The sequence below is a fragment of the Pseudooceanicola sp. genome, from assembly GCF_041987405.1.
Taxonomy (GTDB): Bacteria; Pseudomonadota; Alphaproteobacteria; order Rhodobacterales; family Rhodobacteraceae; genus Pseudooceanicola.
The window spans coordinates 165417-216970 of the sequence record NZ_JBHIWR010000006.1; the positions used below are offsets into that span (position 1 = coordinate 165417).

Annotated in this window: 69 protein-coding genes and 2 tRNA genes (2 of these 71 cut by a window edge); 39 read left to right on the plus strand and 32 right to left on the minus strand. The window is 61.8% G+C overall.

Translation table 11 applies throughout. The features are described 5' to 3' along the window. Positions 1–472 carry the beginning of a selenide, water dikinase SelD gene (gene selD / locus ACFC2Y_RS15490; RefSeq protein WP_375175476.1) on the minus strand. It extends 1676 nt beyond the left edge of the window, so the window shows 472 of its 2148 coding nt (coding positions 1–472); its start codon is at positions 470–472; its stop codon lies off the left edge, out of view. Between the two features lie 465 nt (positions 473–937). Between selD and ACFC2Y_RS15495 the strand changes: the two genes are divergently transcribed. From ACFC2Y_RS15495 to ACFC2Y_RS15510, 4 genes are read left to right on the plus strand one after another with little or no spacing between them, the layout of a single operon-like run. Next, complete coding sequence (locus tag ACFC2Y_RS15495; RefSeq protein WP_375175477.1) at positions 938–2362, plus strand: circularly permuted type 2 ATP-grasp protein; 1425 nt, start codon at positions 938–940, stop codon at positions 2360–2362. Continuing rightward, positions 2362–3303 carry an alpha-E domain-containing protein gene (locus ACFC2Y_RS15500; protein WP_375175478.1) on the plus strand — a complete coding sequence of 314 codons (942 nt, stop codon included), beginning with the start codon at positions 2362–2364 and terminating at the stop codon, positions 3301–3303. The genes ACFC2Y_RS15495 and ACFC2Y_RS15500 overlap by 1 nt, the downstream gene beginning before the upstream one ends. Positions 3304–3305: 2 nt before the next feature. Beyond that, positions 3306–4106, plus strand: a complete 801-nt coding sequence (locus ACFC2Y_RS15505) for a transglutaminase domain-containing protein (protein WP_375175479.1) — start codon at positions 3306–3308, stop codon at positions 4104–4106. A gap of 15 nt (positions 4107–4121) precedes the next feature. After that, the gene (locus ACFC2Y_RS15510; protein ID WP_375186455.1) at positions 4122–4874 is read left to right on the plus strand and encodes a peptidase; all 753 of its coding nucleotides are present in this window, start codon (positions 4122–4124) and stop codon (positions 4872–4874) included. On the opposite strand, the gene ACFC2Y_RS15515 is transcribed toward ACFC2Y_RS15510, so the two are convergent. Further along, positions 4871–6196 carry an aspartate aminotransferase family protein gene (locus ACFC2Y_RS15515; protein ID WP_375175481.1) on the minus strand — a complete coding sequence of 442 codons (1326 nt, stop codon included), beginning with the start codon at positions 6194–6196 and terminating at the stop codon, positions 4871–4873. The genes ACFC2Y_RS15510 and ACFC2Y_RS15515 overlap by 4 nt on opposite strands. A gap of 123 nt (positions 6197–6319) precedes the next feature. Between ACFC2Y_RS15515 and ACFC2Y_RS15520 the strand changes: the two genes are divergently transcribed. The 5 genes from ACFC2Y_RS15520 (at position 6320) to ACFC2Y_RS15540 (ending at position 12642) form a co-directional block, all read left to right on the plus strand. Next, positions 6320–7165, plus strand: a complete 846-nt coding sequence (locus ACFC2Y_RS15520) for a MurR/RpiR family transcriptional regulator (protein ID WP_375175482.1) — start codon at positions 6320–6322, stop codon at positions 7163–7165. Between the two features lie 32 nt (positions 7166–7197). After that, positions 7198–8166, plus strand: coding sequence for a TAXI family TRAP transporter solute-binding subunit (locus tag ACFC2Y_RS15525; protein WP_375175483.1), 969 nt, complete (start codon positions 7198–7200; stop codon positions 8164–8166). A gap of 132 nt (positions 8167–8298) precedes the next feature. Further along, positions 8299–10908, plus strand: a complete 2610-nt coding sequence (locus ACFC2Y_RS15530; RefSeq protein ID WP_375175484.1) for a TRAP transporter permease — start codon at positions 8299–8301, stop codon at positions 10906–10908. Then, a complete protein-coding gene (locus tag ACFC2Y_RS15535; RefSeq protein ID WP_375175485.1) occupies positions 10905–11336 on the plus strand; it encodes a universal stress protein in 432 nt (143 codons plus the stop codon). The genes ACFC2Y_RS15530 and ACFC2Y_RS15535 overlap by 4 nt, the downstream gene beginning before the upstream one ends. 37 nt (positions 11337–11373) lie before the next feature. Further along, complete coding sequence (locus ACFC2Y_RS15540) at positions 11374–12642, plus strand: helix-turn-helix transcriptional regulator (protein WP_375175486.1); 1269 nt, start codon at positions 11374–11376, stop codon at positions 12640–12642. Between the two features lie 71 nt (positions 12643–12713). On the opposite strand, the gene ACFC2Y_RS15545 is transcribed toward ACFC2Y_RS15540, so the two are convergent. From ACFC2Y_RS15545 to ACFC2Y_RS15555, 3 genes are all read right to left on the minus strand, one after another. Next, positions 12714–13262 (minus strand): VPLPA-CTERM sorting domain-containing protein, encoded by a 549-nt coding sequence (locus ACFC2Y_RS15545; protein WP_375186456.1) that lies wholly within the window; start codon positions 13260–13262, stop codon positions 12714–12716. Between the two features lie 249 nt (positions 13263–13511). After that, positions 13512–13598, minus strand: a tRNA-Leu gene (locus tag ACFC2Y_RS15550). Positions 13599–13690: 92 nt separating this feature from the next. Next, positions 13691–14185 (minus strand): DUF2306 domain-containing protein, encoded by a 495-nt coding sequence (locus tag ACFC2Y_RS15555; RefSeq protein WP_375175488.1) that lies wholly within the window; start codon positions 14183–14185, stop codon positions 13691–13693. Positions 14186–14282: 97 nt separating this feature from the next. Here ACFC2Y_RS15555 and ACFC2Y_RS15560 point away from each other — a divergent pair, with 97 nt between their 5' ends. Beyond that, positions 14283–15059, plus strand: a complete 777-nt coding sequence (locus tag ACFC2Y_RS15560; protein ID WP_375175489.1) for a LytTR family DNA-binding domain-containing protein — start codon at positions 14283–14285, stop codon at positions 15057–15059. A gap of 79 nt (positions 15060–15138) precedes the next feature. Here ACFC2Y_RS15560 and ACFC2Y_RS15565 read toward each other — a convergent pair whose 3' ends face one another. Beyond that, positions 15139–16737 (minus strand): peptidoglycan-binding domain-containing protein, encoded by a 1599-nt coding sequence (locus ACFC2Y_RS15565; protein ID WP_375175490.1) that lies wholly within the window; start codon positions 16735–16737, stop codon positions 15139–15141. Between the two features lie 162 nt (positions 16738–16899). Between ACFC2Y_RS15565 and lipB the strand changes: the two genes are divergently transcribed. The 3 genes from lipB to ACFC2Y_RS15580 all read left to right on the plus strand — a co-directional run bounded on the left by lipB (position 16900) and on the right by ACFC2Y_RS15580 (position 18603). Continuing rightward, a complete protein-coding gene (lipB, locus tag ACFC2Y_RS15570) occupies positions 16900–17580 on the plus strand; it encodes a lipoyl(octanoyl) transferase LipB (protein WP_375175491.1) in 681 nt (226 codons plus the stop codon). A gap of 73 nt (positions 17581–17653) precedes the next feature. After that, positions 17654–18064, plus strand: coding sequence for a c-type cytochrome (locus ACFC2Y_RS15575; RefSeq protein ID WP_375175492.1), 411 nt, complete (start codon positions 17654–17656; stop codon positions 18062–18064). A gap of 71 nt (positions 18065–18135) precedes the next feature. Next, positions 18136–18603 carry a DUF411 domain-containing protein gene (locus tag ACFC2Y_RS15580; RefSeq protein ID WP_375175493.1) on the plus strand — a complete coding sequence of 156 codons (468 nt, stop codon included), beginning with the start codon at positions 18136–18138 and terminating at the stop codon, positions 18601–18603. Between the two features lie 47 nt (positions 18604–18650). Here ACFC2Y_RS15580 and glnT read toward each other — a convergent pair whose 3' ends face one another. The 5 genes from glnT to ACFC2Y_RS15605 form a co-directional block, all read right to left on the minus strand. Then, positions 18651–19955, minus strand: coding sequence for a type III glutamate--ammonia ligase (glnT, locus tag ACFC2Y_RS15585; RefSeq protein ID WP_375175494.1), 1305 nt, complete (start codon positions 19953–19955; stop codon positions 18651–18653). Positions 19956–20048: 93 nt separating this feature from the next. Next, a complete protein-coding gene (locus ACFC2Y_RS15590; RefSeq protein ID WP_375175495.1) occupies positions 20049–21374 on the minus strand; it encodes an FMN-binding glutamate synthase family protein in 1326 nt (441 codons plus the stop codon). Further along, entirely contained in the window at positions 21374–22057 is a 684-nt protein-coding gene (locus tag ACFC2Y_RS15595; RefSeq protein ID WP_375175496.1) for a protein GlxC, read from the minus strand. The genes ACFC2Y_RS15590 and ACFC2Y_RS15595 overlap by 1 nt, the downstream gene beginning before the upstream one ends. Positions 22058–22059: 2 nt before the next feature. After that, a complete protein-coding gene (locus ACFC2Y_RS15600; protein ID WP_375175497.1) occupies positions 22060–22947 on the minus strand; it encodes a glutamine amidotransferase family protein in 888 nt (295 codons plus the stop codon). A 141-nt stretch (positions 22948–23088) separates the two neighbouring features. After that, positions 23089–23733: a helix-turn-helix domain-containing protein gene (locus ACFC2Y_RS15605; RefSeq protein WP_375175498.1), complete on the minus strand. Its 645-nt coding sequence runs from the start codon at positions 23731–23733 to the stop codon at positions 23089–23091. A gap of 258 nt (positions 23734–23991) precedes the next feature. Here ACFC2Y_RS15605 and ACFC2Y_RS15610 point away from each other — a divergent pair, with 258 nt between their 5' ends. Then, a complete protein-coding gene (locus ACFC2Y_RS15610; RefSeq protein WP_375175499.1) occupies positions 23992–25164 on the plus strand; it encodes a hypothetical protein in 1173 nt (390 codons plus the stop codon). Positions 25165–25832: 668 nt separating this feature from the next. Here the strand turns inward: ACFC2Y_RS15610 and ACFC2Y_RS15615 are convergent. Further along, positions 25833–27332 carry a tyrosine-type recombinase/integrase gene (locus ACFC2Y_RS15615; protein WP_375175500.1) on the minus strand — a complete coding sequence of 500 codons (1500 nt, stop codon included), beginning with the start codon at positions 27330–27332 and terminating at the stop codon, positions 25833–25835. A gap of 273 nt (positions 27333–27605) precedes the next feature. On the opposite strand from ACFC2Y_RS15615, the gene ACFC2Y_RS15620 reads away from it, so the two are divergent. After that, entirely contained in the window at positions 27606–28004 is a 399-nt protein-coding gene (locus tag ACFC2Y_RS15620; protein WP_375175501.1) for a hypothetical protein, read from the plus strand. Between the two features lie 168 nt (positions 28005–28172). Here the strand turns inward: ACFC2Y_RS15620 and ACFC2Y_RS15625 are convergent, their stop codons facing one another. The 4 genes from ACFC2Y_RS15625 to ACFC2Y_RS15640 all read right to left on the minus strand — a co-directional run bounded on the left by ACFC2Y_RS15625 (position 28173) and on the right by ACFC2Y_RS15640 (position 29994). Continuing rightward, the gene (locus tag ACFC2Y_RS15625) at positions 28173–28328 is read right to left on the minus strand and encodes a hypothetical protein (RefSeq protein WP_375175502.1); all 156 of its coding nucleotides are present in this window, start codon (positions 28326–28328) and stop codon (positions 28173–28175) included. Next, positions 28325–28450: a hypothetical protein gene (locus tag ACFC2Y_RS15630; protein ID WP_375175503.1), complete on the minus strand. Its 126-nt coding sequence runs from the start codon at positions 28448–28450 to the stop codon at positions 28325–28327. The genes ACFC2Y_RS15625 and ACFC2Y_RS15630 overlap by 4 nt, the downstream gene beginning before the upstream one ends. Before the next feature lie 20 nt (positions 28451–28470). Next, positions 28471–29160: a hypothetical protein gene (locus tag ACFC2Y_RS15635; RefSeq protein WP_375175504.1), complete on the minus strand. Its 690-nt coding sequence runs from the start codon at positions 29158–29160 to the stop codon at positions 28471–28473. Positions 29161–29400: 240 nt separating this feature from the next. Next, positions 29401–29994, minus strand: a complete 594-nt coding sequence (locus tag ACFC2Y_RS15640; RefSeq protein ID WP_375175505.1) for a hypothetical protein — start codon at positions 29992–29994, stop codon at positions 29401–29403. A gap of 434 nt (positions 29995–30428) precedes the next feature. On the opposite strand from ACFC2Y_RS15640, the gene ACFC2Y_RS15645 reads away from it, so the two are divergent. Then, positions 30429–30950 carry a VPLPA-CTERM sorting domain-containing protein gene (locus ACFC2Y_RS15645; RefSeq protein ID WP_375175506.1) on the plus strand — a complete coding sequence of 174 codons (522 nt, stop codon included), beginning with the start codon at positions 30429–30431 and terminating at the stop codon, positions 30948–30950. Here the strand turns inward: ACFC2Y_RS15645 and ACFC2Y_RS15650 are convergent. The 3 genes from ACFC2Y_RS15650 to ACFC2Y_RS15660 are packed head-to-tail and all read right to left on the minus strand — an operon-like array spanning position 30947 to position 33905. Continuing rightward, positions 30947–32869, minus strand: a complete 1923-nt coding sequence (locus ACFC2Y_RS15650) for a hypothetical protein (RefSeq protein WP_375175507.1) — start codon at positions 32867–32869, stop codon at positions 30947–30949. The genes ACFC2Y_RS15645 and ACFC2Y_RS15650 overlap by 4 nt on opposite strands. Then, positions 32869–33660, minus strand: a complete 792-nt coding sequence (locus ACFC2Y_RS15655; RefSeq protein WP_375175508.1) for a hypothetical protein — start codon at positions 33658–33660, stop codon at positions 32869–32871. The genes ACFC2Y_RS15650 and ACFC2Y_RS15655 overlap by 1 nt, the downstream gene beginning before the upstream one ends. Next, a complete protein-coding gene (locus tag ACFC2Y_RS15660; protein ID WP_375175509.1) occupies positions 33657–33905 on the minus strand; it encodes a hypothetical protein in 249 nt (82 codons plus the stop codon). The genes ACFC2Y_RS15655 and ACFC2Y_RS15660 overlap by 4 nt, the downstream gene beginning before the upstream one ends. Before the next feature lie 69 nt (positions 33906–33974). On the opposite strand from ACFC2Y_RS15660, the gene ACFC2Y_RS15665 reads away from it, so the two are divergent. Continuing rightward, positions 33975–34130 (plus strand): hypothetical protein, encoded by a 156-nt coding sequence (locus ACFC2Y_RS15665; protein WP_375175510.1) that lies wholly within the window; start codon positions 33975–33977, stop codon positions 34128–34130. Here ACFC2Y_RS15665 and ACFC2Y_RS15670 read toward each other — a convergent pair. The 3 genes from ACFC2Y_RS15670 to ACFC2Y_RS15680 are packed head-to-tail and all read right to left on the minus strand — an operon-like array spanning position 34105 to position 35287. Continuing rightward, positions 34105–34314: a hypothetical protein gene (locus ACFC2Y_RS15670; protein ID WP_375175511.1), complete on the minus strand. Its 210-nt coding sequence runs from the start codon at positions 34312–34314 to the stop codon at positions 34105–34107. The two genes, ACFC2Y_RS15665 and ACFC2Y_RS15670, sit on opposite strands and share 26 nt — an antisense overlap. Continuing rightward, a complete protein-coding gene (locus ACFC2Y_RS15675; protein WP_375175512.1) occupies positions 34311–34652 on the minus strand; it encodes a DUF6527 family protein in 342 nt (113 codons plus the stop codon). Before ACFC2Y_RS15675 ends, ACFC2Y_RS15670 begins: the two co-directional genes overlap by 4 nt. Then, complete coding sequence (locus ACFC2Y_RS15680; RefSeq protein ID WP_375175513.1) at positions 34652–35287, minus strand: TIGR02594 family protein; 636 nt, start codon at positions 35285–35287, stop codon at positions 34652–34654. The genes ACFC2Y_RS15675 and ACFC2Y_RS15680 overlap by 1 nt, the downstream gene beginning before the upstream one ends. Before the next feature lie 101 nt (positions 35288–35388). Between ACFC2Y_RS15680 and ACFC2Y_RS15685 the strand changes: the two genes are divergently transcribed. Then, entirely contained in the window at positions 35389–35676 is a 288-nt protein-coding gene (locus ACFC2Y_RS15685; RefSeq protein WP_375175514.1) for a hypothetical protein, read from the plus strand. A 151-nt stretch (positions 35677–35827) separates the two neighbouring features. On the opposite strand, the gene ACFC2Y_RS15690 is transcribed toward ACFC2Y_RS15685, so the two are convergent. Genes ACFC2Y_RS15690 through ACFC2Y_RS15720 form a run of 7 tightly spaced genes read right to left on the minus strand, consistent with a single transcriptional unit; the run spans position 35828 to position 40871 of the window. Continuing rightward, on the minus strand, positions 35828–36310 hold the full coding sequence (locus ACFC2Y_RS15690) for a hypothetical protein (protein ID WP_375175515.1): 483 nt from the start codon (positions 36308–36310) through the stop codon (positions 35828–35830). Next, on the minus strand, positions 36297–36638 hold the full coding sequence (locus ACFC2Y_RS15695) for a hypothetical protein (protein ID WP_375175516.1): 342 nt from the start codon (positions 36636–36638) through the stop codon (positions 36297–36299). Before ACFC2Y_RS15695 ends, ACFC2Y_RS15690 begins: the two co-directional genes overlap by 14 nt. Positions 36639–36648: 10 nt before the next feature. Then, positions 36649–37047: a DUF4376 domain-containing protein gene (locus ACFC2Y_RS15700; protein WP_375175517.1), complete on the minus strand. Its 399-nt coding sequence runs from the start codon at positions 37045–37047 to the stop codon at positions 36649–36651. Continuing rightward, positions 37044–37415: a hypothetical protein gene (locus tag ACFC2Y_RS15705; protein ID WP_375175518.1), complete on the minus strand. Its 372-nt coding sequence runs from the start codon at positions 37413–37415 to the stop codon at positions 37044–37046. Before ACFC2Y_RS15705 ends, ACFC2Y_RS15700 begins: the two co-directional genes overlap by 4 nt. Positions 37416–37417: 2 nt before the next feature. After that, a complete protein-coding gene (locus ACFC2Y_RS15710; protein WP_375175519.1) occupies positions 37418–40294 on the minus strand; it encodes a hypothetical protein in 2877 nt (958 codons plus the stop codon). Beyond that, positions 40294–40662 carry a hypothetical protein gene (locus ACFC2Y_RS15715; protein ID WP_375175577.1) on the minus strand — a complete coding sequence of 123 codons (369 nt, stop codon included), beginning with the start codon at positions 40660–40662 and terminating at the stop codon, positions 40294–40296. Before ACFC2Y_RS15715 ends, ACFC2Y_RS15710 begins: the two co-directional genes overlap by 1 nt. Next, positions 40569–40871 (minus strand): hypothetical protein, encoded by a 303-nt coding sequence (locus tag ACFC2Y_RS15720; protein ID WP_375175580.1) that lies wholly within the window; start codon positions 40869–40871, stop codon positions 40569–40571. Before ACFC2Y_RS15720 ends, ACFC2Y_RS15715 begins: the two co-directional genes overlap by 94 nt. Positions 40872–40944: 73 nt before the next feature. Here ACFC2Y_RS15720 and ACFC2Y_RS15725 point away from each other — a divergent pair, with 73 nt between their 5' ends. Genes ACFC2Y_RS15725 through ACFC2Y_RS15735 form a run of 3 tightly spaced genes read left to right on the plus strand, consistent with a single transcriptional unit; the run spans position 40945 to position 42177 of the window. Beyond that, entirely contained in the window at positions 40945–41616 is a 672-nt protein-coding gene (locus tag ACFC2Y_RS15725; protein WP_375175578.1) for a helix-turn-helix transcriptional regulator, read from the plus strand. Continuing rightward, a complete protein-coding gene (locus ACFC2Y_RS15730; protein ID WP_375175520.1) occupies positions 41613–41867 on the plus strand; it encodes a hypothetical protein in 255 nt (84 codons plus the stop codon). Before ACFC2Y_RS15725 ends, ACFC2Y_RS15730 begins: the two co-directional genes overlap by 4 nt. Beyond that, positions 41860–42177 carry a hypothetical protein gene (locus ACFC2Y_RS15735; RefSeq protein ID WP_375175521.1) on the plus strand — a complete coding sequence of 106 codons (318 nt, stop codon included), beginning with the start codon at positions 41860–41862 and terminating at the stop codon, positions 42175–42177. The genes ACFC2Y_RS15730 and ACFC2Y_RS15735 overlap by 8 nt, the downstream gene beginning before the upstream one ends. Before the next feature lie 50 nt (positions 42178–42227). Here ACFC2Y_RS15735 and ACFC2Y_RS15740 read toward each other — a convergent pair whose 3' ends face one another. After that, complete coding sequence (locus tag ACFC2Y_RS15740; protein ID WP_375175522.1) at positions 42228–42680, minus strand: DUF2513 domain-containing protein; 453 nt, start codon at positions 42678–42680, stop codon at positions 42228–42230. Positions 42681–42870: 190 nt separating this feature from the next. Here ACFC2Y_RS15740 and ACFC2Y_RS15745 point away from each other — a divergent pair, with 190 nt between their 5' ends. The 16 genes from ACFC2Y_RS15745 to ACFC2Y_RS15820 all read left to right on the plus strand — a co-directional run bounded on the left by ACFC2Y_RS15745 (position 42871) and on the right by ACFC2Y_RS15820 (position 48731). Next, positions 42871–43110: a hypothetical protein gene (locus ACFC2Y_RS15745; RefSeq protein ID WP_375175523.1), complete on the plus strand. Its 240-nt coding sequence runs from the start codon at positions 42871–42873 to the stop codon at positions 43108–43110. Further along, entirely contained in the window at positions 43107–43349 is a 243-nt protein-coding gene (locus tag ACFC2Y_RS15750) for a hypothetical protein (RefSeq protein WP_375175524.1), read from the plus strand. Before ACFC2Y_RS15745 ends, ACFC2Y_RS15750 begins: the two co-directional genes overlap by 4 nt. Further along, positions 43346–43534 carry a hypothetical protein gene (locus ACFC2Y_RS15755; protein WP_375175525.1) on the plus strand — a complete coding sequence of 63 codons (189 nt, stop codon included), beginning with the start codon at positions 43346–43348 and terminating at the stop codon, positions 43532–43534. The genes ACFC2Y_RS15750 and ACFC2Y_RS15755 overlap by 4 nt, the downstream gene beginning before the upstream one ends. Next, a complete protein-coding gene (locus ACFC2Y_RS15760) occupies positions 43534–43806 on the plus strand; it encodes a hypothetical protein (protein ID WP_375175526.1) in 273 nt (90 codons plus the stop codon). The genes ACFC2Y_RS15755 and ACFC2Y_RS15760 overlap by 1 nt, the downstream gene beginning before the upstream one ends. Continuing rightward, positions 43803–44165: a hypothetical protein gene (locus ACFC2Y_RS15765; RefSeq protein ID WP_375175527.1), complete on the plus strand. Its 363-nt coding sequence runs from the start codon at positions 43803–43805 to the stop codon at positions 44163–44165. Before ACFC2Y_RS15760 ends, ACFC2Y_RS15765 begins: the two co-directional genes overlap by 4 nt. Continuing rightward, positions 44155–44370 carry a hypothetical protein gene (locus tag ACFC2Y_RS15770; RefSeq protein WP_375175528.1) on the plus strand — a complete coding sequence of 72 codons (216 nt, stop codon included), beginning with the start codon at positions 44155–44157 and terminating at the stop codon, positions 44368–44370. The genes ACFC2Y_RS15765 and ACFC2Y_RS15770 overlap by 11 nt, the downstream gene beginning before the upstream one ends. Positions 44371–44534: 164 nt before the next feature. Continuing rightward, positions 44535–44810, plus strand: coding sequence for a DUF2312 domain-containing protein (locus ACFC2Y_RS15775; RefSeq protein WP_375175579.1), 276 nt, complete (start codon positions 44535–44537; stop codon positions 44808–44810). A gap of 110 nt (positions 44811–44920) precedes the next feature. Further along, positions 44921–45127 (plus strand): hypothetical protein, encoded by a 207-nt coding sequence (locus ACFC2Y_RS15780; RefSeq protein ID WP_375175529.1) that lies wholly within the window; start codon positions 44921–44923, stop codon positions 45125–45127. A 10-nt stretch (positions 45128–45137) separates the two neighbouring features. Then, the gene (locus ACFC2Y_RS15785; protein ID WP_375175530.1) at positions 45138–45398 is read left to right on the plus strand and encodes a helix-turn-helix domain-containing protein; all 261 of its coding nucleotides are present in this window, start codon (positions 45138–45140) and stop codon (positions 45396–45398) included. Continuing rightward, positions 45395–45655: a hypothetical protein gene (locus ACFC2Y_RS15790; RefSeq protein WP_375175531.1), complete on the plus strand. Its 261-nt coding sequence runs from the start codon at positions 45395–45397 to the stop codon at positions 45653–45655. The genes ACFC2Y_RS15785 and ACFC2Y_RS15790 overlap by 4 nt, the downstream gene beginning before the upstream one ends. Next, complete coding sequence (locus ACFC2Y_RS15795) at positions 45652–45810, plus strand: hypothetical protein (protein ID WP_375175532.1); 159 nt, start codon at positions 45652–45654, stop codon at positions 45808–45810. The genes ACFC2Y_RS15790 and ACFC2Y_RS15795 overlap by 4 nt, the downstream gene beginning before the upstream one ends. Then, complete coding sequence (locus tag ACFC2Y_RS15800; protein ID WP_375175533.1) at positions 45807–46025, plus strand: hypothetical protein; 219 nt, start codon at positions 45807–45809, stop codon at positions 46023–46025. Before ACFC2Y_RS15795 ends, ACFC2Y_RS15800 begins: the two co-directional genes overlap by 4 nt. Positions 46026–46137: 112 nt before the next feature. Then, positions 46138–46377 carry a hypothetical protein gene (locus ACFC2Y_RS15805; protein ID WP_375175534.1) on the plus strand — a complete coding sequence of 80 codons (240 nt, stop codon included), beginning with the start codon at positions 46138–46140 and terminating at the stop codon, positions 46375–46377. Further along, positions 46374–47006, plus strand: coding sequence for an HNH endonuclease (locus ACFC2Y_RS15810; protein ID WP_375175535.1), 633 nt, complete (start codon positions 46374–46376; stop codon positions 47004–47006). The genes ACFC2Y_RS15805 and ACFC2Y_RS15810 overlap by 4 nt, the downstream gene beginning before the upstream one ends. Further along, the gene (locus tag ACFC2Y_RS15815; RefSeq protein WP_375175536.1) at positions 47003–47251 is read left to right on the plus strand and encodes a hypothetical protein; all 249 of its coding nucleotides are present in this window, start codon (positions 47003–47005) and stop codon (positions 47249–47251) included. The genes ACFC2Y_RS15810 and ACFC2Y_RS15815 overlap by 4 nt, the downstream gene beginning before the upstream one ends. 382 nt (positions 47252–47633) lie before the next feature. After that, positions 47634–48731, plus strand: a complete 1098-nt coding sequence (locus ACFC2Y_RS15820) for a tyrosine-type recombinase/integrase (protein ID WP_375175537.1) — start codon at positions 47634–47636, stop codon at positions 48729–48731. 23 nt (positions 48732–48754) lie between these two features. Here the strand turns inward: ACFC2Y_RS15820 and ACFC2Y_RS15825 are convergent. After that, positions 48755–48831, minus strand: a tRNA-Arg gene (locus tag ACFC2Y_RS15825). Positions 48832–48916: 85 nt separating this feature from the next. Further along, on the minus strand, positions 48917–49930 hold the full coding sequence (locus ACFC2Y_RS15830; RefSeq protein WP_375175538.1) for a methyltransferase: 1014 nt from the start codon (positions 49928–49930) through the stop codon (positions 48917–48919). A gap of 192 nt (positions 49931–50122) precedes the next feature. Between ACFC2Y_RS15830 and ACFC2Y_RS15835 the strand changes: the two genes are divergently transcribed. Beyond that, on the plus strand, positions 50123–51004 hold the full coding sequence (locus ACFC2Y_RS15835) for a LysR family transcriptional regulator (RefSeq protein WP_375175539.1): 882 nt from the start codon (positions 50123–50125) through the stop codon (positions 51002–51004). 103 nt (positions 51005–51107) lie between these two features. After that, positions 51108–51554 carry the 5' portion of a formate dehydrogenase subunit gamma gene (locus ACFC2Y_RS15840; RefSeq protein ID WP_375175540.1) on the plus strand. It continues 24 nt past the right edge of the window, so the window shows 447 of its 471 coding nt (coding positions 1–447); the start codon lies at positions 51108–51110; its stop codon lies off the right edge, out of view.

A 51554-nucleotide genomic window follows, 5' to 3' on the forward strand; every position in this document is an offset into this window, starting at 1 on the left:
GACCGCCGCCGATCACGGTAACCGGACCGCGCGGACCGGCGAGAAAGGCTTCCCACGCGCGGGAAAATTCGGTGAAGGGCTTCACCGGCACGCCGTGTTGGGCAAAACCCGCCACCTCCGGCAGATGCCCGGTGATGCCGATGTCCAGTGAGGCCAGGTCATAGGCAATCACGCGCCCGCCCGCGGTGATCGTCTTGGCCTGCGGATCAAGCGCCTCCGCCCGTTCCAGGATCAGCCGCGCCCCGGCAAAGCGGGCGAGCCGGACCAGATCTATCCCGATCTCATCAGCGGAATAGAGGCCCGAGACATGGCCCGGCAGCATCCCGGTATAGGGCGCGACAGGCCCCGGATCGATCAAAGTCAGCCGCACGCCGGGCACCGGGTTCATCGCCCACATCCGCAGAACCAGTGCATGGGCATGGCCTCCGCCGATCAACACAAGGTCTGTCGTCAGGGGAATCTGGCTCTGCATCGGGGACCGCGTGACATTGGATGGGCTTCCCGGTGCTACTCCGAGACGCGCCGCCAGTCCATGCGGCGCAACGGAGCGATCGGGTGGGAGGTCGAGACCATGTCTTATTTGTGAATTCCGCACTGAAGAACGAGCCAATAAATAGCGTCAAAAGTTGTAAAAGTGATATTTTTTGCCAGCTTGCATGGGATCAAATGTCGTACTTCCACAGTTTGATGGCATCACCACCTCACGACAAAAATACATCAACTTATGCTCAGAAATATCTGTAAAAACTGGATTATAATAAATACCAGGGCACAGGACGCCCAGCCCAAGCCGCCTCACACACCGACCCCAAAAACGCCCATTCCTTAGGCGATCCCAGCCATAACGATGGATTTCCACACACCGCCTGCCAAAATAATTCGCACGGCGCGACGCATCGGATTTTGCTAATCGCGAACAGCACACTAGGCTGAGGGCATGGATCAGAATCAAGTCTTCGATGAAATGTGGGGCCGCGAAGAAGAGCTTCGCCTGCCGTATAACCTCTTCAAGTCATGGTTCGACGGGGAAGAACCGAAACGGCTTCGGGCCAAACAGCGCGAGGCGGAGGAGCTGTTCCGCCTGACCGGCATTACCTTCAATGTCTACGGTCAGGCCGCCGCAGAAGAGCGGCTGATCCCCTTCGACATCGTCCCGCGGATCATATCCGGGCTGGAATGGCAGCGCCTCAGTCGCGGCATCGAACAGCGGGTCCGCGCCATCAACGCCTTCCTTTACGACATCTACCACAAGCAGGAGATCATCAAGGCCGGGCGCCTGCCCGAACGGATGATTGCCAACAACGACGCCTTCCTGCCGGAGATGATCGGCGTGGCGCCCCCGGGCGGCGTCTATACTCATATCGTCGGTATCGACCTGGTCCGCACCGACGACAACCAGTTCTATGTCCTGGAAGACAATGCCAGAACCCCCTCCGGCGTCAGCTACATGCTGGAGAACCGCGAAACCATGCTCCAGATGTTCCCGGAGCTCTTCGCCCGCAACCGCGTCCAGCGGGTGGAGAATTATCCGGCCGATCTGCGCTCCTCCCTCGCCGCCTGCGCGCCCGACCGGACCACCGGCAAGCCGACCGTCGCGGTACTTACCCCGGGCATCTACAACTCCGCCTATTTCGAACATGCCTTCCTCGCCGATCAGATGGGCGTCGAACTGGTCGAGGGGCATGACCTGCGGGTCATCGACGGCCGCGTCGCCATGCGCACGACACAAGGGTACAAGCCGATTGATGTGCTCTATCGCCGGGTGGATGACGAATTCCTCGACCCCCTGAACTTCAACCCCGACAGCGCCCTGGGCGTGCCCGGGATCATGGATGTCTACCGCGACGGCGGCATCACCATCGCCAATGCGCCAGGCACCGGCATCGCGGATGACAAGGCGATCTACAGCTACATGCCCGAGATCGTGGAATTCTACACCGGCGAACGTCCGCTCTTGGAAAACGTGCCGACCTGGCGTTGTTCGGAACCTGACAGCCTGGCCTATGTGCTCGACAACCTCTCTGACCTGGTGGTCAAGGAGGTCCACGGGTCCGGCGGTTACGGCATGCTCATCGGGCCAACGGCGACCAAGAAGGACATCGCCGAATTCCGCAAGAAGCTGGAAGCCAGGCCCAACAACTACATTGCCCAGCCCACGCTGGCCCTGTCGACGGTGCCGGTCTTTACCCGCGCCGGGCTGTCGCCGCGCCACGTCGACCTGCGGCCCTTTATTCTGGTGAGCCCGGACAAGATCAATATCACCCCGGGCGGGCTGACCCGTGTGGCCCTGAAGAAGGGCTCACTGGTCGTGAACTCCTCGCAGGGCGGGGGCACCAAAGACACCTGGGTGCTGGAGGACTGATGCTAGGCAAGACAGCAAATGGCCTTTTCTGGATGTACCGCTACCTGGAGCGGGCCGAGAACACCTCCCGTCTGATCGAAACCGGGCAGCGCATGGCGCTGACCCGGCTTGGCTCGTCCGAGGCCGAGTGGAAATCCATTCTCCAGACCGCCGGCGTCCTGCCCGGGTTCGAGGCCAGCGAAGAGGACCTGACCAAGGAGGCCGCCATCGACTGGCTGTTGCGGTCCAAGGCGAACCCCTCCTCAGTCTTGATGTCGATCGAAGGCGCGCGCCAGAACGCCCGCATGGTCCGCACCGCCCTGACCCACGAGGTCTGGGAAGCGACCAACGCCTGTTACATGCGCGCCAAGGAGCTGCTGGCCCGCAAGGTCGGCGAACGCGACCTGCCCCAGACCCTGGGTGAGTTACGCCAGCGTACGGCCCTGGTCCGCGGGGCGACCCATGGCACGATGATGCGGAACGACATCTACAACTTTGCCCGCATCGGCACCTTTCTGGAGCGCGCCGACAACACCGCGCGAATCCTCGACGTCAAGTATTACGTCCTGCTGCCTTCGGTCATGTCCGTGGGGTCTTCCATCGACAACGTGCAATGGGAAACCATCCTGCGCTCCGTCTCTGCCCGGGGCGGGTTCCGGTTGACCTACGGCAACCAGTACGACCCGGTGGATATCGCGCATTTCCTCATTCTGGACGGGCGGATGCCGCGCTCCCTCGCCTTCTGCATCCGCAAGATGCGGGACAATCTGAGCTTCCTGAACGCCACCTACGGCGAGCTCCCCGAAAGCTCGGCCAAGATCGCGGATCTGGAAGAAAAGTATCTGTCACGTGACATCGACTCCGTCTTCGATCAGGGTCTTCATGAGTATATCCAGAGCGTCCTCATGCGGATGAGCGACCTTGGCGCCCAAATCGAGAAAGACTACCGGTTCTACGAATAGCCATGCGTTTGAAGATCAGCCACACCACCCAGTACCGGTTCTCGGAACCGGTCCACAGCGGCCTGCAACAGCTGCGGATGACCCCGCTCGACCAGGCGAACCAGAAGATCATCGACTGGAACATATCGGTGGAAGGCGGCGTCAAGCAGCTGGATTTCATGGATCATTTCACCAACCACGTCGATCTGATCGCGCTGGATTCCATGACGACGCAGGTCACAATCTCCTGCAATGGCACGGTGGAGGTCGAGGACACCCATGGCGTGCTGGGCCGTCATACGGGCTGCACCCCGCTCTGGCTTTACCGCCGCGCCGCGGATCGTACGGCCATCGGCCCCGGCATTCGCCGTCTGGCGCGCCAGGTCGAGGGCGACAGAGAACTGGACCAGATGCATCACCTTATGGCGCTGGTCGGCGAAGCGGTGACCTATGCCACCGGCAGCTCCGAACCGCATTGGACCGCAGAGGAGGCTCTGGCCGAGGGCAAGGGTGTCTGCCAGGACCACGCCCATATCTTTCTGGCCTGCGCGAGAGAGCTGAAACTGCCTGCGCGCTATGTCTCCGGCTATCTGATGATGGACGACCGGACGGAGCAGGAGGCGATGCATGCCTGGGCGGAGGTGCATGTTTCCGATCTGGGATGGGTCGGCTTTGACGTCTCCAACGGTATTTCGCCGGATGCACGTTACGTCCGGGTCGCGACAGGACTGGACTATTCTGATGCCGCGCCTGTAATTGGCACGAGGCTCGGCGGCACGGATGAGGATCTGAACGTCGAGATCGAGGTAGCGCAACAACAGTAAAGGCAGGCGCCTGAAATGACATATTGCGTGGGCATGGTCCTGGACCGCGGCCTTGTCTTCATGTCCGACACCCGCACGAACGCGGGGCTCGACAATATTTCCACCTTTCGCAAGATGACCCATTGGGAGGTCGAGGGCGAACGCGTCCTGACCCTGATGACCGCCGGCAACCTGGCCACGACCCAGGCCGTCGTGTCGCTGCTGGATGAACGCACCAAGGCGCCGGATGACCGCGAACCCTCGCTGCTCAAGGCGCCGTCGATGTTCCAATGCGCCCGCATCGTCGCCGACACGCTCAAGGACGTGATTGCCAAGCATAATCAATCCGGCATGCAGGCCTCTGCCTTCAATGCGACGATCATCCTGGGCGGTCAGATCAAGGGCGGCCCGACCCGTCTGTTCCTGATCTACCCCGAAGGCAACTTTATCGAGGCCGGGGCGGACACCCCCTTCTTCCAGGTCGGGGAGATGAAATACGGCCGCCCGATCCTGGTGCGCGCCTATGAACCGGGCATGAGTTTCGAGGAGGCGATGCGACTGCTGCTCGTCAGCTTCGACTCGACGCTCAAGGCCAACCTGACAGTCGGCCTGCCCTTCGACTATCACCTCTATGCCATCGACAGCCTGAAGATCGGCCCGCATGGCCGGATCGAAAAGGAAGACGCCTATTTCGAAACGGTCTCGCAGGGGTGGGGCGACGCGCTGAAATCCGCGCTGCACAGCCTGCCGCTGTTTTCGCTGGAGGGCTCAGACGGCCTGGCGGGTTAACCCGCCAGCACCGCAGCCAGACTGGCCGACAGCTTGCCAACCAGTTCGTCGATCTGGTCCCGCGTGGAAACGAACGGCGGGGCCAGCAACACATGATCGCCCTGCTGGCCGTCAATCGTCCCGTTCATCGGATAGCAGATCAGCCCGTTCTCCATCGCCGCCGCCTTCAGCCGTGCCGCGACCCTGCGGCCGGGATCGAAGGGCGCCTTGCTCTCCCGCTCCGCAACGAACTCCAGCCCGCGGAACATGCCCTTACCCCGGATGTCGCCGACATTCGGATGCTGGCCGAACTCCGCCTCCAGCGCCTCAGCCAGATACTGCCCCATCTCGGCAGAGCGGCCGGTCAACCCGCCTTCGGTCAGCTTGGTCACCACCGCCAGGGCCGCAGCACAGGCGACGGGATGGCCCAGGTAGGTATGCCCATGCTGGAAGAAGCCCGACCCCGCCTCGATCGCCGCATATATCTCAGCGGAACAGAGCATGGCGCCGATTGGCTGATACCCCGCGCCCAAGCCCTTGGCGATGGTCACTATATCCGGGCGGACGCCATCCTGTTCGCAGGCAAAGAAGGTCCCCGTCCGTCCCATGCCGCACATGACCTCGTCCAGGATCAGCAGCACACCGTATTTGTCACAGATCTCGCGGACGCGCCGGAAATACCCCGGAACAGCCGGAACCGCCCCCGCCGTGGCGCCCACGACCGGCTCCGCCAGAAAGGCGATCACCGTCTCCGGCCCCACACGCAGCAACTCCGCCTCCAGCTCATCTGCGACGCGCTGGCCATAGGCCTCCCGGCTCTCGCCCTCCGTCCGGCCGCGGTATTCGTAGCAGGGCGCGATATGGCTGGCCGAGACCATGACCGGATCGAAGGGCTCCCGCCGCCACATATTGCCGCCTGTGCCAAGCGCGCCAAGCGTGTTGCCGTGATAGCTTTGCCGTCGGGCGATAAAGCGGGTGCGCTGCGGCTGGCCGATCTCCAGCATGTACTGCCGGGCGAGTTTCAGCGCCGCCTCCACCGCCTCGGATCCGCCGGAGACCAGATAGACCCGGTCTATCTCCTCCGGCGCATGGGCAATCAGTGCATCCGCCAGTGATTCCGCAGGCTGCGAGGTCAGGAAACCGGTATGGGCAAATTCCAGCTCCCTGAGCTGCGCATGGATCGCCGCGATGACATCGGAATCATTGTGCCCAAGGCAGGACACCGCCGCGCCGCCCGATCCATCCAGATAGGCTTTCCCATTGGAATCATAGATATAGACACCATCCCCCCGCACAGCCACGGGCAGTTGCCCCTTGGTATGGCGTCCAAACACATGCGACATGGCCTATCCGCTCCTCGTCGACCCTGACGCCACTGAAACAGCTGAAACAAACGTTGACAATAGATGAAACAATGGTGACGGTCAGGGTGATTGATGTGAGGTATTGTGTTGCGGTCGTTCGAGATGCGTCTGTCTGAAAAGTATAGCGACCTGAGCGGAACCCTCCGGCAGGCTGCCGAATACCTGGCGGAAAATCCTGTCGACACGGCCACCCGGACCCTGCGCAATGTCTCCCGCGATAGCGGCGTTTCGCCCGCGGCTTTCTCGAGACTGGCCCGGGCGCTGGATTACGACAGTTTCGAAGACCTGCGCGAGGAGATGCGCCGCAAGATCGGCCAGCGGGTCAATGGCTTTGCCTCCCGTGCCGAGCAGCTGCAGCGCGCCCATAGCGAGGACCGCGCCAGTTTTCTCGATGCCCACCTCGCGGCGTGCCAGTCGAACCTCAAGGAATTCGTCGAAACCGTGGACCGCGACGCGCTGGACAAGGCTGTGGATCAGATCGCGGCCGCGCGCAAGGTGCTGCTGGTTGGCGCCCTCGGCTCCACCGGGGTGGTCGAATACCTGTCCTATATGGCGAACTTCTGCGCCGACAACTGGACGATGGTCGGCCGCATGGGCGCCTCCATCGGCGGGGGGCTCTCCGGCCTCGACAACCGTGACGTGCTGATCGTGGTCACCAAGCCCCCCTTTGCCGACCGGGCCATCCGCGCAGCCGGGCTGGCCCGCAAGCAGAAGGTCCATGTGATCGTGATCACCGACACGCACAGCTGCCCTGCCCTGCAACATGCCGATACGCGATTCATCGTCGCGACCAACAGTCCGCATTTCTATTCCTCCTACGTCGTCACGATGTTCCTTGTGGAATCCCTCATCGGGATGCTGGTCAGCCGGTCCGGACCGGCCGCCCGCGCGAGGATTGCCGAAGTGGAGGATGCGAACCGGGTCCTGGCCGAAGTCTGGGATCTCTGACACCCAAGAACATTCAACCAAGGGAGATAAAGATGTTCGACAAACTGAAACTTGCGGCGGTGGCTGTGGCCGCTTCTGCCATGATGGCTCCGGCCGCCCATGCCGAAGAGTTCATCACCATCGGCACCGGCGGCGTGACCGGCGTCTATTATCCCACAGGTGGCGCGATCTGCCGTCTGGTGAACAAGGGCCGCCGCGACCATGGCGTCCGCTGCTCCGTCGAATCCACCGGCGGCTCGGTCTACAACATCAACACCATCCGCGAAGGCGAGCTGGAGTTCGGTGTGGCCCAATCCGACTGGCAGTACCACGCCTACAACGGCTCCTCCCGTTTTGAGGATGCAGGACCCTTCGAAGAGCTGCGGGCCGTCTTCTCGGTCCACCCCGAACCCTTCACCGTGGTCGCCCGTGCCGATAGCGGCATCAAGTCCTTCGACGACCTCAAGGGCAAGCGCGTCAATATCGGCAACCCCGGCTCCGGCCAGCGTGGCACGATGGAAGTGCTGATGGAGGCCATGGGCTGGACCAACGATGACTTCGCCCTGGCGACCGAGCTGAAGGCGGCGGAACAGTCCGCGGCGCTCTGCGACAACCAGATCGACGCCATGGTCTACACCGTCGGCCACCCCTCGGGCTCCATCCAGGAGGCCACGACCGCCTGTGATTCCGTGCTGGTCGAGGTCTCCGGCGATGTGGTTGACAGTCTGGTCGCCGACAACCCCTTCTACCGGACCGCAACCATCCCCGGTGGCATGTATCGCGGCAATGACGAAGACACGATGACCTTTGGTGTCGGCGCGACCTTCGTGACCTCCGCCGACGTCTCCGAAGACGTGGTCTACACCCTCGTCAGCTCGGTCTTCGAGAACTTCGAGGACTTCAAGGGTCTGCACCCGGCCTTCGCCAACCTCGTGCCCGAGGAAATGGCATCCGCCGGTCTGTCGGCCCCGCTGCATGACGGCGCCGCGAAGTACTACAAAGAAAAAGGCTGGATCGAATAAGCAATCCGGTGTGATCTGAAAGCGTAAAGATCGCTCGGGGGCGGCCTCCGCCCCCGATACCCGCCCAGGCCGCACAGCGCCGGGCGTCCTGGTTACGAAAACAAGGTCGGACAACCGACGGCAGGGGGACAGATGACAAGCAAGGAAAACCGCGCGCTCAGCGAACAAGAGCTGCAGGAACTGGTTGCGGCCAGCGACAGTGGCGCTCGCAGCCCGACCGGCCCGATTGGAACATTCATCGCCGCCGTCGCTCTGATCTGGTCGGTGTTTCAGGTTCTCCTGGCCTCTCCGGTCGCGCCCTATGTGCTGCCCGGAGACCTCATCAACAACTCCCGCCAGATCCACCTGGCCTTTGCGATTTTCCTCGCGGCGATGGCCTATCCGCTGTTCAAGTCCAGCCCCCGCGACCGCATTCCCCTCTACGACTGGGCCCTCGGCATCGCCGGTGCGCTGCTGGCCCTTTACGGCTATTTCTTTTACGAGAAGATCGTCGGAAATGGCGGCCTGGCCGATGACATGGATGCCTATTTTGCCCTGGCCGGTCTGATCCTGCTGTTTATCGCCTCCTACCGGGTCCTCGGACCGGTGATGGTGATCCTCGCCGTGGTCTTCCTGTGCTACGTCTTCTTCGGCTCGTCCGAGGTCGTGCCGGACCAGATCAGATGGGCCGGCGCCTCGCTGCGCAAGGCGATGAGCCATATGTGGATCACCTCCGAAGGGGTCTTCGGCATCGCGCTCGGCGTCTCGACCAAGTTCGTCTTCCTCTTCGTGCTCTTCGGGGCCCTGCTGGATAAGGCAGGCGCCGGCAACTACTTCATCAAGATGGCCTTCGGCGCCCTCGGCCACCTGCGCGGCGGCCCGGCCAAGGCGGCCGTTGTCGGCTCTGCCGCGACCGGCCTCATCTCCGGCTCCTCCATCGCCAATGTGGTCACCACCGGCACCTTCACCATCCCGCTGATGAAGCGCGTCGGCTTCTCCGCCGAAAAGGCCGGCTCGGTTGAGGTGGCGTCGTCGGTGAACGGCCAGATCATGCCGCCGGTCATGGGCGCCGCGGCCTTCCTGATGGTCGAATACGTGGGCATCTCCTACGTCGAGGTCATCACCCACGCTTTCCTGCCCGCGATCATCAGCTATATCGCGCTGGTCTACATCGTCCATCTTGAGGCGGTGAAGAACAACATGCCGACCATTGGCAACAAGGTGGTCAAGCTGCTGAACACCATCCTGGGCATGTTCGGCTTCTTCGCCGGTTTCGCGCTGCTGTGCTATGCCACGCAATACCCGGTGGCGGCGATCGTGTCGCTCTTTCCCGAAGGCTCTGGCTGGATCCTGTCGATCCTGCTGGCGCTGATCTACATCGGGCTGGTGTACCTTGCCGCGCAGACACCGGACCTGGAGCCGGACGATCCTGCGGCCGAGGTGGTCGAACTGCCGGATGTGGCCAAGATCTACAAATCCGGCCTCTACTACCTGCTGCCGATCATCGTGCTGGTCTACTTCCTGATGATCGAACGCAAATCCCCCGGCCTCTCGGCCTTCTGGGCAACCTTCCTGCTGTTTGGCATCCTGCTGACGCAGAAGACGCTCAAGGCCATGTTCCGCGGCGAGGACAACGCCATCAGCCGCCTGAAGGATGGTCTGGTCGACCTCGTCGAAGGCATGATCGACGGCGCGCGCAACATGATCGGCATCGGTCTGGCAACCGCCACGGCAGGGATCATCGTCGGCACCGTCTCGCTGACCGGGATCGGCCAGGTCATGGCAGATTTTGTCGAGTTCCTGTCGGGCGGCAACCTGATCCTGATGCTGATCTTCGTGGCGATCCTGTCGCTGATCCTCGGCATGGGCCTGCCGACCACGGCAAACTATATCGTCGTCTCCTCGCTCATGGTGGCCGTGGTGGTCGAACTGGGCGCGCAATCGGGGCTGATCGTACCCCTGATCGCGGTGCACCTCTTCGTCTTCTACTTCGGGATCATGGCAGATGTGACGCCACCTGTGGGCCTGGCCAGTTTCGCCGCGGCCGCCGTATCGGGCGGGGATGCAATCCGCACCGGCTTCACCGCCTTCTTCTACAGCCTGCGGACGGTGGCCCTGCCCTTCGTCTTCATTTTCAACACCGACCTGTTGCTGATCGACGTGACCTGGACTCAGGGCATCATCGTCTTCATCGTGGCGACCATCGGCATCCTGATCTTCACCGCCGCGACCATGGGCTGGTTCCTGACCAGGAACCGCATCTGGGAAACCGTGGCGATGCTGCTGATCGCCTTCGCCCTCTTCCGGCCCGGCTTCTTCATGAACCAGATCCAGCCCCCGTATGAGACCATCGCCCCGGCGCAATTCGCCGAAGCCGTCGGCGCGGCCAAGCCCGGCAGCCAGCTGCGCACCGTGATCTCCGGTCCGGATTTCGACACGCTCGAGGTCAAGGAGGTGACCGTTCCGGTGACCGTTCCGGATGTCGAGGGGGCCGAGGCCCGCCTCGATGCGCTTGGCTTCATGCTGGTCCCCGAGGGTGACGAGATGCGGCTGGACGAACCGATGTTCGGCTCCGATCTGGGCACGGCGCTGGAGTCCTTCGACTTCTATGGCGACGAGCCGGTTCAGATCGCCTCCGTCCAGGCGGCGGCGGATCAGATGCCGAAAGAGCTGATCTTCATCCCGGCGCTGCTATTGCTGGGCCTCATCGCCCTGCTGCAATCGCGACGGTCCAAACGTATCCCGCAAGGAGAACCGGCATGACCGACACTGTACTCTGCGCCATCGACATCAACCGCCCCGACGAGGAAGCCCAGGTCCTGACGACCGCCAAGCAGATGGCGGAGATGAAGGGCGCGACCCTGGATGTCATCACCGTGGTGCCGGATTTCGGGACCTCCATGGTCGGGGTCTATTTTCAGGACCACCAGGTCAAGACCGCCAAGGACGGCGCCGCAAAGGCCCTCAACGATTTCGTCGGCGAGGTGATCGGGGAGGAGGCGAACAGATCCGTGCGCCATCTAGTCGCCGTCGGCACCGTCTATGAAGAGGTGCTGAAGGCCGCCAAAATCTCCGGCGCAGGCCTGATCGTGATCGGCGCACATCGTCAGGACTTCAAGGACTACCTCCTCGGCCCCAATGCCGCCCGCGTGGTCCGGCATTCCAAGTGTTCGGTCTACGTGGTGCGGTAGTCAGCTGCTACCAAGCCATTTCGCATGGCGGTGTCAATTGGATGGAAATGAAAACGCGGCCGCCACGGCGCTGCTATTGAACGCCAATCCTCCGCTCTTCCTCTGGCGAAGATGGTTAATTTCTGTGCGCCCTTCTGGTATAAGCGCTGCCATGTCGGACGGAACATATTCTCAGGATGCGGCAGCACAACTCGCACTTGCCGCGGTGGATGCAGCAGCCCGACCTGAAGCGTGGCAGAACCTGTGCGATCTGGTGGCGGATCACTTGAATGCTGCCGCTTTCATGGTGTTTGCGTATGATACAGCCTCTCCCGCAGCACCGATCTTTCACGCGTCGAAGGTCGCGCAGCGCCCGGCGGTCGCATCGCTTCAGTCGGAAATGCAGAATGGGGGCGATGCGGAGGATCACGCGGCCTACTCCGCACTTGCCCGAATGCCACCCCGTGTAGCATTGCAAGAAGGTGAGCTATTCGGTTTGAAGCGCGGTGCGGACCTTCCGCCAAATTCATGGCGCGACCGGGTTCTGCAAGCGACGGATGGCCAGGCACGAAGCATCATGCGCATCAATGACCATGGCCCGTTCCTCGATGTTGCGGTCGCCCATGAGCGATCTCCATTTGATGACGCCCCTCCGGAAATGGCTCGATTGACGCCATTGTTGGGGTCGCTGTTGGCGCGTACTCTGGAATCATCCCGCGTGGTCGCCGCTCTTGCTGCAAGTCACGCGCGCCTCATGGCGCTTTTTGATCGGCTCGATTTCGGCGCGGCGTTTTGTACGCCGGACGGGAAAGTGATTACCGCGAACGCGGCGTTCCGTGAAATGGCTGATGACAACAACGGCTTGTGGCAATCTTCGGGCCGGATAGGTGCCACCGATCCTGCTGCTTCAGCGGCGCTACGCCGTGCGCTCGACGCCGCTGCGCGGCCGGAGGCGACGTCCGATCGGCTGACTTTGACGGTTCCGCGCCGCTCCGGCCAACTGCCGTTGGTCTTGCGCGCCGCCCCGGTGCGCGACAACGATCTTTCAAAAACTGTCGCGGTCCTGCTTCTCGTCATAGACCCCGAAGATGAGGCCCGTCTCTCCGTAGATGGCCTGGCCGCCTTTGGTGTGCTCAGCCCTGCGGAACTCGACGTCTGCAAATATCTCGTCCAGGGTTTTGAAACGAACGGCATAGCTGAACGGCGCGGCACCGAGATCGAAACCGCCCGCAATCAGATCAAATCTGCCACGGCAAAACTCGCCTGCCACTCGCGCCTCGACGTCGTGCGTTTGGCGATGTCAGCGAAAGCACCAATCATAAAGTGAACGGAACGCTCCATGGGTCGCGGCCCGGCGTGAAGCGTTCCGATGACGGCGACGCCGCCCCAAATGTGGTGTTAGCTACGTCCTCGCCGCATCATGCCAAGACCGCCGATCCCCGCGATGAGGAGCCAACCAGCGGCAGGCAACGGGACCGACGTCGTGTCCGCGAACGCACTGGTCAGGAACCCGGAGCCGGTTCCTTCGCGGAAGGTTGTACAAGTGGTGGTCGTCGCGCACTCGTAAAAACCACCGTTGGACGATGAGAAGAAGAGAGAGGTACCGATCGAGGACGCGCCGAGAGAGGAGGTATCAACCAACACTCTGACGCGGCCCCCGCCCGAGCTACTACTGCTATTAAAATCGATGAAATTGGCATCGAACGCGCTGAACGCGCCGATGTCAGCGGAGTCGTATGTCGAACCTGCCAAAACTGATCCGAGCGTCGTTTCAATATCAAAGGCCGTGATGGCGTTTGTGTCGGTATCCCAAGTGAAAGTACCGCTCAGGACTGCTCCGTCTTCGAAATCTGCATCGTTGAAAGAATATTCAACGAGAGCGGCCTGTGCAGAGGTCCCGAAGACAGAAGCCATGAGTAGACCGGAAAAGAGTAAGCGCTTTGGCATGATTCACCTCAAAATGTGGACGTTTAAAAGTAGACGACCGAAGCCAACCACGTCACACACGGCTCTTCATGACCCATGCGGGCTATGTCGGCATGATATTTCCTGAGATTGGTCCAGGCGAAGGCGCCACACTTGGCGGTGTCGTGACTGAGGGGCGCGATGTCATCCGAATCCCGGAGACCAGATGGAGAACCGGTCGAGCGCAGTGATCTCGAAGGGGGATGAAGCCAAGAGCTTGCCGTATTCAAATGGTGCGGTCGAGAAGACTCGAACTTCCACGGGAGTTACCCCACAGCGACCTCAACGCTGCGCGTCTACCAATTCCGCCACGACCGCACTGTCTTGACTTGGTGGCGCGCTGGATAGCCCGACTTGGGGGGGATGTGAAGGGGGAAATTGTGAAATTCGCCATTTCCCGCCACCCCCTGTCACGTCTCACGCCGCCCGCGCAGATCGCGCTGGACGCGCGCCCGGAACGCCACCAGACCGACGAGCGTCAGAACGGAGAGAAAGCCCGTCACCTGCGCCTCGCCAAACAGCGCCTCGGCCATCATCCGCCCCGGGATCAGCGTGAAGAGCCCTGCCAGACCAAGCGACCAGTAGGCCGTGGCCCGCAGGATGCCCTCGTGGGCCCGTCGATTGCCCCGGCGCAACTCCACCACGGCCCAGATCACATTGTAGAGCGTCAAGACCGACAGCAGGTGGATGGGCGAGAACGGCCCGATCAGGCGGATGCCGTTGATCCAGAAGGAACTGATGGCCGTGGTCAGCATGGCGGTAACCCAGACATAGCCCGCCACCTTGTGCACCCGGTCACGCCGTCGCCGGAACAGGGTCAGCGGCAGCAGCAAGATGGCCAGCAGCGCGGCGAGGACGTGGATCTGGATGGCAACAGATGCGGAAAGAAGCGGTGTCAGGCTCATGTCGGGTTCCTTGTCATGTCAGGGTGAAGCTGCCACTTCTCTGACAAGGCTTGTCCGGCGGGACGAGCGTGGATGCGGAAACGGAGGCGGGGACTTCGTGAACGAACAGCCCTTGCAGATCACGAAGCGCGAAATGCAACGCCTCGCCTCTTCCCGCGCGGTGTGGATCGGCCTTGTGGCGGCCGGTGTGATTCTGGGGCTCGCCGGTCCCTTCGGCACGGCGGGCGCCCTGCCCGTCCCGGCACTGATGGTCTACTGGATCACCGTGGCCGCCATCGGTTTCTTCCTCGGCACCGGGGTCGCCACCCTGACGGCGGAAAGCCTGCGCGCCTGGAATGCACCGCGCTGGCCCTCGGTGCTGCTGGCCGGGGCGGCAACCGGCCTGGTCAATCTGCTGGCACTGCTGCTGATCAATTGGCTGGTCTTCCGCCTGTCGCCCACCAATGCGGCCTATTTCTGGGCGATTGCCCCGAATGTGGTGATTATCTCCATGATCATCTCCGCCGCCTTTGTCGCGATCGAGGATCACCTCAACGCACGGGACACCCCCGGCGCCCCGCCGCGCATCCTCGACCGGCTGCCGCTGGAGAAACGTGGCGCGCTGATCTCCCTCTCGGTTCAGGACCACTATGTCGAGGTCGCCACCAACAAGGGATCTGAGTTGATCCTGCTGCGCCTCTCCGACGCCATGGCAGAGGTCGGCGACACCCCGGGCCTGCAGGTTCACCGCTCCCACTGGGTCGCACTCAAGGCCGTGCGCGCCGCCCGTCGCGACGGCGCCCGCGCCATCCTCACCCTCAGCAACGGGACGGAAATCCCGGTCAGCCGCACCTACCTGCCCGCGATCCGCGAGGCCGGGCTCCTCAAAAGCTGACCGCCGGTCCCTTGCGGGGCCCGGCGGTCATGTCTGTCCGGTGATGCTCAGGGCAGCCCCGGGGCCGCCCCACGCAGGATCACTTGCTGAGGTTGAAGGTCGGCAGGGCCGCGGGCTGCGGCGTGGCGACCGAATTGCCCCCGGCCAGCGCAGCCTTGAGCACATCCGCCCGATCCGACTGACCCGGGGCGAAGACCGGCGCCGCGCCGTTGTCCAGCGCGGTCAGCGCCATATCGTACCAACCCTTGGCCTTGGAAGGATCCGCCGCCGTGCCGAAGCCCTGGGTCATGTGATGCCCCACGGTTTCCGCATAGGGCGTCTGACCCGCACCGACCAGCAGCAGCGCCGCGCCGAGCGCCACGTCCTGCTTGTCCCGACGGTAGCCGGAATAGAGGCAGATCGCCCCGGTCGACTGCAGCTGCTCGATCGACATATTGGCCGACAGGGCGAACTTCTGAACCTGCGGCGCGACCTCGGCCGGGCTGCCGGTTTCCAGGGATGCGACGTAGGGCGCAAGCGCCGTGCCGAAGGCATCACACTGCTGATCCACCTGGGCCTCGGACATGCCGGAGACCTGCTTCATCATCTCCTCGCCGCGGGCGATCGCATAGGTCCGCGTCAGGCAGAACTGTTCGCTCAGCGCGATGGCCGGGTCCGACATGCTGGCCACGGTGACATAGCCGCCGTTGGAATTGGTCATCACGTTGACCTTGTTGCAATAGCTCGCCAGCGAGGTCTGACCGGAAGTCGACCCGCCAACCAGCGGGATCGCCGCCAGCGCGGTGACACCGCCCGAAGGCGCGGGCGCGGGCGTCGGCGTGGCCGCCGGAACCTGCGCCGCGGCCAGCATCGGGTCGTTCATCTTGCAGCCGGTGTGGTCGCACTGGAACGCCGCGGTGGTGATGTTGTTCGACCGCTGGTCGTTCAGCTTGTACATGAACTGCTTGCGCTGATACCCGTCCGCGGTCGAGGCGAAAAGAAGCGTCGTGCACTGCGTCTGGCCACACCAGAAGGACGACCCGGTGACCGAGGTGTCGATCACATAGTCGTTCTTGCCGTCCTGGTTCAGATCCGCCGTCTGGATGAACCCGGCGCGCTGCAGCAGCTGCTCGGGCGAGGGTTCGGAGCTGTCGGCGATCTCGTCCACCGCATCGGAGACCTCGATCGGCAGGCCGGCGTAGCCCATGCCGCCATGCCCGCCGGCGTACTGCGATCCCGCCTGGCCGGAATGCCAGGCCGCCAGCAGACCCTTGGTGCCGTGTTTGCTGCGCTGCAGGGCCTTGGCCACATCCGGCCCGCCAACCTGCGCGCGGTTGTAGGAGGTGACAAGGTAGTTGCGCTCGTAGGGCGTCAACTGCCCGGTCACCGGGAAGCCAAGATAGGCCTGATACTGCGAAATCGCGCTGCGCGAGCGGCTGCCAAGCACCCCGTCGGCGACCCCGGCGTTGAACCCGAAATAGTTCAGCGAGGTCTGCGTTTCGCGGTTCTGCGCCCGTGTCGCGCTGTTGTGGGAATAGGTCTTCACATAGACCTTTTTCTTGGGCTGCTGCGAATGGACGATGGCGCCACCGATGATGGCCCCGGCGATCGCCGCCCCAAGGTTGTCTGCCATGGCCGCGACTGGCGTCGTCACGAGGATGGTCGCGGCCATCAGGCCGGATAGGCGTTTCGAGGTCATCAAAAGTCTCCCAGATCAAATACACTGCGGCCAGCGTACCCCCGACCGGCCAATCGACAAAGCCAAAACTGACGCCAGAAGGGGTCAGGTTTTCCAGACCTGTTGCGCCCCCCGTCGCCCCGCCATAGACCAAGGACAGGATTACGAAGCGGGATCAACCCCATGCCCGAATGGATCATCACCCCCGGCCTGACCGACTATGAAGACGCGGTGGCGAAAATGGAGGCGCGCGCCAATGCCATCGCCGCCGGAGAGGCCGATGAACTGGTCTGGCTGGTGGAGCATCCGCCGCTCTATACCGCCGGAACCTCCGCCAAACCGCAGGATTTGACCGATCCGGATCGATTCCCGGTTCATGACACTCGGCGCGGCGGGCAATATACCTATCACGGGCCGGGTCAGCGGGTGGTCTATGTCATGCTCGACCTGAACCGGCGCGGCCGCGATGTCCGCCGGTTCGTACAGCAGCTGGAGGCCTGGGTCATCGCCACGCTGGACGAGTTCAATATCCGCGGCGAGATCCGCGAGGGTCGCGTCGGCGTCTGGGTCGCCCGCCCCGACAAGCCCCCCCTGCCCGACGGTTCCCCGCGCGAGGACAAGATCGCCGCCATCGGCATCCGCCTGCGAAAATGGGTCAGCTTTCACGGCATCTCGATCAACGTCGAACCGGAGCTGGAGCATTTCTCCGGCATCGTACCTTGCGGTATCACCGGCCATGGCGTGACCAGCCTTGTCGACCTCGGCCTGCCGGTCAGCATGGCGGATCTGGACGTTGCCCTGGCGCGACAGTTCGACCTGATTTTCGGGGCGGAGGCGACGGCGGACCTGCGACAAAACACCTGATCCGATCCCCTGTTGATGCTTCCCGGGCCGACCTATTTAATGGTCAATGAAGACTCAATCCCGAGGAAGCCAGATGACCCGTACCCTTACGATCCTAGCCACGCTCGCCGCCATGTCCGCCCCTGCCTTTGCACAGGGCGATGCGGCCCAGGGTGAGAGCGATTTCAAACGCTGCAAATCCTGCCACGCCATCGCCTCTGCCGATGAAACCATCGTCAAGGGCGGCAAGACAGGCCCGAATCTTTATGGCGTGATCGGCCGTACCGCAGGCACCGCCGAGGATTACAAATACGGCGCCGACATCGTCAAAGCCGGTGAAGCCGGTCTGGTCTGGGACGAAACCTCCCTTGCCGCCTATATCGAAGACCCCAGGGCCTTCCTGCAGGACTACCTGGACGACGGCAGCGCCAAGTCCAAGATGACTTTCAAGCTGAAGAACAACACCGCCGACATGGCCGCCTATCTGGCGACCTTCAGCGAGTGATATCGCTGCGGGGCGGTCCATGGCGGACGCTCGCCTGCCGCCCCGGCGTGTCCTGACACAGGAGGGATGGCATGACCTCTTCCCGACGCAGTTTCCTGGCGACCGCCGCCGCCGCAGTGGTGACCGCCCCGCAGGCGGGTTGGGCCAGATCCGCCGACAGGATCCATGTGCTCAAGGACGCCAATTGCGGCTGTTGCACCGCGTGGATCGACATCCTCCGCCAGGGCGGTTTTGATGTCACGGCCGAAAACAGCCTCGGCACGCGCCTCTTCCGGTTCAAGCAGGACAACGGCATTCCCCGCGACATGACCTCCTGCCACACAGCCAGGATCGACGGCTACATGATCGAGGGGCACGTCCCCGTCGCGGATATCCGCAGGCTGCTGGCCGAACGCCCGGATGCCGTGGGCCTCACCGTGCCCGGCATGCCCTATGGCTCGCCCGGCATGGGGCCGGAGGACGACCGCGACGCCTACGACGTCTACCTGATCCGCCGCGACGGCAGCACCGAGGTCTTCTCCAGCTACGACGACGCCTGACCGATCACAGCGAACTGGCCGACTTGCGTGACAGGTTGCTTGCCCCGTCACACGTCCAGCGTATGCGCCCTTTCCCATGACGAGAAATGGGCCAGGAAGCTCTGCCATTCCTGCATCTTGAGTTTGCAGAACGCGGCCGAGACCTCCTCGCCCAGCATCGCCTTCAGCACGTCATCCGCCTCGAAGGCGCGGACCGCATCCAGCAGGTTGAGCGGCAATTGCACCGCGTCCCTGGCCAGATGCCCCTCGGTATACATGTTGATGTCGAGCCGCGGGCCCGGGTCCGCTTTAGCCGCGATACCCGAGAGCCCCGCCGCGATGATCGCCGCCTGCAGCAGGTAGGGGTTGGTCGCCCCGTCGGCCAGCCGCAGTTCGAACCGCCCCGGCCCTGGCACGCGCACCATGTGGGTGCGGTTGTTGCCCGACCAGGTGACCGTGTTGGGTGCCCAGGTCGCGCCGGAGGCCGTGACCGGCGCATTGATCCGCTTGTAGCTGTTCACCGTCGGATTGGTGATCACCGTCATCGCCCGCGCATGGGCCATGATCCCGCCGAGGAACTGCATCCCCTTCTCCGACAGCCCGTTTTCGTCGCTCTCATCGGCAAAGACATTGGTCTTGCCCGCCAGATCCCAGACCGAAATATGGGCGTGGCAGCCATTGCCCGTCAGACCCTCGATCGGCTTGGGCATGAAGGTCGCACGCAGCCCATGTTTTTCGGCCACGGATTTCACCATGAACTTGAAGAAGCTATGCCGGTCGGCGGTGACCAGTGCATCATCGAACTCCCAGTTCATTTCGAACTGGCCATTCGCATCCTCGTGGTCGTTCTGATACGGGCCCCAGCCCAGTTCCAGCATGTAATCGCAGATCTCCGCGATCACGTCATAGCGGCGCATGACGGCCTGCTGGTCGTAGCAGGGTTTCTCCGCCGTGTCGGCCGGGTCGGAAATCGCGTCACCCTCCGGCGTCAGCAGAAAGAACTCCGCCTCCACCCCGGTCTTGACGCGGAGCCCCATTTCCTTGGCCTTGGCGATCATGGATGTCAGAACCGCGCGGGGCATCTGCTCGACAGGCTTGTCGTCCATGACGCCGAGGGTCGGCACCCAGGCCACGTCCGTCTTCCACGGAAGCTGGATCACAGCATCTGGGTCCGGGACCGCCAGCAGGTCGGCGTTGGCGGGCGTCATGTCGAGCCACGAGGCGAACCCGGCAAAGCCCGCGCCGCCCTCTTCCATATCCGCGATGGCCTGAGCGGGGACCAGTTTCGCCCTCTGCGCCCCGAAGAGATCGGTGTAGGAGACCATGAAGTATTTCACGCCGTTCTTTTCGGCGAATGTGGCGAGCTTGCTCATCTGTTCCGTCCTTCGCTGTCTTGGCGAGGCCGGGGGCGCTGCCCCCGGACCCCCGGAGTATTTCGGGAAAGGTGAAGCGGGGGCGCCTTCCCGTCAGAACTGTCCTTTGCCCGGCCACCAGTCTGTCCCGGCGAGGGGGACCTTGGCCATGGCTGCGGCCTCCATCGTCAGGGCGCAGAGGTCTTCTGGTTCCAAATTGTGCACATGGCTCTTGCCGCAGGCCCGCGCGATGGTCTGACACTCCAGCGTCATCACGTTGAGGTAATTGCGCAGCCGTCGGCCCGCAGCCTCGGGTTCGAGCCGTTTGGCCAGTTCCGGGTCCTGCGTGGTGATGCCCGCCGGATCGCGCCCCTCGTGCCAGTCATCATAGGCCCCGGCGGTAGTGCCAAGCGCGTTGTAGTCGGCTTCGTATTTGGGGTCGTTATCGCCAAGCGCGATGAGGGCCGCCGTCCCGATCGACACCGCGTCGGCGCCAAGCGCCAGCGCCTTGGCCACATCCGCGCCGGTACGGATACCGCCCGAGACGACCAGTTGCACCTCGCGGTGCATGCCGAGGTCCTGCAGCGCCTGAACGGCCGGGCGGATGCAGGCGAGCGTCGGCTGGCCCACGTGTTCGATAAAGACATCCTGCGTCGCCGCCGTGCCGCCCTGCATCCCGTCCAGAACCACGACATCCGCCCCGGCCTTCACCGCCAGCGCCGTATCGTAATAGGGCCGCGATCCGCCGACCTTGACGTAGATCGGCACCTGCCAGCCGGTGATCTCCCGCAGTTCGAGGATCTTGATCTCCATATCGTCCGGCCCGGTCCAGTCCGGGTGACGGCAGGCGGACCGCTGGTCGATCCCCACGGGCAGGTCGCGCATCCCCGCGACACGCTCGGTGATCTTCTGGCCCAGCAACATGCCGCCACCGCCGGGCTTGGCGCCCTGCCCCACAACAATCTCGATCGCATCGGCCCGGCGCAGGTCGCGCGGGTTCATGCCGTAGCGACTGGGCAGGTACTGGTAGACCAGCTTTTCGGAATGCCCCCGCTCCTCCTCGGTCATGCCGCCGTCGCCGGTGGTGGTCGAAGTGCCCGCCATGGTCGCCCCACGGCCCAGGGCCTCCTTCGCCTGGGCGGAGAGCGAGCCGAAGGACATGCCCGCGATGGTGATCGGGATCTTCAGCTCCACCGGCTTTTTCGCGAAACGCGTGCCGAGGGTGACGCCGGTCCCGCAGGCCTCCCGATACCCCTCCAGCGGGTAGCGCGAAATGGACGCGCCTAGAAACAGCAGATCGTCGAAATGCGGGACGCGGCGTTTCGCGCCCCCGCCGCGGATGTCGTAGATGCCGGTGGCGGCGGCGCGGCGGATTTCCGAATTCACCTCGCGGGTGAAGGTCGCGGAGTGGCGCGGGTCGGTTCGGGGGGTCTTGTCCATCAGTACTGATCCGCGTGGTCGATGTTGAAATGGTAGAGCTTGCGAGCCGAGCCGTAGCGCCGGAACTCTCCGGGCTTCGCATCCGCCCCGGCGCGGGCCAGCAGATCGGCCAGCAACTCCAGATGCTCCGGCCGCATCTCCTTTTCCTCGCAGTCCGCGCCGAGCGATTTCACCGTCCCCCGCACGAAAAGCCGCGCCTCGTAGAGTGAGTCGCCAAGCGCATCGCCCGCATCGCCCAGCACCACCAGATTGCCCTTCTGCGCCATGAAGGCGGACATATGGCCGATGTTGCCATGCACAACGATGTCGATCCCCTTCATCGAGATGCCGCAGCGCGAGGAGGCATTGCCCTTGATCACCAGCAGCCCGCCATGGCCCGTCGCACCGGCATATTGCGAGGCATCGCCGTCGATCACCACCTCCCCGGACATCATGTTCTCGGCCACGCCGGGGCCGACCGATCCGGTCACATGCACCGTCGCCTGGGCGTTCATCCCGGCGCAGTAGTAGCCCGTGGATCCCTTCACCGTGACCTCGATCGGCGCGTCGAGGCCCACGGCCACCGCATGCGCCCCGCGCGGGTTCTCGATCACCCACTGGGTCTGGTTCGTCTGCCCGGCCTCCGCCTGAAGGGTCGCGTTGACCTCGCGCAGCTCTACCCGGCTCATGTCGAGGGTCTGCATGTTCAGCGCTCCCAAAAATAGACGGTGGCGGGCTCGGGTTCCCACACCCGGGCGGCGTCGATCCCAGGCAGATCGGCGAAGGCGCGGTATTCCGATCCGAAGGCCACATAGTCGTCGGTTTCCGCCATGACGGCCGGCTTGCAGGCCACCGGATCACGCACCACGCCGAACCCGTCGCGCGTGCCGGTGACGAAGGTGAAGAAGCCGTCGAGGTCCTTCAGCGTGCCCTCCAGCGCCTCACCCAAGGACGCCCCGTCGGCAATGCGGGAGGAGATATAGGCGGCCCCGACCTCCGTGTCGTTCTCCGTCCGCGTGAAGATGCCCTTTTTCGCCAGCCGCCGCCGCATGTCGTTGTGGTTCGACAGCGAGCCATTGTGCACGAGGCACTGGTCGTCGGCAGTGGAGAAGGGATGCGCGCCAAGCGTCGTTACGGCCGACTCCGTCGCCATCCGTGTATGGCCGATCCCGTGGGTGCCGCCCATCTTCGCCAGATCGAAGCGCGCGGCCACATCGCGGGGCAGGCCGACTTCCTTGTAGATCTCCATCGCCTCGCCCACGCCCATGATCCGCAGGCCCCGCGCTTCCAGTGCCACAACCACCGCGTCACGCGCACTGGCGGGCAGGTGCAGGACGGCATGGGTGTCGACAGCCTCCATCGTCACCTGGATCCCCGCTGCGTCGGAGAGGCTGCCCTCCAGCCCGTCGAAATCCACATCCGGCGTGTCGGACTGGATCGTGATCTTCAACCCCCGCCCCGGCGCGCCATAGATGGCGATCCCGGCGCTGTCCGGGCCCCGGTCGGTCATCGTGACCAACATGCCGGTCAGCAGCGCCCCCAATCGGGGCTGCAGGTCGTCATTCTTGAGGAACAATCCAACGATGCCGCACATCGGCGCCTCCGCTTGGGTGAGATGTCTTGCCGCACACACTAAGGGGAATATTTATTTCCCCTCAAGAAACTTCGGAGTGCGTCACGCAGCGGATTGTCTGATAGGCAGGCAACTGCCCAAAAACCGGGCAATGCCCCAGGGTCAGGCGCTGGATTGCGGGTAGGTGATGACCGAGAGATAGCGGATCGGAAAGCTCAGCAGCGTCTCCGGCCCATGCGGTGCATCGGAATCAAACAGCAGCGAGTCGCCCGGCTCCAGCCGGTAATGCTGGTCGCCATGGCGGTAATCCATGACCCCTTCCAGGATGTAGAGCATCTCGATCCCTTCATGCTGAAAGGTCGGAAACCGGTCGCTTTCGCTGGTCAGGGTGATCAGATAGGGCTCCACCACCACACCGGAATTGTTCGATCCGATATGGCCCAGCAGGTGATACTGATGCCCGGCGCGCGTGCCCGCCCGGGCGATCTCGACCCCCTCGCCCGCCTTGACATGCATGCAGCCCCGCGCCTCCTCATACCCCGAGAAAAGCTGCACCAGCGGCACTTTCAACGCATGCGCCAAGGCCGAGATGGTCGAGAGGGAGGGCGAGATCACCCCGTTCTCGATCTTGGACAGCATGCCGACCGACAGGCCGGTCTGCGCCGCCAGATCCGCCCCGGTCATCCGCTGCCGATGACGCAACGCCCGCACCTCGCGCCCGATGGCGACCTCCAGGTTCTTCTCCCGCCCCTCCTGCAAGGCATGGGGGTTCTGGGCCGGAAGGGGGGGGCGTTTGTCGCTGGTCATGGGGTCCGTCTCTGACTGCCCTATACCTTTCGACAAGAGGGCGGCAGGTCAATGGGGGCGCAAAGCTAGGGCGTCGATACCAGAGGTCTACATGGAGCAGGCCTGCTGCCCGGGGGGCGAATTGCAATCCGACGTGGTGCTCTGGCTCACACTTGCAAATTGGACAAAATTTGGACACCTTCGGGGCATGAGTGCGTCAAATGCGACTCACAAATTCAACTAGTTATACTTCTTGCTTGCCAAAAAGGACTTGCAAAAATGATTTCGAACAATCGCTTTTTTCTAGCGGCTATCACGTTCGGCTCCGCAACCGCTCTGTTGACGACTACGTCAGCTGTTGAGGCAGCGACGTTCCGCACATCGACCTACTTCCAGTCGGAGACGACAGACAACGACAACGGTCTGACATGCAGTGATTTCAGTTCTGCAGGCGCACTTGTGGAATGCTCGGGCACGCAGGGATACGTCGATGGCGAGACCGGCAAATTCGAGCAAATCGAATATGGCGCAAAAGCGCAGGCGACTTCTGGAGCTCTGAAGACGGAAACCAGTTTGATGAAGGCGCCCGGTACGGATCTACCGGCCCCGCTACCCGAAGAAGAATCGGGATACACCAACTATCTCGGCCCGCAGTACGACGACTACATTGTGAAAGACGAGTACGGCTCGTGGATCGACAATGAGGTCGGCGAGGGTAGCTATGCGCTTCAGTACGACTTTCCAGAACTCAGCGCATATGGTTCGGCCTACGCTTTGGCCAGGATGGATGATGACTGGACGATCACAGGGGGAGTTGCTGGCTCGACCGGCACACTCAAACTATCCTATCACCTTGACGGTTCGGCCAATACTCAGATCTTCCCTTACGATTCTTATGACGAACAGGGGAATGTAATTAGCACCTGTTTCGGCTGTGCCGTGGCATCTTCGCAGACGCACTTGACGCTCAGGGGATATGGACAATCCGGCGAACTTGTAGGGGACGATATCGCAAGCGTGTTTGCGGATGATCTACCGGTCAGCCTCACCGACCCTCAAGAGAAAACGGTTTCTATCGACGAGACGGTGAATCTTTTCCTCGATTTCGTTTTCGGAGAGGAATTCAACATTATTGTGTCACTCTGGAGCCTGTCGGACTTCACCCTTGGGACTTACGATGGTGAATACGGGTATGACGTCGAATACGTCATTCCCGCTTTCGACACGAAGGCGAGCTTCTTCAATACCGCACTTCTCGGTGGCATCACGGTGCTGAACGATCAACAACAAGAAATAGACTTCGCACTGTCCAGCAAAAGCGGAGACCAGGTATTCGAGTCCTTCTCCACCTTGGATAATACTGGCGGCACGCCTGTGGTCCCGTTGCCGGCAGGGCTTCCCCTGATGCTGGGTGGGCTTGCATTGCTTGGCGGGCTGGCAAGACGCCGCTGAACGCTGCTCGGAAATTACCGACATGATCACAGCTCCGGCCTTTTCCAGGCCGGGGCTTTTTTTCGACGCTAGCAGCGCGGTGAAGACTGATGCAACACCGCCGACGCTCAGCACTTCGTAGACAAAACACCCTTCTCCTGAGCGCCCGCATTCGGAAATGGTGTCTACTTAGATCTGAAAGTATTGGCGCACCCATCAGGAGGGGCGCTATGTGTTCCCGTCCTACGAGTTACAGTTCCAACTGGACAGCGTCGGCCGCCATATCCATCAATGAGTTAGCGCGCCAAAGTCCAACAAATCGGAGCCCTTCACCAGCCCAATCCGATCCGCATCGCCGCGCCGACGTTTAGGGCTGCTGCTAACCTGGCCGATCCGGATCTGGGCCCTCCCCTCGCGCCGCCGCTTTCCGTGAGAGCCTCGCATAGAAATCCCTCACGGCGTCTGTGGCCCCGTAACGCTCCACATATTCCAAGAGCAGTTTTTCCAGTTCTTCTGCCAATTCGATTTCAGTCATCATGTTGTCCTGTTGCGCCTCGCGACAGCCTAGATTGAAATCGTTAGCGAAGTGTAAAGAACGGCGAATGTCTTCCAAAGCCGTCAACCGTTTTGGCAATCAGGTCACGAAACGTTGGTCACTGTCCTGAAGGGAATTTCGACTGTGCGCGGTCCTAGGTCATGTACTTTTCGGCTTCGGAAAACACATCCAGAACTTCTGCACTCGCACGGTGGCTGCTTTGAAGCGGCGTCGTGTTACGAAATTCAGTGGTGGTGTTTGCAAACTGACCATTTGAGTGCGCCGCACTCCAAACGGTCGCCAGATCAGTGGCCATTTTGCCCGCCAGTGATGCGTGGTCAGGACCCATGGACGGAAAATTGCGCCGGATTTCGTTCTCCCGCACGCAATCAGATAGGTGCCCATATGTCTGCGCTACGGTCCTTGTATCGGCATGTCCTAATTGTTTGGCGACGACTTCAAGGGAAACACCCTTGCGCACCAGTTCACTCGCGTAAGTGTGGCGCAGCCCGTGGAACACGAACCCCGGCGGAAGTTTCGCTCTTGTTACGGCACGGCGGAACAAAGGCGTGTGCTGGCGCCTCCAAACTTTTTCTCGGTCCGAAAGCAGAACGCGATCGCGCGGCGCCTTGTCACGGCAGCAGTCCAGGAAGAACGCCATTCCTTCGTCCGGCAGAAACACGAAACGGGCCGGACTGCGCTTGAACTCAGACACTCTGATCCCATACCCTTGAAAACCCACGTCCTGCACGCGGAGGTTGGCCAATTCTCCGATTCTGCATCCAGAGTACAGGGCGGCGAGAACCAGTCGTCGGAGAGCTGGCGTGCAGTTCTCGAGCAGCCTTTGGCATTCGGTACGGTTTAGAAAGATCCGCCGCGGAGAATGGATAACCGGCACTCGATTCAGGCACCGCCAGGGCCTCTCAGTTTCGATTTCGCCGTTTTCCCAAGCTTGACGGAAGGCCATCTTAAGAATGGTGACCAGAGAATTGAACGTCCGCTTCCGCTTACGAAGATCATCTGCCGACAACTCCTCTGGTCGTACCGGTTCGCGATAGTGCGAGAAGCCATGTCTGGGAGGTTCCTCCAAGACCTTGGCTGCAAGAGATCGCAGGTGCTTGGCGTTAAACTCTTCCAAGGGGATATGGGCTAGATTTGGCACCAAGTGATGGTTGATCGCCGAGAGGGTATTATAGTGGCCCCCCGGAGTTCGCGCCAATTTGGTCCATTCCGTGTAATCGCGAAGTGCATGACCGACAGAATACACTTTTCCGATCGGGCAAATGCTGACGCTTGTCGTCCGATGCCGTCGGCGCGGGCGTGACGCGTGGGTCATTACATCCGTTGACTGAAACCAATCCAACGCTGAAGCGATCGCTTTTTCGAAGGAGGCCTGATGGTCTTTTCCGACCAAGGCGGGGCCAAGACTTCGTTGCAGATATCGTTTGTCAGCGGTCAAGTAGCGCGCCGTCCAAGTGCAAACCCGCTCATGAGGTCTATAGATTCCGATATGTCGGCCTTCTAGAAGGCGCTCGAAGTACGCGCTTTCTCGAAACGGCAACTCCGCAACGATGGAGCGATCTTGAAAGCGGCACGACGCGATCCGCCTCGCCAGTTCGGGGTAGTTGTCTTTCAATTCGATGATGTCGGTCACTGTCGGCCCTCCAGTTGCTATAACAACCGTGACCCTACACGACGTGTCGTTGGTCCGAGTTGCTCACCTCGGATCGCCCCCCGCTTTGAGACCGAGGAGGACGGGGTAAATCTTTCGGCCTCAACTGCTTCCGTTGAAAACCGACCACCATCGGCTTTCAGTTAAATCAATGGGTTAGGACCGGCGGCGAAAACCGCTTCAATCCAACGGACTCGACAATTGAAGCGAAAAGGCGTCACCATTCGTAAGACCTCCAGATGCAGAGTCGAGGATATGGCAAAAGAAGCAGAACGCCGGGGAGATTTTACCTGTCATATAGAGCCTGCATCGGATGGATCAGGATACATCGGAATTTTTCGGTACAGGACAATCGACTCGGGTGCGATATCCGGTGGCAGCTCGCTAGACGTGCGATCTCAGTTCAACACTATCTGCGATATGATTGACGAAGGCGCACAGCTACGCGGTGGCGTAGTAATGACGGGCTACCACAACCAGGCCTTTCAAGGAGACGTTCTGCTTGTCGACGGCGAGGTTATTGGTTCTTGGAAAGCCGACGAGGAAGAATGGTGCTACTTCACTCCGGTCGGCGCATCGAAGCACGCAATCGAAGCTCCTTCCCCTTGGATGCTGCACGATCTCATTATCGAGGATGCGCGGAAAGCCGAATAGACACCTGCCTTCGGAGGGCAGTGTTAGAACATCCGTTCGACTTGCGTTCCCGGTAAATGCACGGTTTCGGCACGGTTCGGTGCGTTTCGTTTCCGGATATCCGCACCGAAACGGGACCGGGGCCCTAAACCGCCTGGCTGAACCGGGGCGCACTTCGTAGAGACCACCCTACCCCGCGATCCATTCCGTGAACCGCGCGCTCAGATCCTGCAGGCTGTCGGCCGTGAGAGTGCAGAGCAGCTGGTCGTGCTCGTAGACCTTGCCGATGAAGACGCCGCCGACCTCGAAGACCTCGCAACGGAAGTGGCCGGAGCGGAAGATCATCCCGCCTCGATCCGGGCGATCAGGCGGCGCTGGACGGCGACCTTCTCCGCATCGCCCTCAGCTTCATACCGCTCCAGGTTCCGGCGGTAGATCGCGAGGATCTGGTCCTTGGTTGCTGCCATCGACGACCGGCCAGTACCTGTTAGAGGCCCTTCCGCCGTCTATGGCGATGCAGGCCTCCCAAAACTATCAGACCGGATGCCAGAAGACCGACGCCGCCCGGCAAGGGAACTTGAGGGGTTACCTCGCGAAACGTCACGTCGGAGCTATACAGCCATCCGGCAGTTACATTCGATCTAAATATCGTCAGCATTGCGATCGGTCCTTGCACATGCTCCGCCGCGATAGAATTCAATTCAGAAGCGCTCGCATGATCACCACCCAGGAAAGCATCGTCTGCGAGGGCCTCCGCGACAATGTCGAACTGAAGCCAATCGGGCGACGAAGCGCCGTAATTCACTGTGTTAAGGCGAAACCGATCCCCGGTATAGGTGTGGCCGGGATTCCATGTATAGTTGAAAGTGTAAATGGGACCACCAGTTCTTCCGGAGTACGACAGCCCACCTATTGTAGCCGAGAAAGACTGAAGTTGACTTTGCGCGCGCTGCAAGTCAGCCCAGGCGTACGAATAGTTCTGGACAATCGTGTCGTCGGTATCGAAGCTCCACCGAAAGAGCATATCATAATTGCCCGGAGCCAAACCCAGCATAGACAGCTCGCCACCGTAGGCTTCTGATACTCCACGGATTTCCGCCTCAAATGTGCGGGTCACCGCTCCTGCAGTTGAAGCGATTGCAATGAAGAGCGAAGCAAATATTGTAGTGCGAAACATCTTTCCCCCCGGAAATTCCCTGCGGCATTAAAGTTCCAAGTATGACGTGCTGCGACCAAAATGGCAAATATTGGCCACGAAGATCAATCACAGCGGCGACAGTTTCCGCGTCGGCCTTGGCCGAGCTAGAGGCAGAATGTTCGGATCATCGCCGCACGGCACATGTCGTGCGCAAAAACTGAATGGGCCCGGCCGACTACGGCCAGGCCCGATTCCATGTTATTTACTGCTAAGAAACTCTCAGCGGCGGCGTGCCAACCCACCCAGCAGGCCGAGCCCACCCAGCATCAGCAGTGCCGACGCTGGTATAGGGACCACGCCGGAGTTAATCGAAGAAAAATTTTCGACCTCAGTAAATGCAGACAACTGCGTCTGGAGATCACCACCGCTGGTACTTTGAACCGTCGCTGAAACGAAACCCTGTATCATCAGTTGGTCGATTTCAAAGGTGCCGCTCTGCGCGGTGACCTGCACGTAGCCGCTGGTAAGGTTCGGTTGGTCCGACGATCCGAAGAAGAACGAGGATGTGCTGCTGGCGCCCAAGAAGGTTTTGCTACTGCTCGTCAGAACGTTCCGAGCGCTGTCTAGGATGGTGAAGCCGATTGTCGTGCCGGGATCGAGAAGGTCGGACGACAAGAACGTGAAGTTTGCTTGCTGGAACTTGATCGGACCGTCGATCGAAACGATTGGGCAGCAGGACGCCGGGGTGACATCTGCTGCCGAGAACGAAAAGGTCCCTTCGACTGGATTGCTGATAGAAACGGTGAGGGCCTGCGCGGCGCCTGCGGCGCAGAATAGCAGCGTAGCCGCTAGGACTGTGAGTTTGCGAAACATGGAGTGAACTCCTTTTCAAAAATCAAAGAATCTTCTGAATTCGCGGCGCTCCCTTCGCGCAGATCCCCGATGGTTTGTGGTCGCTGGCGAAATTGCCGACGGAGGCCGCTGGGTTATTGATCAAGCGGAGAGAACGAAGCCATGTTACGTCGGCTTTCATACTCCCAATGTGCATGACGGCACGTTCCAGCTTAAAACGCTCGCATTTCTTGCGTCAATGTTGGAATCTTCGGAAGACTGGGAATATGTATAACTGGATTACCCAGGCAATCAAAACTCAGGATCGGTGATCGCCGCCGCCCTGCCGACGCCCCCACCCTAAGACGGTTCCTCCAGCCGATACCCGATCCCGTCTGTGGCCTTCCAATCTCCCAGACTCGACAACTGACGCCGAATCGCGCCATCCTTCCCCCATTGATCTTGGGGGATTTGCAATGAAACGGATTTTGGCGGCCGCCGCGCTGGCGGTGATGGGTATGGCTGGGGCGGCCCAGGCGGTGACGGTGGTAAGCAAGGAAGTGGTTCTTGAGAAGTGCGAGGTTTTTTACTCTACTATTTTTTCAACCACGGGAAACGTTGGCGCAACGGTTTTTGAGGCAAAGATCGTAGGCGCACCGTGCAGCGGCCCACCAAACACAGATTATAAGATCGTTGCAGTTGTCGATACCCCAGGCTCCTTCGACCGCCTTACCATCAATGGCGTCCAAGCCACATTTCAAGATAACGGGACTATCTTGGAAATTTGGAGAACACCAAGAGCCCTAAGAGAGATTGACCGCACCTTCACCTTCTCCTTCAATGCCATTGCGCCCGCCGTTTTGACGTTTAGCGCCATGCAGGTTCCCCTCCCGGCTGGGGCTTGGCTGATGGTTTCAGGTATTGGCGGTTTGGCTGCGATCAGGTCGCGTCGCCGAAGTCTCGAAATACAGAAACGCGATCTGCTAGGATCAACCTAACCATTCCGCTCCGCAAACGTAGCCGCACGCCAGTAGGTCAGTGCGGCAAGCTGCGCGTCGATCTTTGAGCCCCACTCGTTCTGGGTGTAATCGACGTTGTTCAACGTCTTGCCCCAGATGCCGTAGAAGTCTGGATTGTCGTACCATTGCAGCAGGGAGCCGATGTCGAAATAGGCCCGCTGAAAGGCTATCCACTCCGACACCAGCTCCTCCATATAGGAGCTATCGAAGTAATCCTCCATCAAGGGCAGCGCGAGTTTGGCATGATCCTCGGGGTTTACCTTAGCCACCGCTCCGCTGACAGTCATTTGGTAATGTAGAATATGTGACCCACCCTCATACGCCCAAATCTGCGCTGACGGATGATATTGCACAACCTTGTTATAACTGCCTTGAACGGAGGTAATTGTGGACGCGAGGCTGGACAGGGCCGCCGCGTGAAGGTCCTCCAAAGCGCCTGCCAGATCGTCGCCATCCCTCTTGTCGATCATGGCCTGCGTGACGACGCCACTACTGCCGAAATAAGAGCTGAATGAAACGATCTCGTGGCGAGTTGCGGGAAGCGGAAACTCACTATCCACTTCAAGAAGCGCGCCAATGGTGAACAGGCCAGCATCGAGGTTCACGGCTTGGCCGGGGATGACTGTCATGAAGCGGTCGGCGTCGTCGCCCGTGAAGACAGTCTCAATCGCCTGACGCATGTCCTCCGAGTATTTCATCATCGCGTCCGGAAGCAGGCTGTAGAGCCCGAAGTAGACGTCGTATGTGCCTGTCGGTACGTCAATATCGTTGTAGCTGGCAAATGTTATGTCGTCGCCCGAGACAGAGGTTGGTTGATAAGCCGTCCCTAGCCCGCCGATCCCGACGCGCCAAGCAGTGTCTACCTCGGTGACGTTAGCGCCCTCGCCGGTCGGGAGGGTAATGGAATTTGCCCCCTCCGTAATGCTCACGTTCTGGACCCGGATGACACCGGAATACCCCTGATCATACATCCACTTGTAGAATTTGGAGAGCAACTTCTGGGCGTGCGGATAGTCATTATTCCAGTATTCATTGACCAGTTCCACAACCACGACTGTCCCGCCAGTCAGGGCGTTTTTGAGCCGCGTCATATACTCGACTATGTAGGCGCTATCCGCCAGCGTCGGCATACACACCCAAATAGAGGGAATGCCAGTCTGGTTTGCGAAATCAGCAACAACCTCCGGCGGGATAAGGGCGTTATAGCCCTGCTTGGTCGGGCCAAGAACGTCAGTGTCCGTCAGCGGCTGGAGGGCCGACGCTAGATTGTTCCCGTTGTTCATGCCATTCTGATCCATAAATCGGATGCAGTGAACAGTGGGATCGTTTTTGATTGGGTCGATGAAATCCGGAACCCAGTAATGCCCGGCGTCCAGTTCCTCTTGAAATGTCGTTCCTCGTGAAGTCGTTGTCTGGGGGATGACATTGAAATCGTCCAGCCCGAACACGTCTTCTGTGCCATCAGTTCGCCCAATGACAATGAAGCTCTCAGCCGTAGTGCTGGAGAGCGTTATGGTGGCGGACCCGTTGTAGCCATCCCATGTGTGATTTGTGACGGACGCGATATTGCCACCGACGGAGATTGTCAGCGGAACAAGGCTCTTCCACTTTACCACGTACACCAGCCCAAGGGACGGCTGGCGGTAAATGACGAAGTTGATTTCAGTCTGCCCTGACGCGGGCTGCACGGGTCGCCCGTAGGCGTCGTAGGTGAGGGACGTTGCAGCGGTGCCAGCGTCATTACGCCATTGCGAGTATTTGGAAACATCGAGATACGGCGTTACGCCCTCATTGCCCGGTTCAAGCGCGCCAAGGCCGTAGAGCATGCATCTCGGTTGCGCGCCGGAACTATTCAGGATCGTCCTGACCGTGGCTGTGTGGTTGGAAAAATCGACCATCAGATTACCTCACGCAGCGAATAGCTTTCGGCAGTGGCATCCAGACCAGTACGGCCCTGAAACTCAACGCGCACCTTGGCAGTGCTGACAGGCATAAGCAGATCTACCGACCTATCGCCGTCTGCTGTGACCGTAACCTGGGCCTGATCTAGAATATTGTTTGAGCCGTCGAGGGCTTTGAAGATTACGTAAAACCCGGCCAGTGACGTTATCGCGATATCTTCGAGCGTCAGGCGCGCCGTCTCACCAACCGCAAACGGCGACGGACTTATTGTTCGGATCGCTGCGAGGTAGTTAGAGGTCGGTTGCATGATCAGCTGCGAGCCGGAAATCGTAATGCCGCTCTGCAAATTCCAGCCGGACGTTGTGTCAAAACCTCCATCGACAGCTTCCTCCGGCCCAAGCTGATCCCCAAAGTCCAGCGTCTCATCCACGAGGATATTGGACACACCCGCCGCGTTCTCCACGCAGACCTGAAACGTTCGGACGCCATAGAGGGCTTCATCGAAGTTGATCGTGACATCAGAGCCGTCCGCTGCAAATGAGCCACTGTCGTCCGCTGCCGCTTTTGCCGCGATAAGCGCCTCGCCATCATTTGAGAAATCAGTTTCGCTGATAATCCAATGGCCTGTGCCGGGGGCAGTCGAAGAGAACTCAATCTCGCCTGTGGAGAAGACGGAAAGGTCGGCAATGATCGCGGTGATGATCTGGCCCAGGAACCCCGGCCGGACCCCATGCGCCCGGCGCCGCCCATCAGCGACGCCGAGCAGCCCGTGCTGCCGCTGGCTCATGTGGACACCGCGGTGCGGGTGAACAGGGACGAGCTGCTGTCCGCTTTCCGATAATAGACGGTCACCCCGGCCGACAGGAAAAGGCTGTCGTAGGGGCCGAGCTGGACGCCATCGAGATCGTCACCGGGCGCGCTGGCGCCGGTCGCGAGGGAAAGGGGTGTCGTCCGCTTGTTCTGCCAGACTTCATCGACCGTCAGGGTGACGCCTGCACTCCAATCGGTGGTCGCATCGGTAATGACCGTCATGGTCTTCTCCTATGTTTGAGGATGGCCGCGATCAGCGGCAGGATTTACGGATCACCAGCCGCAGTGCCTGTGACCGAATTCGTTCTCGACAGCGATCTGACGCAGGACGTCTCTGTCGGTTTCGAGGACCGCCCGGGCGGTGGCCGGGGCGAAGCGTTTCTCGCCGGGCACAACCTGGCAGAAGTCCCCGGCCGCGCAGCTAGCGAGGCCGAGAAGTGCGATTGAGCAGATCATCATCCGTTTCATTGCGGATCTCCGTGTTGATGTCCTGGACCTCCTCGCAGGTGTCGAGGCGGTCGGCTTTGTCGTGGGCGCGATCGAGCCGGACGGTCTGGATGGCGAGGGCGATGCCGAGGGCGGCGATGAGGCCCACGAGCACGCCAACAGCGGCGAGGTAGAGGCGGCTCATGGCGTCTCGATCTCCGGCAGATCCACGGTCTTGCCAACGAGCCCATGGGTGCAGTCGTTGAGGAAGCGGACCCGGCCGTTCTCGACGAAGCTGTGGCACTGCAAGGGCTCCGGCTCGACCTTCTCCCCCGCCATGATGCGAGCATGCTCGTCATCCGTGATCCGGCGCGTGCCCTTGACCAGAATGGACGGCGAGAAGGTCGGGGTGTCGGGGTTGCCATTCCACGACCACCCGCGCGATCCATCGACAGTGACATGGTGGATCATGTCGCAACCGGGACACATGAAGCCGACCACGCCGGGCCCCATGGAACGCAGGCGCTTTCCAAGGCGTGCCATCACCGGACCCCCGCCGCCCACTTCTTGATCCGCTCGCGCGCAATCCATGCCAGCGCCAGCACCGCGACGGCCAGCGCGGCCACGACGACGATCTGCGCCGTCCCGTCCAGCCCCGCGATCGCCGTCCCGCCGGCCGTACAGACTGCGGCCGCACCCGCGCCGGTCGCCTGAATCGTGCTGGACTGCGCAACACTGCTGCGGGGTTGCTTGGCGCGCCGGATCGCGATGGCGTCAGAAAGGCGGAACGCCTTCACGTTGACCTGGTCGCCCTGGTTGCCGCCGAGGACGCGCACCCTGTCGCCGACGAGGCCTGCGACGAAGCCGACGTGACCCTGCCACGACGAATTCCCGCGCGGAAAGACGATCACGTCGCCCGGCTGGATGTCCTCCGGGCTGACAGCCTCGCCCCATTTCTCATAGGACCGGGCCAGCAGCGAGCCGGTCCCCTGCACGCCCGCCTTGGCCAGCACCGCGCCGACGAAGGCTGCGCACCAGGGCACGCTGTCGTCCTTGATCTCCGGGTGCCCGGCCTCGGCATAGTAGGCCACGACGACCGGGTTATTCTCGTCGCCTGCCCATTCCCAGGTGCCCTCGTCGGCCCGGGCGATTTGCAGGATGCGATCGTTTAGTTGCATGGGCTTGGCCCTCCAAGAAAAAAGCCCGCCGAAATGGCAGGCTTGGGGAATCGGGTTTGTTTGGCGTAACGTCGAGCAGTTGAAGTTGGTGAGAGAGTTAGATGGTTGATCCAGATCGCCCGATACGGGTCGTGAAGCAGGAGGCGCTCAAGTTCTCCGGCCTTCCGAAAGGGGTTTATGTCACTGGCGGGTTGCTTCGTGCGCTTCAGCACATTGCATCCGAAGTCGATGATCGTTCACCGGAAAACGCTTGGCGCATCGAAGCGTACAAGAGGATCGCAGAAGACCTTTCCTTTCACAGCCATGCAGGCACTGGATCGGAGGCTGAGAAACAGATGCTCAACGTCTTGGGTTTGGTTGCGAAAGTCTTGGGCGTCGAGAACGTTTAGCCTTCAGCCTTGCCGGGCGGTTTTGCCAAGACGACAGGTGTGAAGGTCCAGCCGCCGCAATCAGGGCAGACGGAAAATCCAGTCGTGATGTCGTGTGCCTTGTTATTGCACATGTCGTTTCTCCCATGAGGATTAAGTCTGTCGTCAAAGGTCAGTCGGGTCGATCAGGCTCCACCCGGAACAGCTCCGAGCAATATGGGCCGAAGTGGGCGCGGGCCTGGCTCTTCAGCTCGGCGACGTAGGCAACGCAGAGACGGAATTCGCGCCTTGGCACCCAGCAATCCTTGCCGAGCCAGCTGGCCCATCCCCAGACCTTGGGGCTTTCGGTTGAGGGGCTGTAGTCGCCCGGCCCGGACCCGCCGCACAAGCGCGCGCCCCGATCATTCTCAACCCATGCCTTCCATGTCGCGTGAACCAGCGTCCGGGCATCTACGGAGTATTCGACGAAGGGCTTGCCCTCTTTCGCCGGTAGGATCTTCACCTCGGCGCTGATCCATGGGCGCGGCCGCAGGTGCTCGTCGTAGTAGCGCGCCGCCGGGTCGACCCCGAGCAGGAGGATGATCGCGAGGATTCCGCCCACGATCAGCGTCCGGAAGGCATCGGCATTCGGTGTCGTCTTCTCAGCCCTTATCATCTTCGACCTCCTTCTTGGCCAGGAAGCGTTCAAACACTGTCACGGCGATCAGGCCGGTCAGGAAGGCCACAGCGCAGAGCGTGCCGAGCTTTCCGCCCAGTTCGTCCGGGATCTTCCCGATCCACGGCTGCAGAAGGAACGGTCCCAGCTCCCCGAAGGCAAAGCTGGTGACGCCACCCACGAAGATGACCCGCAGCCCCTCCTTCCATGTGGTCCGGAGCGTCGCGGAACGCACCGCGCCACCCAGAGCACCGAAGAAGGCCAGCAGCGCCGCCCGCTCGTTGAATATCTGCCCGATCAACGACGGGTCTTTGGTCGGATCTGTCATTGCTGCTCCTCTACGGCCAATAGCTGTCGTCGGTGTAGTCGGCTGGTATCGGGTCCATGGCCTTGAGGGCGGCCGCCGCAAAGATATGCGCGCGCTCGTGCGCCGCGGCAGCTGCCCCGAAATCGAAACACTCCTGCGCGGTCATCAGCACGACGGAATTGTCGGCCGCGATCCAGCCGAAGTCGGTTTCGCCGTCCATCCACTGGTATCCGATCGGAGGAATGGGCTGCAGCAGCTTGAACCCCGCGAGCGAGGCGGCACCGGTGATCCGGGCCTTGCTCTCGGCGCTGTAATCGAACCGCTGCCCGTTCCAGAAGAAGTTCTCGGCAATGCGTCGGCTGCGCTCGTCCATAATGCCCTGCCAGTGTTCCTTGAGGCGGCTCGCATTGGACCGGTAGAGGGTCGTCATTCGATGATCGCCTCGATCACCCGGGGCAGATACGGGAACGGGAAGTGCAGCTCGATCGAATAGGTGCCGGGATCGTTGAGCGTGAAGGAGATCGTTTCGTCTTCCGTCTCGCTCGTGTAATCGAAGAGCCATTCCCCGCCGATCTGATCCGCAACCTTGACCGTCGTGCCGAGCGGGCAGTCCTCAATGGAATAGGCGCTGCCATCCACCGTCCATTGCGGCGGCGCCGGGCGCTCGACCAGCACCATGGTCGCCAGCATGGACGCCTCGAAATTGCCGGGCACCTCATAGGCACCTTCGGGGACGTAGGGGGCAGAGCCGACCGCGCTGACGGCTCCGTTCTCATCGAAAAAGACGTACCTGGCCATGGTCACCTCGCGACGTACTTGGCGGAAATGCCGATATTGCGGACATTGGTTTGCGTGGGCGTGGCAACGAGGCTGTTGTCGATGAAGACCCGGATCCTGACGTTCGGCCTGTTCGCCACGATGTGATGCGTCATGCTGAACTGCTGGAAGGTATCGAGCGCGGCGTAGGACGTGGCTTGTACGGTTTGCCAGGCATCCCAAGTGGCCCCGTTGTAATAGGCGATCTGGAAGACGTAGCGGGTCTGGTTGGGTCCCGTGGAACTCGCGCGGCGCATCTCGACAGTAATGCTGATGTGCCAGAGCTGGTCATAGGTGAATTCCCCCAGCTCCTCTTCATAGAGGACCTCGCTGTCGTTGCATGTTTGCTCGGGCAGCTCCAGGTAGCTGACCCCGTCCGACACAGCACCGTCGACCAGGCTTTCCCGCACAATCAACTGGTTGAATTCCGCGTTCCCGGCCTTGGTGATTTGCCAGCCGGAGGTCTCTGTTACGAAATCATCGCTCTGCAGCGGGCCGGAGAACACCCCCATGCCAGACGTGATTGCCCCGGTGGCGATCTTGCCCGCGACAATCGAGTTGGTGGCCAGCTCATTCGCCGTCACAGCACCCGCCGCCAGCTTTGCCGTCGTGACCGCGCCTGCGTCGATCTTTGCGGCCGTGATGGCATTCGCCGCGACCTCATTCGCAGTGACCGCGTTCGCTGCAATCTTGGCAGTGGTGACCGCCCCGGCATCGATCTTGGCCGCGGTCACTGCGTTGTCGGAGATCTGCACGCCGGTGATCTGCCCGGTCAGTTTGGCCGCATCGAGGTCCGCGATCTGGCTGTCGGTCAACTCCCCCGTGATGTCGCCAGCCTCAACGGTCGCAATCCAATCTGAGCCGTCGTGACGATAGAGCTTGTCGTCGGTCGTCAGAAAGACCATCCGGCCCTGATAGTTCCCGGTCGTCGGCAGCGTCGCGACGATTTCAACGGGGACCAGGCCGTCCGCAAAATCCGCCGTCGACGTGATCGGACGGATGTCGTCGGTGGTGACCGCCTCATAGCTCGTCCATGTCGTCGCCTGCGCCTCTGCCAGCGGCTTGATCCGCACCGAATAGCCGGTGTCCGGCAGCAACCCCTCTGACAGGATCACCTCGCCCGCGTCGGCGTCGGCCGTCGAACCCTCGATGACCAGCTCGCCCGACCGATAGACCTGCCAGGCCACGCCGGACAGGTTGTCGCTCGGAGGCGTCCATGTGATCCGGATCGCGGGCTTTTTATCGTCCGTCCCGTCGGTGATCTGATGCTTCGCCACCGCGTATGTCGTGATCGCCAGCGCGGGCGCAGGCAGGCGCGTAACGTTCGGCACGTCCTGCGCCTGGTATTCCGCAGGAACCACGGTCCAGTCGTCGTGGTCGACCTCGCGGATCGCGATCTGGAATACCCCGGTCTGCAGGTCCAGCACATAGCGGTTGATCTCGAACGACTTGTCCGAGTAGCCGAACCGGGCCGAGGTCACGTCGACGGTATCCAGCACGGTCATGCTGTCCATGTAGGGCGCCAGCGCCGGGATATGGGTCCGGCGGCGCTCCGCATCCTTGCCCCAGGCGGCGGCGAGGCGCTGCACCTGGTCCGGATATGGCACCGTGTCGAGATCGAGCGAGGCGATCAGCTGCTCGCCGTCCGCATCCACCGCATCCTGGTTGACGAAGAGCGGCGCCTCGATCGGCTCCCACTTGGCTGCGGGCGACGGGAAGGTCGCGGCGACGCAGTTGTGTTTCTCGGCCAGACCGACGAAGGGCCGATAGGTCTGATCGCGGCTGTTGAGCACATCGCCATCGTCGAAGCTGGCGACGGCCAGGCCCGGGGCCCCGACCCGGATGATCCACTGGCCGCCGAGATCCGCGACCTGCGCCGACATGGCGGGCAGCAGCTCGTCGATCGCGGTCAGCGGGTCCATACCGCCGTCGTCCGGCGTCGCGATCGGGATCTCGATCCCGGCGCGGTACTGGTCCTCGTCCCCGCCGTCCTGGTTCTCCACCTGGACCTCGCATTCGTCGAGGGCATCGTCCCACCAATCGGTCGGCAAATCCGCCTCGGCCACGCCCATACCAAAGCTCGATCCGTCCGGCAGGGCGATGCCACGCAGGACGTTCCAGCACATCAGCGCCGGGTTCACCGAATAGGCTGTCGACAGGTCGCGCGGGTCATAGAGGGGCATGCCCTGCACCTCGAAGCGGAAGGTCGGGATGCCCCGGAAGAGCTTCGTGTCGCGCTTGACGGTGACGATCGCGTAGGCGCCGCCCCGGTGCCAGCTCGTGGCCTTCCACGGCCGGTCAGGGTGCGACCCATAGGCAGCGAGGAGATACGGGTCCGCCGCCGTCTGCGTGCCGTCGTAGACCTTGAGCCAGACCTTGCCGACATAGTCGTTCCGATCGACGCCGGAGGCGACGGGCGTGCCGTAGTGCGGGTGCGCTGTCCCGGCGAGGTGCGTGCCGACGTCGAAGCGAACCCCGTCCAGGTAGAGCGCGGTCACGTCGGTGATCGCCGTGTCCGACAGGTTGATCACGAAGGTCGCGTAGTCGCCCGAGCCGATCGCGCCGAAGTTGTTGTCCCCACCCCCGGCCGCGGCGCGGCTGTGCGTGTAGTATGGCGCCATCATGTGGCCAGCGGTGGCATAGAGGCCGAGGATCATCGTCTGGGGCGAGACATCGCCCTGACCGGTGAACTTCGTGCGGATGCCCGGGGTCTGCGTTCGGTTCTGCTTCTTTTGCAGCGCCTGCGCCACGGCGGAGAAAACCAGCCCCACACCTATCTGGATCAGGGCGACCCCAAAGGCCCCGACGGCCGCCGCCCCGCCCAGGCCAGCGACAACGGCATTTACAATAAGACCGGCCATCAGACAGCGAGGCTCCTGATCATCCAGCGGCGCGGCACCACCACCAGGCCATGGTCGATCGACATCAGGTAGACGCCGCGGCCCTGGACGATGCCCGTGGCCTCCTGCCCGTCGAGATCCACGATCGCGACGTCACCCACGCGCGGCCGATCCGTCGGCGCCAGGAACGCTTCGAACACGGCGACATGCGAGGCGAAGCCCTTGGCCTGCACCTTGCGCAGGCCCTCGGATTCCGTCCGGTAGCCGCGCAGCCCGCGCGCCGGGTCCGCACCGGTCATCGTCTTGACGCAGGCGGCGGCAAAGAGCGCGCAGTCGGCCCGGCCATATTCGAACGGCCGATCCTTCCAGTTGCGGAGCTCGACGGCCAGGCGGCAGAAGCGGGAGGGGCTGCCCTGGCCTTGGCCAGTTCGTCGAGCGACAGGCCTTTGCCGTGTCGCAGCGAAATCTCGACCAGCATAAGGTCGTGCTTGGCGGGGATGCTTCCACGGCTCTTCCACGCGGCCACCGTTTGATACGGTTGACCCATCTCTTCCGAGAGGATGTGCAGTCGTGGCAGTTTCTCGAAAATATGCTCCATGCATAATCTTATGCGTGAAGAATATGCGCCCGTCAATGCCCAATGCATAGCCAGCCCTGCTAGCTATGCAGGCATGTCAGAACCTCACGACCGACTGAAAGCCGCTCGAAGCAGAGCAGGATACCGAACGGCTAGAGATGCGGCTGAAAGGCTGTCGGTGGCATATGCCACCTATGCTGGACACGAAAATGGGTCCCGCACATTCAATGCCGAAGCAGCACAAGCGTATGCTAAGGCCTTCAAGGTCACTCCTGAATGGTTGCTATATGGCGGCCTTGCAGGACTTGAAGAGAGTGCGCCGGTTGCGTTTAGCGAGGATCCCGGTTTGATCTCGGTCTTCGACATCGAAGCTCAGGCCGGTGTCGGCATGGTCCCGGCCGCCTACGAGGCTGTCGTTGATCAGATGGCGTTCCCGCCGGAATACCTGCGCTCGATCACGACGACACCGATGGACAAACTCGCCATCATTGGCGTGGTCGGGGCCAGCATGCAGCCGACGTTGAACCATGGCGACATAGTGATGGTGGACATGACGAAGACGGACATCGACTTTGACGGCATGTTCGTAATCCGGATCGGCGAGGCGCTGAAGGTCAAGCGCGTGAACTGGGGGCCGCGGCGGCAGAGCGTCGTGATCCGTTCGGACAACGCCAACAAGATCCAGTTTCCCGACGAAGAGTATTTCGAGAACGACGACGTGAATGTGATCGGTCGCGTGGTCTGGGTTGGAGCTAAACAGCCATGAATAACGGCATTTCGGGAAACAAGAAGAAGGTTGAGGAACGGCTGTTAAGCTTGGAGATAGAGTGCTTTCTTCTGCGCAAAGCACTTATGCAACTAGCTGAATTCACGATAGATCTCTCTTCCGCAACTCCCATCACAAATGAGGACGAATTCAATCGGCGAATGGAAGAGGCCAAGGCCTCTCTCCGGAAGCTTAACAAGTACACGACTGGCAAGCGCGACATTGGGGAGGATGTAGATCTCAATGAGTGAAAACATTCATGACGTCACGGGCCAAGGCCGAACCGGCGCAGATCTTCTTAAACAGATGGAGAAGATCGGCTTGCGCGGCGGCGGCGGCGGCCCATATGATCCAAGTGTGGAACAGCGCGTAGCAAACCTCGAAAAACGCATGGATCGGGTCGAAACAAAGCTCGACACGCTTAATGAGCGCGTCGCTGAGGTGAGCGGCAAAGTCAGCATGTTGCCTGGCTATCCAGGCATCGCGATCATCATGACGATAGTTGGTGGCGCTCTTCTCGTCGTCTCTCGCCTGTTCCCTGCGGGACCACCATCGCCCTGACCTAGCCACCACATTAGTTCGTCCCTGCCCGGCCATCGCGCCGGGCCATATTATGCCAGCGGAAAACCCGCCTCGACCAACTTCTGCCGCACCATCCCCTCAGCTAACCGATAGAGCATCTGGACGCTTGCACCTCGAACGCTGCGCCCGGCCGCCTTTACTGCGGCCCACCGCTCATCCTCACGTGTCATGGCAATGAAGTCGTGCCCTTGGTTCGTAATCCGGTAACTCGATCCGCCCCGTTCAATAGGCGCCATCAACCCGCCATCGACCAAAAGCTGAATGTGGAAGTGACGTTTCATGTAGTCGGACTCATGTGACAGCCCCAGTTCGCTGTAGTGCATCCACTGATCACTTGCCTCGAAGTCCAGCAGCAGCTGGCGCAGGTAGTCGTCATCTCGTTCCAATTCGAATCCCCCCAGAAACATTGCCAAGCAGTTGGGGTCATCATGGAATTCGAGCGGGCCGATGTAACCCCCTCCGTGAGCTGGATTGCTGTTCATTGGCGTTCCTACTGATGTTTTCGCGACGGTTTGACAAGGCCGGTGTAGCACAGATGATTCTACGTCGGGAAGGCGGATTGCATATTATTATGCATTACGCATTGACACAAAATTATGCATGACGCATATTGCCTCCACAACCCACAGAAGAAGCCACACGGCCGATCGCGGACACGATGGAGAGAGATGCATGCCCACCTACCACCCAGACGCCGTCACGGTCGTCACTGACCCGGCTCGGTTCGCGCATCTTCCCGCGCTCACAACCGACGCCTGGCTGCGGCTCAAGGAACAGCAGGGCGCGCCGGTGACGCCGGACCGACTGGCCCGGATCGACCGCGACCCGGCTGAGAACTTCACTCCCCTCCGCATCATTGACCTGACCACCGCGCGGGAACGGCGAGGATCCGGCGCCGAGGGTTCAGCATGACCGAGGCCCGCGCATGGGCGGACGAAATGACCTCCGCCATCAACACCTCGCTGCAGGCGATGCTGGAAGACCACCTTGAGGATCTCGAATTCGTCCCGGCGATCATGCTGGCCGAGGCCGCCACGGCCGTCGCGGAGCATCACTTCACCGAGGCCATCGCGTTGATCGACGCCTACGCCACGCGGAACCAGTCCGACCCGACGACCCCCATCCATTCACCGAAAGAGGCCGCGGCATGATCCACTACCTCGAAGAAACCTATGCGCGCAGCCAGCGGAGAGGCCCGGGGCCGACGCTTGTCGTGCTCACCATCGGCACCGCCATCTCCTCCGTCCTGCTCTTCTGCGCTGTCATGCTGATCCTTCGGCTGGCGGCGTATTTCGCGCCGATCGATCCGGCCGCACTTCTTCCGGGGGGCTTCTGATGACGGATCCCCAGAAAGCGGTGCTGGACGCAGCGGCGGAACAGATCATCAACGATGTCCTGGCCGAGGTCACCGGCGCCGAGGCCCGCGAAACGGCCCGGCGGCGGCTCATGGGCCGGATCGAGTTCTTCATGACCGGGATGCGGCAGATCGGGTTCAGCGCCTGGCTCGACACCGAACCGGGTGGACTGCTGAAGGTCACCATCGACCCGAACTCATGGGAGGCGCCGATCCCCGGCCCCAGTCGTGAAAAAGAGGAGACAGGCCAATGAGCGGCACGCCGATCATGGACATCGCCATGCAGGGCCACCACCGCCAACGGCATGCCCCGGGCACGCTTCGCTTTGAAACGACCTTGCCACCGGCCCCCGCCGATGCGGCGCAGATCGCAGCTCACATCGCCAACCTCCCCTGCGCCTGGCCCTGGACACCGGCGCGCGACCTGATGCTGGTCACCCTCCTGCGCAGCGGCATGAAGCTCGACCAAGCCGCAGCGACAATCCCCGGCGTCACCAGGTCACAGGCTTTGCAGCGCTGGAACAAGCTGATGCTCGACACCTCGATCGAGACTCAGATCGCCACCCACGCCGCACTGCGACGCCGAGCTGAGGAGGTGCCCCATGAAGCCTGATCGCAACCAGATCTTCTGGATGATCTGCCGCATGCCGTCAGGCCGTCATTCCAAGACCCAACCCAAGGTCCGGTACGAGCACCGGGACGCGGCATGGGACGACGCCGCCCGCCTCGCTCGAGAGACCGGCGAGACCTACGCCCTCCTGACAGTCGACGAGGTCGTCACTCCCTCCGCCCGCCTGACCCAAGGCCGACTGTTTTGATGGAAGGAAAGAGCATGGCCAAAAAAACGCAGGCCCGCGCGAAAGTGTCGGAGACAGTGATGACCATGAGCGTGCCCGACGGCACCGGCGGGACGATCGAAACCGGCCCCTTCACCGCTGACGATCTGAACCAAGCGCTGAAACAGACCAAGGGGCGTGCCCCGATGAAAGAGACCCCTGAAGATCGGGAGGTCAAAGATACGGCCTATCGCGTGACAGCCGGTGAACTTCGACAATTCATCGAGCGCGCGGAACGCCTCAATGCCGAAATGGCTGACATCGCGGACCAGTCCAAAGAGGTGTTCGCCGAGGCCAAGGCCCGCGGCTACGACGTCAAGACCATCAAGAAAATCATCGCCCGACGGAAACGAGACCGGGACGACATCGCCGAGGAAGAGGCGATCCTCGAACTGTATCTCGAAGCCCTTGGAGAAAACTGACCACGAACAAGCCGCCACCCCCTGACTGCCTTGGGGGACGCCTGTTCTTGGCGGCTCACTTGCCGGGGGCGCATCTGCCGCGTCCCCGGCGCTTTCCAGAGGAGACCCACATGACGCTCAGACTCGACACCTTCTGGATGGTTCAAGGCGACGGGCCTTCGACCGTCCGCCATTCATCCCCCGACGCCGCCGAGGCAGAGGCCGAACGCCTCGCCCGCAACAATCCCGGATCGGTGTTCTTCGTCATGCAGGCGGTTTCCGCTCACCGCCGGGTCGATGTCGAGCGGATCCAGCTTTCTGAATACGTGCCCTTCTGAGGAGAACCACATGACACGCGTGAACGACATCTTCGGCAACAACCTCCGCCAGCTGGTCGACCGGCGCGATATGCGTGTGGCCCCGCTCTGCCGCGATCTCGGCATCAACCGCACGCAGTTCAATCGTTACCTTTCCGGTGAGAGCCATCCCCGCCCGGACGTGCTCAAACGGATCTGCGACTTCTTCGAGGTCGACGCCCGGGTATTGCTCCAGCATCTGGCCGAGATCGAGGCCGAGATCGAAAGGGCGCGGGAGGATCTGGCGGCATGACCCTCTGGTATGTGGAAGAGCGCCGCTTCGACGGAACCTGGGCACCCGCCACCTATGCGGGTGAGCGCCCCGAGGCGAAGCGGATGAGCGGTCACCGTGTCACGTTCTGCGACGAGCCGCAGGCGGTTCCCGAGGACCTGGTCGGCAAGCCATTGGCCGAGATCGCGGAGCACTTCGCGGCCATGAAGTCCTGCGAGCCCCTGAAGTTTGAGGAGATCGAGGCCGACGGCTTCATCACCGTGGGGATGGCATCATGACCGACACCGTCGAAGAAGCATGGGCTGTTCTCTGCGCCCCGGGCCAGTCTGACAAGGACGTGGCCGAGGCCTGCCGGACGATACTGGAGCATTGCAAGGACGGCCGCCGCGCCACCGCGCAAGCCATGCTCGATGTGATCGGGGTTCCGTCATGACCGCTTTCCGCTGCCCAGAATGGGAGCGCGGCTCCTGCCATTGCCCCGGCGGCACGGTGCGCCCTGAGTGCCCCGGCCTGCGGGATGCGCAGCCCGGTGCCTGGACGCCTTGCCCGCTGCCTGACGACGACACGCGCGCCGGAGCCGGGATCGTCTGGCTGCTCATCTGCAGCGCGGTCCTGCTGATCGGGATCGGTATCGGGAGGCTGATGTGACCCGCGAAAACCTACACCGCGCCCTGACCATCTTCCTGGCCGTGCCCCTCTTCGCCGCACTCTTCGCGGTGCTGTGGGTGCTGCGGGCGACTGAACCGAGAAAGGACAGAACGTGAAGAACAAGCTCGGAGACCTGGACAATCACCTGTTCGCAGCACTGGAGCGCCTCGGCGATGAAAGCATGACGCCCGAGCAGATCGAGGCCGAGGCCAAGCGCGCCGAGGCCGTCGTGGCCGTGTCGGATCAGATCATAGGCAATGCTGGCCTCAAGCTGAAGGCCGCGAAACTGTTCGCCGACCACGGCGAGAAGATCGTCCCGCACCTGCCCCAGATCGGGAAGGCCGCAGAATGAAGGGCCGCGCGATCAAATACAGCGACGAGGAAATGGCCTGGCTCGAAGAGAACCGGCTGATGGTGATTAGCGACTATCGCCGGGCCTTTATCGACCGCTTCGGCCGGGAAGACGTCTCCGAACAGCACCTGCATGCGCTGCGCAAGCGGAAGGGCTGGAAGACCGGCCGGACCGGCTGTTTCCAGAAAGGCAGCGTGCCGCACAACAAGGGCAAGCCCTTCAACCCGCCGGGTAGCGAGAAGGGTCGGTTCAAGAAGGGCAACCTGCCCCACAACACCAAATATCTCGGACACGAGCGGATGACCCGCGACGGCTATGTCGAGGTCAGCGTGGCGGAAACCAACCCTCACACCGGCTATGAGCGCCGGTACGTCCAGAAGCACAAGCACCTCTGGGAGAAAGTCAACGGCCCGGTTCCGGAGGGGCACCGCCTCAAATGCCTGGATGGCGACAAAACCAACTGCGACCCGTCGAATTGGGATGCCATCCCCATGGCCCTGGCACCGCGCCTCAATGGCCGGTTCGGGCGCGGCTATGACGACGCCCCGGCGGAGCTGAAGCCGACGATCATGGCGACGGCCAAGCTGGAGCATGCAGCCAGGGAAGCGAGGAAGGGGAAGAGCGGATGACCGAACAGACGAGAAAACTACTTGCGGCCGCCGGCCAATTTTCAGGAGCGACAAGCGATCTGATCGAAGTTGCGAGAGAGGACAGTGTAAGGCCACACAGCAACGTCGGATCCGGCGACACCATTACGATCGCTGCAGACGGCCTGCGCTTGCTGATCGAGGCAACGGATGACACCGATGATCCAAACGCGGCGATCAACCAGCTCCATGGCGCTCTGATCAGGTTCTTGGAGGATCGGGCTTGACCCGCAAACCAAGCCCCTGCCCGATCTGCGGCACACGTCCAGACATCGACACCGGATTTTCGGACGCTCCATTCGAGCGCCCCTACATCAGTTGTCCTGCAGTCCTGCGGACCGCATCCGGCGACGATTTCTCCTGCCGCACCTATGCTGACGGGTTCGAAGCCTGGGAGCGGAAGTGTGAAATCGCGCGAGCCACACATCAACTGGCTGGGAGGGACTGACCCATGGGAGCACCGATTTTCACCGAGGCCGAGCTCCGCCGCGCCATGAAGGTTGCCGGTGAATTCGGCGCGATCGTGGAAATCTGCCCCCGCAAAGGGACGATGCGCCTTGTCCCGGCAGCGAGTGAACCGCTACCGTCGCGAGGATCGGGGGGAGTAACATGCGACGAAATATTCGGGGGCACGTCAGGTTGAAACACCTCAACGCCTCCGGCCTCTGGCCGTCTGGAAACGTCCGCTTCTACTATCGTCCGAAAGGTCAGAAGGGCATCCCCATGCCCGACCTCAAACCAGATCACCCCGATTTCCTGGCAGCCTATCTCAGCGCGTCGAACGGACAGGCTCCAGGTCCAGAGAAGGCCGTCACCGGCACCATAGCGGCCGGCGTCATGGCGTACCTGCGATCGGACGTCTATCTCGCCCTGGCGCCATCTACCCGTGGCGTCTGGCGCCGGTACCTGGACGACATTCGCGACCGGTATGGCAAGGCGACGATGGAGACCCTTCAGCCAAAACACATCCGTCAGGATCTCACCCAATTCGCCGCGCACCCTGCGAACAACCGCCTGAAGGTTTGGCGCGGGCTTTGCAAATGGTGGCTGGCTGCCGGGCTGATCGAGGACAATCCCGCGAAACACGTCGAGAGACGGAAGACCCCGCCAGCACAAGGGGCGATCCCATGGTCTAGGGCCGACATGCAGACATTTCGGGAGTATTGGCCGGTTGGGAGCCAAGAGCGCCTGGCATTCGAACTGATGTACCAGACCTGCGCCTCGATCGGGGATATGACGCGGCTCGGCCCCAACATGGTCAAGGATGGATGGCTAACCTACTCCCGACAGAAATCAGATAGCACGGCTGTATGCCCGTGGACCGCTCCGGCGCCGGACTGGTTCGAGCCCAGCGAATACCTGCATGAGTGCATCGAAGCGGCTCCGAAAGGGATTACGTTTCTCCTGACCGCCCAGAAGCGCCCACGCGGTGCCAAGGGCGCCGCCTCGTGGTTCTCCGGGATCTGCTCAACTGCGGGCCTGCCCAACCATTCGGCCCACGGGATTCGGAAAGGCCGGGCCGCGATCTTCAAGGAGAACGGCGCGACGGCCGACCAACGCATGGCAATTTTGGGCCATGAGACCGAGGAAGAAGCGCAGAACTATAGCAAGAGCGCGGACCTCGTCCGGATCATATCAGGAACGGAAAAGTTCCAACTTTTGGAACCGGTTCCAACTCCGAAGAAAAAACGCAAGCAAATCAAATAGCTTGCGACCATGTAATGGGGAAGTGGCGCACCCATCAGGATTCGAACCTGAGGCCTCTGCCTTCGGAGGGCAGCGCTCTATCCAGCTGAGCTATGGGTGCCGCACCGGGGGCTATAGGGCAAAGATCGCAGGCTCGCAATCGCAAATCCGACCGGCACCGCCAGAACCTTGATCCGGCCCCTTGGTCAGGCCGCACGGCGCCCAACGGCCAGTTTGGTCATCTCGGGGTTCATCTCCATCACCTCGACCTTGTCGAAACCGCCCTCGCCCATCTCGCTGGTCAGGGTCGCCGTATCGACCGAGCGCGCCTCCGGCGTGAAGGCCGTGTGCTGCAACTGCCAGAGCGCGGCGAGGCCCGGGCCGCTGCGGTCCGCCTCCACCATGAAGTCGTGTAGGATCAGCCGACCGCCGGGGTCCAGCGCCGCGTGGGCATCGCTGATCAGGTCGTCGTGGAACTCTCCCGGCACCCCGGAGAAGAGATAGGACATCAGCACCACGTCCTGCCCGCCCGGCCAGTCGGTCTCCAGCGCATTGCCTTCGACATAGGTGATGCGGTCCGATAGCCCCGCCTTTTCCACATACGTCCGGCCAAGCGCGGCGACATTAGGGAAATCGACGATCGTGGCTGTCAGCTCCGGAAATGTTTTGCATAGGGTGATCGCAAAGGCCCCCGTTCCCCCGCCCACATCCAGCAGCCTGCGCGCCTCGGACAGGTCGATCTTCTTCGCCAGCTGCCGCGCCGGGCCGAGCGAGCCTGCATGCTGGCTCTCGGAATAGAGCCGCGCCTGTTCGGGGTCGGAAAACCATTGCTCGTAGCTCGCCGTGGCATCCTCGGTCAGCGTGCCCTTCACCGCCCCCTCCAGCTGATTCAGTAGCGGATACATCTGCCGGCCGACCTGGAGACGCAGGTAATCGCCGAAATCATATTTCGCGCCCTTGACCAGAAAGGCCTCCGCCGCCGGGGAATTGGCAAATCTGCCCGCCTCGACCACCAGCAATCCCAGCCCTGCCAGCGCGGTCATCAGCGTCTCTGCCCGGTCGCGGTGGATCCCCGTGGCCGCGGCCATATCCTCTGCCGTCCTGGGGCCTTCCGCCAGATGCGTGAAGAGCTTGAGGTCGAGCGCGACGAACAAGGCCTTGGATCCCATGAATCCGAAGGCAATATTGGAAATCTCGTCGGCTTCGGTGGCCGGGGACATGGCATTCTCCGTCAGTGTTGAGGGTGCGGGCAGTCTAGCCGGCCCATGGCGCGGGTGCCACACTGTGGCCCACAGGCAACTTGGATCGGGGCCCAAATGCCCGCGATTGGGGCAAGTCATTAAAACCGTCGCTCAATATGGCCGGCAATGATAGGCAACATCTATCAATTCGCGCGTGGACCATCGACACTCATGATCAACAAGCTCGAAATGCTCATCGCGCTGGCCCGGGAACAGCATTTCGGACGCGCGGCGCAAAGCCTCTCGATCACCCAGCCCACCCTTTCGGCCGGGATCCGGCAGCTGGAAGACCACCTCGGGGTCAAGCTGGTGGAACGAGGATCACGTTTCGGCGGGCTGACACCCGAAGGCCAGCGCGCCCTCGTCATGGCCCGCCAGATCGTCGGCGACGCCCGCCGCCTGCGTGATGAGATGCGGGTCAAGCGCGACGGGCTGACCGGGCGGTTGCGTCTGGGCGTGATCCCCACGGCGCTGACCTGGGCCTCGCACCTCGCCGCGCGGATGACAGAACGCCACCCCGGCATCGCCTTCACGATCAGGTCAAGTTCGTCGAGCAACGTGCTGAACATGATGGAAAATCTGGAGATCGACGCCGGGATCACCTACCTCGACAACGAACCGCTCGGCCGCGTCTCCACCGTCGACCTTTACCGCGAAACCTACCGCCTGGTCTGCCACGCCCGCCACCCCTTGGCCGCCCGGTCCAGCCTGACCTGGGCGGAGGTGGCGCAGCAGAAACTCTGCCTGCTGACGCCGGAAATGCAGAACCGCCGGATCATCAACCGCAATTTCATGGAGGTCGGCACCAGCCCCACCCCGATGATCGAGGCCAATTCGACGGTCGTCCTCACCTCCACCGTGGCCCGTGGCGACTGGGTGACGATCCTGCCCGGCGATATTGCCGAATTTCTCACCTCCGGTCGCTCCCTGACGACCGTGCCGATCGAGGGCGGAACGCAGAGCTACACCGTCGGACTGATCACGGAATATCAGGAACCGCATACCCCCGTGATCGGCGCCCTGTTGAAGGAAGCGCGGGCGGCGGTCAGGTAGACCCGCTCGAGCAATAGAGATTTCCTATCAACTGACGGAAATGCTATATTGATTGGCGATGAACAATCGGGCACCGGGGGACCAAAGCCACAGGGACACGCCAATGACCGACAGCATCGCCCCTCAGCCAGAGGAAATCCGCGCCGTGATCGCCACGGAACGCCATCGGGAGGGGCCGTTGCTGCCGATCCTGCATGCGCTGCAGGCCGCCTACGGCTACATTCCCGAAACCGCTCTGCCCATCATCGCGGAAACCCTTGGCCTGACGCGGGCCGAAGTGCATGGCGTCATCAGTTTCTACCATGATTTCCGCAGTGCCCCCGCGGCGCGCCACACGGTCAAGATCTGCCGTGCGGAGGCCTGCCAGTCCGTCGGCGCAAATGCCCTGACCGAGGCTGTTCTCGACCGGTTCGGGCTGGACGCCCATGGCACCACGCCCGACGGCCAGGTGACGATAGAGCCTGTCTATTGCCTCGGCCTCTGCGCCTGCGGCCCCGCTGCCATGATCGATGGCAAGGTCCTGGGCCGCGCCGACACCGCAAGGATCACC

Excerpts from the sequence above, each read along its gene's own strand:
- ACFC2Y_RS15765 (WP_375175527.1), top strand. The coding sequence starts at position 43,803 with ATGAGCGGCACGCCGATCATGGACATCGCCATGCAGGGCCACCACCGC.
- ACFC2Y_RS15735 (WP_375175521.1), top strand. The coding sequence starts at position 41,860 with ATGAGTGAAAACATTCATGACGTCACGGGCCAAGGCCGAACCGGCGCA.
- ACFC2Y_RS15760 (WP_375175526.1), top strand. The coding sequence starts at position 43,534 with ATGACGGATCCCCAGAAAGCGGTGCTGGACGCAGCGGCGGAACAGATC.
- ACFC2Y_RS15835 (WP_375175539.1), top strand. The coding sequence starts at position 50,123 with ATGATCAACAAGCTCGAAATGCTCATCGCGCTGGCCCGGGAACAGCAT.
- ACFC2Y_RS15660 (WP_375175509.1), bottom strand. The coding sequence starts at position 33,905 with ATGACGGTCATTACCGATGCGACCACCGATTGGAGTGCAGGCGTCACC.
- ACFC2Y_RS15545 (WP_375186456.1), bottom strand. The coding sequence starts at position 13,262 with ATGCCAAAGCGCTTACTCTTTTCCGGTCTACTCATGGCTTCTGTCTTC.
- ACFC2Y_RS15580 (WP_375175493.1), top strand. The coding sequence starts at position 18,136 with ATGACCTCTTCCCGACGCAGTTTCCTGGCGACCGCCGCCGCCGCAGTG.
- ACFC2Y_RS15675 (WP_375175512.1), bottom strand. The coding sequence starts at position 34,652 with ATGGCACGCCTTGGAAAGCGCCTGCGTTCCATGGGGCCCGGCGTGGTC.
- ACFC2Y_RS15595 (WP_375175496.1), bottom strand. The coding sequence starts at position 22,057 with ATGCAGACCCTCGACATGAGCCGGGTAGAGCTGCGCGAGGTCAACGCG.
- ACFC2Y_RS15575 (WP_375175492.1), top strand. The coding sequence starts at position 17,654 with ATGACCCGTACCCTTACGATCCTAGCCACGCTCGCCGCCATGTCCGCC.
- ACFC2Y_RS15495 (WP_375175477.1), top strand. The coding sequence starts at position 938 with ATGGATCAGAATCAAGTCTTCGATGAAATGTGGGGCCGCGAAGAAGAG.
- ACFC2Y_RS15745 (WP_375175523.1), top strand. The coding sequence starts at position 42,871 with ATGCCCACCTACCACCCAGACGCCGTCACGGTCGTCACTGACCCGGCT.
- ACFC2Y_RS15740 (WP_375175522.1), bottom strand. The coding sequence starts at position 42,680 with ATGAACAGCAATCCAGCTCACGGAGGGGGTTACATCGGCCCGCTCGAA.
- ACFC2Y_RS15525 (WP_375175483.1), top strand. The coding sequence starts at position 7,198 with ATGTTCGACAAACTGAAACTTGCGGCGGTGGCTGTGGCCGCTTCTGCC.
- ACFC2Y_RS15645 (WP_375175506.1), top strand. The coding sequence starts at position 30,429 with ATGAAACGGATTTTGGCGGCCGCCGCGCTGGCGGTGATGGGTATGGCT.
- ACFC2Y_RS15705 (WP_375175518.1), bottom strand. The coding sequence starts at position 37,415 with ATGGCCAGGTACGTCTTTTTCGATGAGAACGGAGCCGTCAGCGCGGTC.
- ACFC2Y_RS15640 (WP_375175505.1), bottom strand. The coding sequence starts at position 29,994 with ATGTTTCGCAAACTCACAGTCCTAGCGGCTACGCTGCTATTCTGCGCC.
- ACFC2Y_RS15515 (WP_375175481.1), bottom strand. The coding sequence starts at position 6,196 with ATGTCGCATGTGTTTGGACGCCATACCAAGGGGCAACTGCCCGTGGCT.
- ACFC2Y_RS15505 (WP_375175479.1), top strand. The coding sequence starts at position 3,306 with ATGCGTTTGAAGATCAGCCACACCACCCAGTACCGGTTCTCGGAACCG.
- ACFC2Y_RS15710 (WP_375175519.1), bottom strand. The coding sequence starts at position 40,294 with ATGGCCGGTCTTATTGTAAATGCCGTTGTCGCTGGCCTGGGCGGGGCG.
- ACFC2Y_RS15785 (WP_375175530.1), top strand. The coding sequence starts at position 45,138 with ATGACACGCGTGAACGACATCTTCGGCAACAACCTCCGCCAGCTGGTC.
- ACFC2Y_RS15800 (WP_375175533.1), top strand. The coding sequence starts at position 45,807 with ATGACCGCTTTCCGCTGCCCAGAATGGGAGCGCGGCTCCTGCCATTGC.
- ACFC2Y_RS15730 (WP_375175520.1), top strand. The coding sequence starts at position 41,613 with ATGAATAACGGCATTTCGGGAAACAAGAAGAAGGTTGAGGAACGGCTG.
- ACFC2Y_RS15790 (WP_375175531.1), top strand. The coding sequence starts at position 45,395 with ATGACCCTCTGGTATGTGGAAGAGCGCCGCTTCGACGGAACCTGGGCA.
- ACFC2Y_RS15685 (WP_375175514.1), top strand. The coding sequence starts at position 35,389 with ATGGTTGATCCAGATCGCCCGATACGGGTCGTGAAGCAGGAGGCGCTC.
- ACFC2Y_RS15635 (WP_375175504.1), bottom strand. The coding sequence starts at position 29,160 with ATGTTTCGCACTACAATATTTGCTTCGCTCTTCATTGCAATCGCTTCA.
- ACFC2Y_RS15820 (WP_375175537.1), top strand. The coding sequence starts at position 47,634 with ATGCGACGAAATATTCGGGGGCACGTCAGGTTGAAACACCTCAACGCC.
- ACFC2Y_RS15690 (WP_375175515.1), bottom strand. The coding sequence starts at position 36,310 with ATGATAAGGGCTGAGAAGACGACACCGAATGCCGATGCCTTCCGGACG.
- ACFC2Y_RS15600 (WP_375175497.1), bottom strand. The coding sequence starts at position 22,947 with ATGTGCGGCATCGTTGGATTGTTCCTCAAGAATGACGACCTGCAGCCC.
- ACFC2Y_RS15700 (WP_375175517.1), bottom strand. The coding sequence starts at position 37,047 with ATGACGACCCTCTACCGGTCCAATGCGAGCCGCCTCAAGGAACACTGG.
- ACFC2Y_RS15500 (WP_375175478.1), top strand. The coding sequence starts at position 2,362 with ATGCTAGGCAAGACAGCAAATGGCCTTTTCTGGATGTACCGCTACCTG.
- ACFC2Y_RS15780 (WP_375175529.1), top strand. The coding sequence starts at position 44,921 with ATGACGCTCAGACTCGACACCTTCTGGATGGTTCAAGGCGACGGGCCT.
- ACFC2Y_RS15625 (WP_375175502.1), bottom strand. The coding sequence starts at position 28,328 with ATGATCTTCCGCTCCGGCCACTTCCGTTGCGAGGTCTTCGAGGTCGGC.
- ACFC2Y_RS15770 (WP_375175528.1), top strand. The coding sequence starts at position 44,155 with ATGAAGCCTGATCGCAACCAGATCTTCTGGATGATCTGCCGCATGCCG.
- ACFC2Y_RS15695 (WP_375175516.1), bottom strand. The coding sequence starts at position 36,638 with ATGACAGATCCGACCAAAGACCCGTCGTTGATCGGGCAGATATTCAAC.
- ACFC2Y_RS15630 (WP_375175503.1), bottom strand. The coding sequence starts at position 28,450 with ATGGCAGCAACCAAGGACCAGATCCTCGCGATCTACCGCCGGAACCTG.
- ACFC2Y_RS15520 (WP_375175482.1), top strand. The coding sequence starts at position 6,320 with ATGCGTCTGTCTGAAAAGTATAGCGACCTGAGCGGAACCCTCCGGCAG.
- ACFC2Y_RS15725 (WP_375175578.1), top strand. The coding sequence starts at position 40,945 with ATGTCAGAACCTCACGACCGACTGAAAGCCGCTCGAAGCAGAGCAGGA.
- ACFC2Y_RS15655 (WP_375175508.1), bottom strand. The coding sequence starts at position 33,660 with ATGAGCCAGCGGCAGCACGGGCTGCTCGGCGTCGCTGATGGGCGGCGC.
- lipB (WP_375175491.1), top strand. The coding sequence starts at position 16,900 with ATGCCCGAATGGATCATCACCCCCGGCCTGACCGACTATGAAGACGCG.
- ACFC2Y_RS15830 (WP_375175538.1), bottom strand. The coding sequence starts at position 49,930 with ATGTCCCCGGCCACCGAAGCCGACGAGATTTCCAATATTGCCTTCGGA.
- ACFC2Y_RS15610 (WP_375175499.1), top strand. The coding sequence starts at position 23,992 with ATGATTTCGAACAATCGCTTTTTTCTAGCGGCTATCACGTTCGGCTCC.
- ACFC2Y_RS15535 (WP_375175485.1), top strand. The coding sequence starts at position 10,905 with ATGACCGACACTGTACTCTGCGCCATCGACATCAACCGCCCCGACGAG.
- ACFC2Y_RS15555 (WP_375175488.1), bottom strand. The coding sequence starts at position 14,185 with ATGAGCCTGACACCGCTTCTTTCCGCATCTGTTGCCATCCAGATCCAC.
- ACFC2Y_RS15720 (WP_375175580.1), bottom strand. The coding sequence starts at position 40,871 with ATGGAGCATATTTTCGAGAAACTGCCACGACTGCACATCCTCTCGGAA.
- ACFC2Y_RS15755 (WP_375175525.1), top strand. The coding sequence starts at position 43,346 with ATGATCCACTACCTCGAAGAAACCTATGCGCGCAGCCAGCGGAGAGGC.
- ACFC2Y_RS15775 (WP_375175579.1), top strand. The coding sequence starts at position 44,535 with ATGAAAGAGACCCCTGAAGATCGGGAGGTCAAAGATACGGCCTATCGC.
- ACFC2Y_RS15670 (WP_375175511.1), bottom strand. The coding sequence starts at position 34,314 with ATGAGCCGCCTCTACCTCGCCGCTGTTGGCGTGCTCGTGGGCCTCATC.
- ACFC2Y_RS15650 (WP_375175507.1), bottom strand. The coding sequence starts at position 32,869 with ATGGTCGATTTTTCCAACCACACAGCCACGGTCAGGACGATCCTGAAT.
- glnT (WP_375175494.1), bottom strand. The coding sequence starts at position 19,955 with ATGAGCAAGCTCGCCACATTCGCCGAAAAGAACGGCGTGAAATACTTC.
- ACFC2Y_RS15620 (WP_375175501.1), top strand. The coding sequence starts at position 27,606 with ATGGCAAAAGAAGCAGAACGCCGGGGAGATTTTACCTGTCATATAGAG.
- ACFC2Y_RS15590 (WP_375175495.1), bottom strand. The coding sequence starts at position 21,374 with ATGGACAAGACCCCCCGAACCGACCCGCGCCACTCCGCGACCTTCACC.
- ACFC2Y_RS15530 (WP_375175484.1), top strand. The coding sequence starts at position 8,299 with ATGACAAGCAAGGAAAACCGCGCGCTCAGCGAACAAGAGCTGCAGGAA.
- ACFC2Y_RS15795 (WP_375175532.1), top strand. The coding sequence starts at position 45,652 with ATGACCGACACCGTCGAAGAAGCATGGGCTGTTCTCTGCGCCCCGGGC.
- ACFC2Y_RS15605 (WP_375175498.1), bottom strand. The coding sequence starts at position 23,733 with ATGACCAGCGACAAACGCCCCCCCCTTCCGGCCCAGAACCCCCATGCC.
- ACFC2Y_RS15510 (WP_375186455.1), top strand. The coding sequence starts at position 4,122 with ATGACATATTGCGTGGGCATGGTCCTGGACCGCGGCCTTGTCTTCATG.
- ACFC2Y_RS15565 (WP_375175490.1), bottom strand. The coding sequence starts at position 16,737 with ATGACCTCGAAACGCCTATCCGGCCTGATGGCCGCGACCATCCTCGTG.
- ACFC2Y_RS15810 (WP_375175535.1), top strand. The coding sequence starts at position 46,374 with ATGAAGGGCCGCGCGATCAAATACAGCGACGAGGAAATGGCCTGGCTC.
- ACFC2Y_RS15750 (WP_375175524.1), top strand. The coding sequence starts at position 43,107 with ATGACCGAGGCCCGCGCATGGGCGGACGAAATGACCTCCGCCATCAAC.
- ACFC2Y_RS15680 (WP_375175513.1), bottom strand. The coding sequence starts at position 35,287 with ATGCAACTAAACGATCGCATCCTGCAAATCGCCCGGGCCGACGAGGGC.
- ACFC2Y_RS15815 (WP_375175536.1), top strand. The coding sequence starts at position 47,003 with ATGACCGAACAGACGAGAAAACTACTTGCGGCCGCCGGCCAATTTTCA.